The organism is Bacteroides sp. AM07-18 (assembly GCF_003602695.1).
Taxonomy (GTDB): domain Bacteria; phylum Bacteroidota; class Bacteroidia; order Bacteroidales; family Bacteroidaceae; genus Bacteroides; species Bacteroides uniformis.
Genome location: NZ_QTLM01000015.1, coordinates 1 through 57,671, shown reverse-complemented (window position 1 = coordinate 57,671; position 57,671 = coordinate 1). Strand labels below are relative to the sequence as shown.

Genomic DNA, 57,671 nt, shown 5'->3' with positions numbered 1-57,671 from the left:
CGGTTTGGAGATAGTGGCTGCTTTTGATGTGAAGCCTGAATTGGTGGGTACGACATTGAGCGGCATCCCCATCTATCATTCGGACGAGTTCAAGCAGAAGATGCAGGAGTACGATGTCAATATAGGCGTGCTGACGGTGCCTATCGAAATAGCCCAGCAGATAACGGATTCCATGGTAGAGGGCGGTATCAAGGCCGTATGGAATTTCACCCCGTTCCGTATCCGTGTTCCCGAAAACATTGTCGTGCAGAACACTTCCCTTTATGCCCATCTGGCCGTGATGTTTAACAGACTGAACTTTAATGAGATCAAGTAATGAAGATTATTGCTGTAGGAATGAACTATGCTCTGCACAACAAGGAGCTGGGACATACACATGAGAATAAGGAACCGGTTATTTTTTTGAAACCCGATTCGGCTATACTGAAAGATGGCAAACCTTTCTTTATCCCCGACTTTTCCAACGAAGTGCATTATGAGACGGAAGTGGTGGTGCGCATCTGCCGTTTGGGCAAGAATATTGCTCCCCGCTTTGCCCATCGCTATTACGATGCGGTGACGGTGGGCATCGACTTCACGGCACGCGACTTGCAACGTAAGTTCCGTGAGGCGGGTAATCCGTGGGAGCTTTGCAAAGGGTTCGACAATTCGGCAGCTATCGGCACCTTTGTCCCTTTGGAACAAGTGGGCGGCAATGTACAGAATTTGGACTTCCATTTGACGATTGATGATAAGGAGGTGCAACGCAGTCATACATCGGATATGCTTTTTCAGGTAGATGAAATCATTGCTTATGTCAGCCGCTTCATGACCTTGAAAATCGGTGACTTGCTGTTCACGGGTACCCCTGTGGGAGTAGGTCCCGTCAGCATCGGACAGCACTTGCAGGGCTATCTTGGGGAAGAGAAAGTACTTGACTTCAATATCCGCTGAGCAGCATTCGGGATTTTTGTCCGTAAACCTCTATGTTAGCTTACTAAACTTCTGCTTTATAAAGCTAAAGTATCCCTTTACTAATTTCGTCCAAACATCTTTTGTCCAAAGAACTTTGTAATCAACGGGTAAATGTTTACTTTTGTGATGTAATCTTGAACTATAGACAGAGAAACCGTACTGCATGAAACGTTTGTTTGCCATCCTTTTCGCTTTGTTTTGCACTATGCCTTTATTCTGCCAAGATAGAGAGGTGGATTCATTGCTTCGGGTGCTTGATGCATCTGTGCAGGGGCGTGAACGATATACACTGGAACGTCAGTCTCAAATCAATGCCTTGCAGTGCCAGCTGAAGGCTACCCGTTCCGATGCGGAATTACTGGAAATCTACCAGGAGTTGTTCGGCAAATACAGCGCCTACCGCATGGACTCTGCCTTGTGGGCAGCAAATCGTTGCGTGGAAGTAGCCCAGCGTATGCCCGTAGCATCGCATCTCTACTCTGCTCGTATGCGTGTGGCAGAGGTGATGATTGGTACAGGAATGTATAAGGAAGGACTGGAAATTTTGGAAGACATTCCCCAGGAGGAACTGGGTGCGATAGATATGTTCTACTACTATAATCTTTATCATAAAGTGTACACGCTGATGGCATCCTATGCTTTTTCAGAAGAATTGCAGGCGTCATACTCCCGGCTGGCATATCAGTACAAAGACTCCATTCTGCGTGTGAAGCGTCCCGATTCGCAAGGCTATCAACTGACTTTGGGCGACAAACTACTGTATGAGGGTAAGTATGACGAAGCCATAGGTGTTTTGGAGGGTTGCTATGATATCCATAGCCAGAAGGACTTCAGCCTTGCCATTCCTTCTGTTGCATTGGCAAGCGTTTATGGTGCCAAAGGAGACCACAAGCAGGAAAAGAAATATCTTACCATCTCGGCAATAGCCGACGTGCAAAGCGGAACAAAGGAATACATTTCGCTTTGGAAACTTGCCAACCTGCTCTATGGCGAGGGCGACATAGAACGTGCGTATACCTATATGGAATGCTCCATGCAAGATGCTACCTTCTGTAATGCTCGCTACCGTACGATGGAGATTTCGGGGATGTTGCCCGTCATCAACTCCACCTACGAGGCCAAGTTGCATGAGGAAAAAGAACAGCTGGTCACCTTATTTATATGGATATCCATCCTGGCGGCAGTATTGCTGGTGGCCTTGGTCTATATTTATCATCAGATGAAGCGCCTTTCCCTTGCCAGAAAGACCATGGATGACATGAACAAGGAATTGAAGCACATCAACGGTGACTTGCAGGAACTGAATGCTCGGTTGCAGGAGTCGAACCGTGTGAAGGAGGAGTACATCGGCTACGTCTTCAACATGTGTTCCGTCTATATAGACAAGCAGGAAGAATTCCGCAAGATGCTGGCAAGGAAAGTGAAGGCCGGGCAGCTGGACGACCTGGTGAAAACCATCCACTCCACCACCTTTGTCACCGGCGAGTTGAAAGAATTCTTCCATACGTTCGACAGCGTCTTCCTGAAACTCTATCCTAAGTTTGTGAACGACTTTAATAACCTTTTGCAGGAGAACGAGCGCATCTATCCTAAAGAGGGCGAACTGCTGACTCCGGAACTCCGTGTGTTTGCCTTGATTCGGTTGGGAATTTCAGATAGCGGAAAGATTGCCACCTTCCTGCATTACTCTTCGCAGACCGTATATAATTACCGCTTGAAAGTGCGGAGCAAATCCTTTCTTTCTAAAGAAGATTTCCTGAATATGGTGCAGAAAATAGGGTAAAACTCCTCCTATGCCCTTTATGTGAATCTACTTTCTTACTTTCTGCTGATTTTCACAATATGCTGTTTTTTAATGTTTTATAGATAAAGCTAATCTGCTTGCGTCTACTTTAAGCTTCTACTCGCCTTTTTCGCGGGACAGTTAATCATATACCTTTGCAACATCGACAAAAGATTAAAGTTAACTGTAGTTTTTTGATAAGTATTAGTTAAGAAGATTGGGTATAAGGATTACATGGAACCGGGCGTGCTTGGTTCCTTTTCTTGGCAAACATTATTTTTATTAACTATATATTGTATTATATGAAAAGCATGATTAAAATCGCAAAGAGTATTCTCCCGTTGCTGGGATTGCTCTTGTCTTTGTCACTTTCGGCACAAGATATTGCAGTGAAAGGACATGTGAAAGACCACACAGGTGAACCACTGATTGGGGCTAACATCTTGATAAAGGGTACCTCTGTGGGAACTATCTCTGATGTGGACGGTAACTTTACTTTGAAAGCTGCCGTCAATGATATTCTCTCCATTACATGTATCGGTTTTAAGGGCCAGGAACTGACGGTTACCGGCAGCAATACACCGCTCGTCATCACTTTGCAGGAAGACACGGAGATGCTGGACGAAGTCGTTGTAATCGGTTACGGTCAAGTGAAGAAAGGAGATGTCACTGGTTCTCTGCTAACTGTGAAGCCGGACGAGCTGAACAAAGGAAAGCAATTGACTGCCGAAGACGCTCTGGTGGGTAAGGTTGCCGGTGTGAACATTGTACCGGGCAGCGGTGCTCCGGGCAGCGGCGGTACCATCCGTATCCGTATGGGAGCTTCTTTGTCAGCAGACAACGACCCACTGATAGTTATCGACGGTGTGCCTGTCAGCAACGCCTCCATCAGCTCTATCAACCCGAATGACATTGCTTCGTTTACGGTATTGAAAGATGCTTCGGCAACAGCCATCTACGGTTCGCGTGCCTCCAACGGTGTCATCATTATCACTACGAAGAAAGGAAACACCGACGGTGTTTCACGTCCCTCTTTCAGCTACAGTGCCAACGTGACGGTGGGCAATGTGTATAAGAAACTGGATGTACTTTCCGCTTCCGAATATCGCGAAGCCTTTGCCAAGTATGCCAATGCTCCGGAGGCTTTCAAGCTGGGTGATGTCAATACCGACTGGCAGGATGAAATCTACCGCGTGGCAATGGGTACAGACCACAACCTCTCCATGACTGGTGCTTTGAAGAATATGCCTTACCGCGTGTCCGTGGGCTATACCAACCAGAACGGTACGTTGAAAAACAACAACTACCAGCGCCTCAATGCCAGTATCGGTTTGTCGCCCAAGTTCTTCGACAAGCATCTCTCTGTTGACATCAATATCAAGGGTAGCATCGAGGACGAAAAGCCGGTTTCCACCAGTGTCATCGGAAGTGCCGTAGGTTTCGACCCTACACGCCCTGTATATCAGAACTATGACGGTAATGTAGGTTTGGGGTACTATATGTGGATGGGTGTAAGTAATACCCCCATCACGCTAGCTGCCTCAAACCCCGTCTCCGACTTGGAACTTGCCGACAAGCAGAACAAGACCAAACGCTCCATCGGTAATATTGCCCTCGATTATAAAATACACGGTTTTGAAGACTTTCGACTGAACCTGAACATGGGGTATGATTTCCTGACGGAAGACAAACACGATAACATGCCTGACTTGGCCCCCGCCATGTACACCGGCAACGAACAGGATGGTACCGGAAAGCGTTATACATATCATAACGACAAACGCAATACACTACTCGACTTCTACGCCAACTATGCCAAAGACTTCAACGACCATAACCTCAATGCCATGGCTGGTTACGGCTGGCAACGTTTCTGGTACAAGAACCATGATACCACTACCGACACCAAGGGTGAGGATCTTACCTCTCCCAAGCACGAGGAAGCTGAACTCTACCTGCTCTCCTTCTACGGTCGATTGAACTACTCTTGGAAACAGCGTTATATGCTGACTGCTACGTTACGTGCCGATGCTTCTTCTCGCTTCTCGCCCGAGACCCGTTGGGGCTACTTCCCTTCCGTAGCCGCTGCATGGCGTGTGAACGATGAGGCTTTCTTGGCAGACAACAAAGTAGTGTCCGACCTAAAACTCCGTTTGAGCTACGGTCAGACCGGCCAGCAGTCCATCGGTTCCTACTACCAGCATTTGTCCACCTATACTGCATCTTACGATGAGTCCAGATACTTGTTCGGTAACAAGTGGTACACCACCTACCGCCCCAACGGCTACGATCCCAACATTAAATGGGAGACTACGGAAACTTACAACATCGGTATCGACTACGGTTTCTTGAACAACCGCATCTCGGGTACGATTGACTACTACTGGCGTAACACGAAAGACCTGCTGAACGACATTTTTGTACCTGCCGGCAGTAACTTCACCAACCGTATCGAAACCAACATCGGTGATATGGAAAGCAAAGGTCTTGAAATCGGTGTGAACTTGGTTCCCATCCAGACCAAAGATTGGGAATGGAACATCAGCGGTAACTTCACTTGGAATGCCTCAAAGATTACCAAGCTGAACACCATCGACAACGAGAGCAACTACGTAAAGACAGGTAACGCCGGAGGTACAGGCCGCTATCTGCAAGTACACATGGTAGGAGAGACTCCGAATACCTACTATCTACTGAAGCAAGCTTATGACGAAAACGGACAGCCGCTGGACGGTAAATACATTGCCAAAGACGGCTCCATCACTTCTAGCGAAGAAGACTCTAACAAGTACGTCACTGGTAAGAGTTCCAAGGCCCCTTACTATTGCGGTCTGTCCACCCGTCTGTCCTACAAGAATTGGGATTTGGGCATCAACGGACACGGTAGCTTCGGTTTCTATGTCTATAACTATGTGGCTGCTTCCAACTCCTTGGATGCACTCTATGGCAGCAACGGCGTTTCCAGCAACATCCTGCGTTCTACGCTCGAAAACAAGTTTACGCAAGACCGCCAGTTCACCGACCATTTCCTGGAGAGAGGCAACTTCTTCCGTATAGACAATATCACCATCGGTCATACGTTCAATAAACTGTGGAACGACGGGACATCGCTCCGTCTCTCCTTCGCCGTACAGAATGTATGCACTTTGAGCGGATACTCCGGTCTTGATCCGGAGCTTTATGACGGAATCGATAAAAACATCTATCAGCGTCCGCGTACGTTCATGCTGGGAGTTAACCTTAATTTTTAATGACTAAAAACAGATACATGATTATGAAAACTAGATATTTCAAATTAGTAACAGTATGTTTGCTGGCTGTGTCACTTTTTGCTTCTTGCCTGGGCGACCTGGATACATTGCCGCTGGATGATAACGAACTGACCGGTGAGATGGTGTACTCTACTCCCGAGGGCTATATCGGCATGATTGCCAAGTGTTATGCTGCCCTGATACAGACAGGGCAGAAGGGTGGTGACGGAGGAGACGGCGATGTGTCGGGCATCGATGAAGGATATTCTGGTTATACTCGTGCCTTGTTCTACTTGCAGGAAGCTTGTACGGATGAAATCGTATTCCAGTCCGGTGGCAGCAAGGGTGTACGTGCCATGCTTTACTTGAATTGGGATGCTTCTACTGAGATTGTGGGTTATCCTTATTACCGTCTTTTCATGACCATTAACTATTGCAACGAGTTCCTACGTGAATGTACAGAGAGCAAATTGCAGGAGAGAGGTGTGTATGAAGCCTTGAAAGACGAGTATCAATACTATTGTGCCGAAGCCCGCTTCATCCGTGCTTATAGTTACAGTATGCTCTGCGACCTTTACGGTTCTACACCCTTCGTGGACGAAACGATGGAAGTAGGTGACATGCCCGAGCAAGCCACTCGCGAGGAAATCTACAACTTTGTGGTGTCCGAACTGGAAGAATTGACCACCCTGCTGAAAGAACCCAAAAAGAACGAATATGCCCGTGTGGACCGTGTAGCAGCCTGGTTCTTGCTGTCACGTGTTTACTTGAATGCCGAAACTTGGGTAGGAAAGAATGAATACACAAACGCATACAAATATGCCAAAAAGGTAATTACGGAAGGTAATTATCCGCTGGCTTCCGATTATCGCCACATCTTCTTGGCAGACAATGAAACTTGTTCCGAAATCATCTGGCCGCTGGTGCAGGATGCAGACTATGCGCAAGGCAGCTCAGGTACTAACTTCCTGATTAAGGCGTTGATGAATGGAGATATGGGCAACTATATCCGGATAGGTGTGAACGGCACCTGGGGCAATGCCCGCGTAAAGACACAGCTGGTGGATATGTTCGAAGAAGAAGACCAGACTTTTGTGGCAGACGACATCTGGGGGAACGGCAAGAAAGACAAGCGTGCCCAATTCTTCTCTATTGGCCACACCAAAGAAACTTGGGTAGAAGGCAAGGAGTTCCAGAGCGATTTCAATAACGGCTACGCCTGCATCAAGTGGAGAAACGTGCGCAAAGACGGCAGTGAACTGGAACCAGGCGGCACGAAGTACTCCTCTGTCGATTATCCGATGTTCCGTACGGCAGATGCCTACTTGATGGCGGCTGAGGCTATTCTGCGTGGCGCCGAAGGTGGTTCGCGTACCGAAGCGTTGGAGTATGTGAATGAAATCAGAGACCGTGCTTACATGTCCGGCAAATATGGTAATGGCGTATCGGGACGCATCAGCGACAGTCGGTTGAATCTTGATTTCCTTTTGGATGAACGTGCCCGCGAGTTGCACATGGAGTTGGTTCGCCGTACAGACCTGATTCGTTTTGGTAAGTTCACCAAGGGATATAACTGGGACTGGAAAGGTAGTGACAATGGCGTGGCAGGTTCTTACATAGGTAAGGATGTGGACGACAAATACAACCTCTTCCCCATTCCGCAGGACGAGTTTACCACCAATCCTAATTTGACACAAAATCCTGATTTCTTGAACTGAAAAGCTTTATTATCCTATGAATTTTAGATTGAAACGAATCGTTTTTTCTACCATTCTTTTTGCCGCATCGGCTGTGCATACATCGTCGTATGCACAAGCCACGCGCGAAGAAATCTTCGATAACATTGCCGTTACCGGAGGAGTGTATTATGCCTATCCGGCACCGGGTGTACAGACCAAGGCACCGAAGGGTTACGAGCCTTTCTATATCAGTCACTTCGGACGTCATGGCTCGCGCTGGCTGATTTCTGACGAGGAGTATATCCGTGTGATGGAAGTGTTTGAAAAGGCACATCAGGCAGGTAAACTTACTCCGCTGGGCGAAGATGTGCGCAAGCGGTTGGCTATTGTCTGGGCAGATGCCGAAGGACGCGGTGGAGACTTGAGCCCAGTGGGCGTGGATCAGCAGCGCGGTATTGCCGAACGTATGTATCAGGCATTTCCCGAAGTCTTTAAAGGTGCGCCGGAGATGTCGGCATGTGCTACACTCGTAATACGTTGCGTACTCAGTATGGATGCCTTCTGCGAACGTCTGAAGGAATTCAATCCCCAACTGAAGATTGAGCGTGAATCCAGCAACAAATACATGCCTTACTTGAACTTTCATACGCAGGAAGCCATGAAGTTCACTTCGCACAAGGGCCCTTGGTACGAGGAGTTCCGCAAATTCGAGAAGAGCCATGTTCGTCCCGAACGTCTGATGAACTCACTTTTCTCCGATAAAGAGTTTGTCCATAAACGTGTGAATCCGGAGGAACTGATGCGCGGTCTTTATGCGATAGCCTCGGACATGCAGGACGTGGAGCAGGAAGTATCGTTCTATGATATTTTTGAGAAGCAAGAGTTATTCGACATTTGGCAGATACACAACTACAAGAACTACGTGTGCGACGGTCCCTCGCCCATGACCAACGGACTGATGGTGGCAAACGCCAAACCGACACTGGAGAACATCATTGCCGCTGCCGACGAGGCTATTGCTTCGGGTAGAAACTCGGCTACTTTCCACTTTGCACATGATGGAAACATTATCCCCCTGGCAGGATTGATGAAGTTGGAGAACTGCTATAACGAGGAGGCCGACCCCGATAAGTTCTATCAGGCGTGGTGCAACTACAAGGTTGCGCCGATGGCAGGAAATATACAGCTGGTGTTCTTCCGCAAGAAAGGCTCGCCGGAAGATGTGATTGTAAAACTGTTGCTGCACGAGCATGAAGTAAGTATCCCGGTGAAGACGGATATGGCTCCTTTCTATCACTGGCAAGATGTGAGAGCTTTTTATAAAGGAATTGTAGACAGTCTGCCCGACAGACCGTAACATATTCTTCATGCTCCATACCGATTGCACGGTTTACTTCCGATTTTCTTTCCACAAGGGGAGCAAAAAACGGCGTAATCCGTGCAATTTGTGTCTTGTTCCTTCTCTTGTTCCTATTTTTTCCGTACTTTCGTATCAACTTAAAGAAGTAACGATATGAAGATACGTGTAGGTTTCGGCTTTGATGTCCACCAACTGGTGGCAGGGCGCGAGCTTTGGCTGGGCGGTATCCGCCTGGAACATGAAAAGGGATTGTTGGGGCACTCGGATGCAGACGTGCTCATCCATACTATCTGTGACGCATTGCTGGGAGCGGCGAATATGCGCGACATCGGCTATCATTTTCCCGATACTGCCGGTGAGTTCAAGAATATAGACAGCAAGATTCTGTTAAAGAAAACAATAGAACTGATAGCTGCTAAAGGCTATTTGGTGGGTAATATTGATGCTACCATCTGCGCTGAGCGGCCTAAGTTGAAGTCCTATATTCCCGAAATGCAACGTACGCTTGCCGCGGTGATGGGAATAGACGAGGATGACATCTCCATCAAGGCCACCACCACGGAGAAACTCGGCTTTACGGGCAGGGAGGAAGGTATATCCGCCTATGCCACTGTATTGATAGTGAAGGAATGACATGAAATAATATCAACTCAATTTAATCATCCACTTATATGAAGAAAATCTCCTTGACCTTTTGTCTGGCACTTTTATCCTCCTTGTTCTGCCCGGCACAAGTATCGCCTTTACAGTTCAACAAGAATGGAGAGTTTAAAATCGTCCAGTTTACAGACATCCACTTTAAGTATGGTAATCCGGCTTCAGACATTGCTTTGAAGCGTATTGGCGAGGTGCTCGATGCTGAGCGCCCCGATTTAGTAGTCTTTACCGGCGATGTGGTCTATGCCGCACCTGCCGATACAGCCATGCGCAAGGTGCTTTCCTATGCTACGGACCGTAAGATTCCTTTTGTCGTAACCTTTGGTAACCACGACAACGAGCAGGGAAAAACACGTGCCGAACTTTATGATGTTATCCGTTCCATGCCTTTCAATATCCAACCCGACCGTGGCGGAGTTGAATCCCCCGACTATGTCCTCACACTGAAATCCTCGGACGGCAAGAAGGATGCAGCCCTGCTTTACTGCATGGATTCCCATTCCTACTCTAAACTGCCCGACGTAAAGGGGTACGACTGGCTCACTTTCGACCAGGTGAACTGGTACCGTCGGCAGAGTGCCGCTTATAAAGCAAAGAACGGTGGCCAACCTTTGCCTGCACTGGCATTCTTCCACATCCCTCTGCCGGAATATAACGAAGCCGCTTCCGATGAGAACGCCATACTGATAGGTACCCGCATGGAAAAGGCTTGCGCTCCGGAGCTGAATACGGGCATGTTCACTGCCATGAAAGAGGCCGGTGATGTGATGGGTATGTTTGTCGGACACGACCATGACAACGATTATGCCGTAATGTGGAAAGGCATTCTGCTGGCTTACGGCCGTTTCACCGGTGGCAATACCGAGTACAACCATTTGTCCAACGGTGCCCGTGTCATTGTGATGAAGGAAGGTGCCCGTACTTTCACCACCTGGATTCGTCTGAAAGGTGGTGAAATCATTGATAAAACAGTCTACCCGGATAGCTATGTGAAAGACGATTGGCGTAAGCGTCCGTTGGTGACGGAATAAGGGTGAACTTAAAAAAGAACGATATGGACAAGATAAGAACCGGATTAGCCGCTTACGGAATGTCGGGACGTGTTTTCCATGCTCCCTTCATCTCCACCAACCCTCATTTTGAATTGACTGCCGTTACGGAGCGCAGTAAGGAACTCTCCCGGGAGAAGTATCCCGACGCTTGTATTGTGCGGAGTTTTGAGGAACTTATCGGACTGGAAGGGTTGGATTTGGTTGTCATCAACACACCGGACAGCACTCATTATGAGTATGCTCGCCGCGCCCTCGAAGCAGGTAAGCATGTGGTTGTGGAGAAGCCTTTCACCACCACCGTAGCAGAAGCTGAGGAACTTGTGGCACTTGCCGCAAGCCGGGGGCTGACCTTGAGCGTTTACCAGAACCGCCGGTGGGACTGTGATTTCCTGACAGTCAAGCAAATACTGTCCAAGGGCTTGCTGGGACATCTGGTGGAGTTTGAGTCCACCTTTCCCCGTTATCGTAATTTCATCAAGCCGAATACTTGGAAGGAAACCGGACAAGATGGCGGCGGCTTGACCTATAACCTGGGCGCCCACGTCATAGACCAGGCTGTGCAACTGTTCGGGATGCCCGAAGCCCTTTTTGCAGATATTGCCACGCTGCGCAAGGACGGCAAGGTGGATGATTATTTCATTATCCATTTGTTGCGTCCCTCAAAAGCGCCTGAAGTGAAGATAACACTGAAATCCAGCTATCTGATGTGCGAGAACGAACCCCGTTTCGTTCTTCACGGCAGGGAAGGGTCTTACGTGAAATATGGCCTCGACCCGCAGGAAGCGGCCTTGACCGAGGGTGTATTACCCGGTACTCCGCACTGGGGCGAGGAGGATGAGTCCTCTTGGGGGCTGCTTCATACCGAAAGGGACGGCAAAGTCGTGCGTGAGTCCTATCCGAGCCTTCCCGGTAATTATGCTGCTTTTTACGAGAATATCTATCGGCATATCCGCCACGGCGAACCTTTGCAGAGCGATGCCCGCGAGGTGATCGGAGTCATCCGCTTGATAGAGGCAGCCTGGGAAAGCAGCCGTATGCAGCGTGTGGTTCGTATCTGATAGAAAATCCTTTACCCGGTAGGGACGTGTAACTTCACATGTGTCAGCCGGGTATATTTGCTGCTTCCTATCATATAGGTACGTGCTATGCGTGCCGATGCTATTTCCATGATTTCCCCTACTTGGTAGGCATGTTCCACGGCAGGCAGTTGGCATGATTTCCGGCTTGCCGTGCGTGCGTTCATCCGGATGCTGACGAAGTTGCCGACGGAGTCTTTCAGTTTCAACACTTGGCGTACGTAGAAATAAGGAGTGGTTCCTTTGAGCTGTGTCTTGTAGGGGTTGTCTTCCAGTCGTACGCTGAGTACGGTCAGTGTCAGGTTCTCCACTCTTTCCCCTTCCTTCCCCAGAAAACGTCCGCCGTTGGTTTGGTACGTTTTTCTTCGTTGTATGTCGAGGTAGACCGAATGGTAAATCTTGGCAATCTGTACGAAACGTTCCTGTTTGGGGATGCGAGGCTGGAATTTGAAGGCTATCCACGTGAGATAGGCAGGGTCTATACGGAGAATTTCGTGCAGGAAGTGGCCGTGGTATTTGCCTATGGAGATAATGTCGTCCCCTTTGCTCTGCATTCTTTTGGCATTATACTCCACAAGCAGCAGGCTGCGCGGCGAGTAGAAGCATAGCGTGCTTGCCATCCGTAGCGTTTCGTGAATGTCGGTGGAAAGGTCGCAAATGTAGAAGATGGACTGTCTTCCGGGCAGTGGAGAGTAAACCCACAAAGTATATTGGGGATGTTCCGGCCGGGGCAGTACGACAAGATAGGCGCCTACTTCCTTATAAGAGGCTCTCCCTTGATTGTATGCATTCAGTTTACTATACAATAAGTCTTGTTCAGTCTGCGGTATACCGGGTATGATTGGATTTGCCATAGCTCGGAATAATTTATTCCAAATATACATTTTTGGAATGAAAGAAACAAGGGGAAGCCAAGAAATATCAGAAACGTACCATCAATTCCAATACTACTTTGTCTTGTTCCGACTCCTTCGCTATGCTGTTTTTGGCATAGAAGTATTTCTCGTAATTCAACCGGAGGTCTGTGCGGAATGCTTTGCTGAGGCTGAAGGTGATGCCACTTGTCAGGCGTTGGCGTTTGTAGTCGGTCACCGTCAATCTGCCGGTTTCCTCATCGGCGGTTTTGGCGTCGCTCTGGTCGGTCATCATGTCATAGCGTAGCAGGAAAGACATTTTGTTGAATACTTTCCGTAACGGCAGATCGTAGTTGATGAAAGTGTTGACGGCATGTACATCTTTGAAGGCATTGTCGGAATATTGCTTGTACAAGTATTCGCCTTCGATGTGGAAACGGCCGGTTTCATAGTAGGCACCGATGTCGTAGGATTGCATACGTACTTCTTCCGGTTGGATGCTCTGCACGCTCAGTGTCAGGTTCAGTCCTTTGGTGAAGAGGAACTGGGCTTTGGCGGAGTAGTTCACTTCCTTGTGCCATTCTTTCTGGTTGGTCAGTCCGGAACCGTTGAAAAGTCCTCCTTCCACGGTGATAGGTACATCGGTGGGCAGGGTATATCCTACTGTGAATCCTACATCCCGTACATTGCCCACTTGCTTGGCGATGAACGACCGGTTGGGGAAGTATTGCTGGTGCGGTGAGCGGTGGGCATCGATGGTGAAGGGAACACGCATTTGTCCGGCGGTGACCGTCAGTCCTTTTGTCGGGAAAAGCCGGGCGTAGGCATCCAGCATCTTGATTTGGCCTTCGTCGGAGAGGTCTATCTCGGCTTTGTAGGCAACAATGGGCAGTACGTTGCCCGTTACGCTGATACGTGCATTGCGTACCTCGAAACGTCCTGCACCCATAGTGGTCTGATATTCGTATTTGGCGCGGATGGTTCCGTGGACTTCCGGCAGGTAGTCTTTCGTTTCCATCTTTTCCTTTTCCATCTTTTTCCCGTCCTCGTTGATGGAAGGGGGCTGGGCAATTGCGGCCAGTGGCAGCAGGGCAATCAGTACTGTCAATACGCTTTTCTTCATGATTTGTTGTTGTCGAATGATTTGTCGGCGGCAAAGTTCGGACATGCGTGTTGTGTTTTTGTGTCATATATGTTGCATTGTTGTTACAAAAGCTGTTGGAGAGGAGAGTTCTTATGGGTACTATTTTAATCTTTTTATGGCTTGATTTAGTTTCTTGTTTTTGTTAATATGTTGTTTATTAGTATTGTATATGCGAAGTGTCAAATGTTTCAGCCTGAAATATCAATGAAATATTCTTATCTTTGGAAGCAATATAAAGAATGTTTGTTTTAGGACCCTGATGCTTATGAAAAGACAGTTGTTTTTAGCAGGAATAAGTTTGATGTTGGGCGGCATGCCGATGCTTGCTCAAGATATATCTCCGGTGAATTCCGTTTCTTACGAATGGAAGAGCGTACCGATAGTGGGAGGAGGCTTTGTGGACGGTATCGTTTTTCACCCAGAAGCTCCTGGTGTCCGTTATTGCCGCACCGATATGGGAGGAGCCTATCGGTGGGACGCTGTTTCCAACCAATGGACGCCTTTGCTGGACTGGATAAGTCTGGATGAAAGTAATCTGCAGGGGGTGGAGAGCATTGCCATCGACCCGCAGAATCCGCAGAACGTGTATATTGCCTGCGGTACGTATACCAGTAGCTCCAATGGGGCCATACTTTGTTCTTATGATGGCGGCAGAACCTTTACTCGTGTCGATGTGCCCTTTACGATGGGCGGCAACGAGAATGGGCGTGGCAATGGGGAACGGATGATGGTGGACCCGCAGAATGGGAATATCATTTATATGGGGACCCGTTTGCATGGCTTGTGGCGCAGTACGGATAAAGGACAGAGCTGGGCACGGGTGGTGTCTTTCCCGGATGTCTCCGAGAAGTTCAATCCCGCCGACCGTGTCGCATGGGGGAATCGCGGCAGTGGCATTGTCTGTGTTGCCTATGATGCACAAGGCACTCGTGATGGGCGCGGCACCTGTGACATTTATGTGGCAGTTTCATTGATGGGCAGGGAAAATCTGTTCGTGAGCCACGACTATGGTGAAAGTTGGCAGCCGGTCGGGGGACAGCCGGTGCAGTATCGCCCCACGCATATGGTCTTGACCGGTGACGGGCAATTGGTTCTGACGTATGGAGATACTCCCGGTCCAAGCCAGATGGGGGATGGAGGCGTATGGAAATACGATACCCGTAAAGGCAAATGGACAGACATTTCTCCCGTCAGACTGCCAGGTGGCGAAAAGGCAGGATTTGGCTATGCAGCCGTATCTGTAGATTCTCGTAATCCGAAGCATCTGATTGCCAGTACACACAGTCTGGGGGGCAAGCACGGTTATAAAAGTGATGAGATGTTCCGTACGACTGACGGTGGCAAGAGCTGGAAACCGATTTTCAAGACGGGATATGAGTATGATTATTCTAAGGCTCCCTATACAAAAGTAGCCCCTCTGCACTGGATGTTCGATATTGAGATAGACCCTGCCGACGCCGAACATGCCATGTTTACCACCGGTTTCGGTGGTTGGGAAACTTTTAATCTCTCTGCCGTGGAATGTGGGGAACCGGTGAAATGGAGTATCATGTCTGCCGGTATCGAAGAGACCGTGCCCCTCGAACTCTATGCTCCCGAAAAAGGGGCGCGTCTGATTTCCGGTATCGGTGATTATGGTGGCTTTACGCATTTCGACCTCAATCGGCCCGACCCGTTGGGCAGCCATGCCAATCCTCATTTCGGAAATACGAATGGAGTGACGGGTGCCTGGCTGAAGCAGGATTTGATAGTCAGGGTTGGTACACTGTTCGGCCATCAGCCGGGTGCAAAGACTATTTCATATTCAGAAGATGGAGGCAGGCACTGGACTATGTGTGCCACTGTTCCGACTGAAAAATCTCGTAATGGGCATATCGCCGTGGCAGCAGACGGCTCTTCTTGGATTTGGACACCCGACCACTCGGAGGCTTATCTGACTCGTGATAAAGGGGCTTCTTGGCAATCTTGTCGTGGTTTGCCTAAGAATATCCGCGTCATTGCAGACAAGGTGAACCCCCAACGTTTTTATGCTGTAGATGCTGTGGCCGAAATATTGTATAGCAGCGAGGATGGTGGGGCGACTTTTCATGCCGACACATTGAATTTAACTGTTAAACGGTTCCAACGGGGTAATGCCGGTGCCGCCGTACGAAGAGGAGATCCGCGTGGAGGGCAAGACCGTATCTACGCTACTCCCGGTCATGAAAAAGATTTGTGGATTGCAGCTTATGATGGTTTGTACCGCTCTGCTGCTTCAGAAAAATTTGATTTCCGTGCTTTGGATAAGGTACGTACCATCTATGCTTTTGGTTTTGGCAAGGCAAAGCCAGGCAATGATTATCCTGCCATCTATCTGATAGGCGTAGTCAACGGGCAATATGGTTTCTTCCGTTCTGACGATGCGGCGAACTCTTGGGTACGTATCAACGATGATGCCCATCAATATGGCCTGGTATTGCATATCTGCGGTGATATGCAGGAATATGGGCGGGTTTATATAGGGACACATGGCCGGGGAATTGTGACGGGAGTACCTACGTCATAATTTTTCCATGCTGCCTTCCTAATCTCTCCGTATCTACTTCTCATCCAGTCCGTACATCTTCCGCTTCTATAGGAGCGAGGATGATACGGACTTTTAGTCTTTTATAATAGCTGTATAGGAACTTACTTTATTTTAGCAAAATATTATTCGTTCATTAATATTTTATATATTTGCATTTCAATCTTCCCATCATTTCTTAATAAATGTTGGCTAATGTTTTATGATGGCATTGCATAACCTTAAATGAAAACCTAATGGTACATTTATATAGATATATCATTTTAATAATCAGTCTTTGCACTACCCAAATGGTTTCCGCATACGGATTGAGATTTCGTGGCGCAGCCAGCCCTATCGACGAAAGGACATCCTATGATGTGTTTGCCCACAGTTGTCCCTCTTTCAAAGACTACTTTGACTTGGAGTTCAACATGGCTCTGTATTCTACCGAGAGTGTCGGCTATGTATTGCGGGTTAAGGGAGCTGACGAAGGACAGATTTTCAATCTTTTCTTTGATTTTCGTGGCGATGACATCTTGTTCCGTTTGAACCAGGAGGGGAAGTGTGTGTTGATAGCCTTGCCTGTCAGTAAGGCGGAGGCGATGAAATCCCATTGGTTCAAGGTGAAGATAGCTTTCAACCTGAAGCAGGATGAGATTACTCTCAAAATTCACGATCAAGAAAAGGTATGTAAGGGGGTGTTGCTCTCTGATGAGTTCAGTCCGAAAATCGTGTTCGGTAAGAGCGACCACATCATTGACGTTCCGGAGATAGCTGTTGACAAGCTGGTTGTGAATGCCGAGCATACTTACACATTTCCCTTGGATGAGGCGGACGGAGAATCTGTCTGTAACCAAGAGGGTACTCTTTATGGAAAAGTGGAGAACCCGATATGGTTGATTAACGAGGCCTATCACTGGAGGAAAGAGGGTGGCTTTGCGTCGGCTTCGGAAGCTGGTTCTTGCTACAATGCCGACAGAAACGAGATTTATTATTTCAACCGTGATTCGTTGTTCGTCTACAATATGGAGACGGGAAGCACTTCTGCCAAGGCTTTTGCCGAACGGTGTCCTGTGAAGCTGTTTCTTGCCGGCAGTTTCTTCGATAGTGGTAGTGAAAGGCTCTATGCCTACGAGGTGTATACCGAGAATGGAGATTCAGAGCCTATGATAGCGAGTTTGGACTTGCATACGTTGGGCTGGAGGGTGGAGAGTTACAGTCGGCTGAGTATGCAATTGCATCATCACTGTTCCTATTATGATGCAGTTCGCAAACGTTACACCATCTTCGGCGGTTTCGGCAATATGTACTACAGCAATAAATTCTATATGTTCAATGCAGAGGAGGGACGTTGGAATACGCTGGGTTCTCTGTCCGGCGATTTTCTTTGTCCGCGCTATTTCTCTTCGGCCGGTTATCTGGACAGTAATCATTCTGTCTACATTTTCGGGGGCATGGGCAATGAGTCGGGCGACCAGGTGATAGGTCGTTGTTATTTTCACGATTTTTATAAGGTGGATTTGCAAGAAATGCGTGTGCAGAAGCTTTGGGACATTTCAGAAGGACAGCCTAATATGGTTCCGGCGCAGGATATGGTTATACTGAATGACTCTTGTTTCTATGTCTTGCGTTATCCCGAGAGTGTCTCCAACTCGTTTTTGCATCTTTACCGTTTTTCTGTAGAAGATGGCAGTTGTCATATATTGGGTGATTCCATTCCCATTTACTCCGACAAAATCACGACGAACGCTCGTCTTTATTACAACGAGCGTCAAAGCAGGCTTTTTGTGACCGTGCAGGAAACAAGCGACGACGTGTCTTCCAAATTTTCTGTCTACTCACTGTTGTTTCCACCGGTTTCTCTTGAAAAATATACTGCAAATAACGGTGGAGGAAATGCTTTACATGTGTGGCTGGTACTGGTAGCCGCGGTTGTGGCTGTAGCTGGCGGAAGCGTGTGGATAGTGTACAAGCGGCATCGAAACTCCGGCAAGGGCGAGGATGGCAAAGCTGTGCGACAGGACAAGGAACAACTTCCTGAAGCCTCTGATGTAAAGGTGGAGAAGATGGCAGTGGATACGGGAACTGTCAATTCGATGTATTTATTCGGTGATTTCTCCGTTTTCGACCGGAACGGACGCAATATCTCCTATATGTTTTCCTTGCGTATCAAGCAGATATTCTGTCTCATTTTGCGTTATAGCGATGCCGACGGAATTTCTTCCAAGCAACTGAGCGATTTGATATGGCCCGACAAGCCAAAGGACAAAGTGAAAAACTCGCGTGGAGTAGCCATCAATCACCTGCGCAAAATTCTAAAAGAATTGGATGGCATAGAACTGGTTTACGAAAAAGGATGTTTCCGTTTCACGCTGTCCTCCGATTTTTATTGCGACTATTTGCGTTTTATGGCGATAGTTGCCGAAAACCGGATAGAGGAGTGCCGACAAGAGTTCTTGTATATCGTAGGGCGTGGCAAGTTTGTCGGCTTTATGGACGGTCCGTTGTTCGACGGTTTTAAGCAAGATGTGGAGTGCCGCTTGGAAGTGCTTGTCTTGCAGTTGATGAAGGAGGCTTTCGAGGCGCAGGATTATGCGGAAACTGTGAGTTTGGCCGAAGCGGAATTCAATATCGACCCGGTGAACGAGACAGCCTTGTCTTGTTGCCTCAAGTCGCTTTTCATACTCAAGCATGAGAATGCCGCTATTGGCACTTACCAGAAATTTGTGGCAGAATACAAAAAATATACGGGGGAAGATTATCCTCATCCTTTCAGTCTTTACTGGAGTTAGTTCCCCGGCACGTTGCATCCGGTGCTTTCAGTCTTCTCTCTTTTTATTCTTCGGTCTGCCTCTTTCAGCTTGTCCGATGGCTCTTGTTGTGTCTGATAAATGTTTACAAAGCGAAAAGCTTTTGACTTCAGTCGCATATTCAGGATACCTCAGTCTTATACTTAGGTACCCTCAGTCGTATACTTAGGGTATCTTAGTCGTATACTGAGATAACACTATTATAAAGCCTCTGATAATTAGCGTTTTAAGAATTAAGGTTCCGGCGTTGATAAAAGAGGACAAATGGACTGTTGGAAATGGGGGGTTAGTAGAACCGTGCGATAATTGTTTGATTCACGTTTCCCCTTTCGATACTTGAAGAGTCAAGTGCAGTCTGTCCTTTCTTTTATGGGTTAAAATAGTTCGGATTAATGTTTTTTTTGTCCCATTATACGCAAATTAACCCTAAAATTAACCCATGCAAAATCAAATTTGTGGTCGAGGGGGCGGTTTACAATGCCCTGAGGCTGATGTGGGCGATTGGCATCGGCTCCTTTGTTATATTAACTTCTAATAATAATTAAACTATGAAACAGGCAAAAAAGCTAAAAGTCTTCGGACTGATGACCATGCTTATAAGTATGGTGTTCATGGTAAGCTCCTGCTCGGATGATGACACGGGCGGAGGGGCTTTATCTTATGGAAAGGTGACGGGTGTCGTCACGGACGATTTATCTTCTCCCCTCGAAGGGGTAACGGTTCAAGTCGATGGTTCCGGTATAACGGCTACACCGGACGGCCCTCGGGCCACGACAAATTCACAGGGTGTATATACACTCGAAAACATTTCAATAGGTACACATATAATTACATTTACGAAAGCCGATTACCAGACGGTAAGCGTTACCGTTGTGGCAGGAAAATTCAACGAAGAACAAGTAGCCGAAGTCAGCCCTAAGATGGAGTATGCAGCTGCAAAAATCAAAGGAAAAGTGACCGATGCAGGAAAGGGAAGTGCTCCGTTGGAAGGGGTGACAGTCAGCATCAGCTCTACGCAGACTACCACCACCGGAAGCGACGGTACGTTTGAAATTGGCAATTTGCCGCTGGCGGACTATACCGTTACATTTACGAAAGATGGTTATGCTTCTATCGTGAAGAAAGTGGTTATGGCCGACTTTGTGGATGGCATTGCTACTACAGACGTGCGCATGGGGGGAACGGAAATCCTGCGCGGACTGACCATCGACGACTTGAAAGCTGCCGAAAAATGGTATTATAACGAATACCGCGGTGGACGAAACGCCGAAAGCTATCCCCACTGGGACTGGGCTTGCAACTACATGTGTACGATGGACTTCCGTGGCGACTGGGAAGAGCAGAACGAAGGTACCACTCTCCGCATTCGCAACAATGAAGACGACCGCAAGAATCCCGCCGACTTGGAGATGTTCGATTCCTTTGTATTCGGAAGCAAGCTGATTACAGAAGACAACTACATGATGACCCTCCAGATTCGTACGCACAGTGCCGACGAAGCTGCTCCGGCATACTATGGCGTGCAGGTGGTAGACCTGGCTGCTGCCGATCCGAAAGCTGAGATGGTGGGCGACGTCAGAACCTATGCCTCGGAAAATTACACTTCTGTTCCGGTAGACTTGAGCAAATACATCGGTAAGGAAGTAATCATTGCCATCGGTACATTCCGCGCCCAGACAGGCGACTACTGGAAGCAATTGGTATTGCGTCGCATCGCTTTTGCCAAGGAAGTTGTTGAAGGATGGGGATGGTTGCCGGGAACAGCAGTCGAAGAACTGGACGGCTGGAAGATGACTCAGGAAATGGTACGTTCTACCATGCCGCAAGTGAAGTCGCAGTTCACGGGTATGAGCCCCATCGGAGGAGGCCGCGATAACTATGTGGACGCTTATCGTGCATGGCGCGAGGTAGACCACGTTTGTGCCGAGTGGTCGTATATGCCGCTCAGCAAAGACCCTGAGGTATTCCCTTCCGAAGGTTATCTGATAAAGACACGTGGTGGGAACAATGTGAGCACAACCGTGCCCGAATCCTATTTCTATGCCAAGTTCTCCATTGCATCCGGACGTAACAAGATGACATTGAAGACCCGCAATTTCAGCGGAACGAATGCCACCTTCTTCAAGGTGACAGCCATCCGCATGGATGGAACTCTTATGCACTTGGCACCTGCCTCCAATACGGCTCAGTTTGCCGAGGCTGCCGCCGACGGTTGCTGGAAGTTTATCCATGAGGCAGGAGGAAAGGGCGATCCGGAAGGATATGCCGATTTTGTTTACGATTTGTCTCAGTTCAACGGAGAAGACGTGATGTTGACTATCGGTATCTTCAAAGGAGAAGAGAACGGCGACGAGAACAAGCTGGTGCTGCGTAGCATAACAATGGAATGACAAACTACTGATTTTAATTATTCTTGAAGCTTTCCCCTTACTTCTTTCTGCATCTTATGGAAGAAGGAGGAGGGGGAAGGCTGAAGAAACTAATAGTATGATATGAACAGAATGAAAAATTTATTTACTTTACTGACTTTGCTTTTATGGACGTTAGTGGCTTGCAGCAACGACTCTGCTGCTGATGAAAAGCCGGGCAGCGGGGGGACGGATATTCCTGCGGGTAATCTGCCGATGCAGAACGTGGCGCGTGCCATAGAGCTGATTGACAATGCCGTGGAGTGCTATTTCACGGGTACGGGCATGGCTATGTCACGTTATTACAATCCTTATACAGGCAATCGTTCCAGCGAGTTGGGCAGTGTGTGGATGTACACCAGTTCCATTGAGGCTGTAAACGCTGCGATGAAAGCCATGAAGACCGGGCAGGCAAAGGGTGAAACGGCTCTTTATGATTCTCACTTTAACCGTTACAAGGAACTCTTGACCCAACTTTATGATAATTTGGAGTATTATGCAGGTACTTTTACGCTGACCTCTTATACGCAGACCAAGCAGTGGACGGTATACGGCGTAAACCGTGGAAACGACAAAGGAGCTGCCCAGGTAGAAGGCATCCTCAATGTTTACGATGACCAGATGTGGCTGGTACGTGAATTATTGGAATCCTATCATATCACTGGTGAGCAACGTTATCTGGAAAAGGCGGAATACCTGATGGAATACGTGCTCGACGGTTGGGATTGCACTCTTGATGAACAAGGCAATCCGTTGGGAGGCATCACATGGGGCCCCGGGTATCTCACCAAGCACTCTTGTAGCAACGGTCCCATTGTCAGCCCGTTGGTGTGGCTTCATGAAATTTACAAAGGCAAGTCAGACGAAGTGACCTACGGTTATGTGGCTGCCGATAACAGCCGCAAGCTGCGCACGGAGAAAAAGTCCGACTATTATCTGGGTTTTGCCAAAGCCGTTTATGATTGGCAAAAGAAGTATTTGCTGAGACCCGACGGAGTGTACGACGACATGATGGGCGGTTATGATTCGCCGGACATAAAATATGTCACCATTGATGGCGAACGCTATCGGACGGGTTCCAAATTGCGCGATCGCGTAGGTCCGGCCATCACTTACAACAGCGGTACGATGCTTTCCGGTGCTGCCGACCTTCTCAGAGCTACGGGCGATGCTGTCTATCGGACGGACTTGGCTGAATTGACTGATAATAGCTTTGCTTACTTTGCCAAACCTGATGCCACAAAACCAGGTTGCTATACATTTGACATCAGTGGATTTTGCAATTGGTTCAACGGTGTGCTGATGCGCGGATATGTGGATGCTTATTCAGCCCACACTGTTGCTGCAAGCTGTATCGAGGCTTTCCAGAACAATCTGGATTATGCCTACGAAAATTATCAATACAAGCATATGCTTCCCACTAACCTGCTGGTGGGCTGGAATAAAGCCGAAAGGACCAAGAACAATGTGGAAGGCATGTTCACTTTTGCTTTTGCAGCCGAGTATGCAGTGTTGGCGAATTATGAATGGAGCAAAAATTAATTTAAAAAATAATGGACTATGAAGAATTTTAGCAAGATGCGACAAGGATTATCCTGCATGGTTATGGCACTACTTCTGATGCTGGTTCCGGCAGATATATTCGCACAAAACTCTATTTCCGTTTCGGGAATAGTCATGGACGATACCAACGAGCCTGTCATTGGTGCTGCCGTCATGGTGAAAGGTACTACCACCGGTGTCATTACCGACATTGACGGACACTACACCATCAGTGTCCCCGCAAACGGTATCCTCAGCTTCTCTTATGTGGGATTGAAAGACAAGGAAGAGAAAGTGAACGGACGTACCACTATCAACATCATCATGGAAACCGATTCCAAGATGATAGACGAAGTGGTGGTGATAGGTTACGGAACACAGCGTCGCGGTTCGGTGACGGGTGCCGTTTCTGCCGTAAAAGGTCAGGATATGATAAAGACCAAGAACGAAAACCCACAGAACATGCTGACGGGACGTATTCCCGGCTTGCGTGTATGGCAGAAGAGCTCTGAACCCGGAACTTTCAACAACAGCTTCGATGTTCGCGGTATGGGGGCTCCATTGATTATCATTGATGGAATTCCCCGGAGTACGGAAGAGTTCCAGCGTTTGAATGCAATGGATATTGATGACATTTCCGTACTGAAAGACGCTTCAGCCGCTATTTATGGTGTACGTGCCGCCAATGGTGTAGTGTTGGTGACTACTAAAAAAGGAGGAGCAGGAAAAACGGAATTCTCTTACAACGGTTCCTACACTTTCCAGCAACCTTCACGTATGCCTGAACTGTGTGACCCCTATGAATCAATGACACTGTTCAACGAAATGTCGATGAACAACATCAACGGCGGTTCATGGATTTTCAGCGAAGAGAGTTTCGAAGCATTCCGCAACGGCACGCGCCGTACAACGGACTGGAACGACCTGATTATCTCTAACGTGGCTCCGCAAACGCAACATGACATCAGTATTTCCGGTGGAACTGAGAAGACGAAGTTTTACATCAGCATGGGTTACTTCTATCAGGAAGGTATATTCCGTTCAGGAGATTTGAACTACAACAAGTTCAACCTGCGCTCTAACATTTCGACTGAAATTGCTAAAGGTATAAAATTCGAACTCGGTGTGAGCGGTATCTCTGACGAACGCAACACGCCTTACACCAGCTCACAAGACATCATCCGTAACTATTGGCGTCAAGGTGTTCTCTATCCTGCATACGCCGATCCCGAGGGGACGATGTTGAACTACAACGGTTTGGATATGGAACAGAACACTGTGGCTATGATGACGGCTGACGTTTCCGGTTACAAGAAGTACAAACAGAAATATTTCCAGTCCTCGGCTACTCTGACGGCAGACTTCGGCGAATACACTCCGGTGTTGAAGGGGTTGACTGCCAAAGCTATGTTCAGTTACGACTACCGTGCCGACAACAACGAAGCTTTCCGTAAAGAGTACTACCAATATGCTTATGACGAGCAGACCGGCACCTACAATCAAAAGGTCTATAATGAAAGTTCACCCAGCAACATGCGCCGCGAATTCTATGACAAGTCGCAGATGCTGGGACAATTCACGGTAAACTACGACCGAACCTTTAACGATGTTCACCACGTGGGCGGTGTTATCGGTTGGGAAGTGCAGAAGCGCAACGGTGACAACTTCTACGCTGTCCGCGACCTGGCATTCTCCATGCCTTACCTGCTGGCAGGTGTGACCGAAGGCCAGATTGGTGCCATGCAGACAGGTAATAACGACCTCTATGAGCAGGCCAACGAAGCCTTGATAGGTCGTATCAACTACTCGTTTGCCGACCGCTACCTGCTGGAAGCACAGTTCCGTTACGACGGTTCCAGCAAGTTTGCCAAGGGACACCAGTGGGGCTTCTTCCCCTCCGTATCGGCTGGATGGAGAATTTCCGAAGAGCCTTTCTTCAAGAGTATCGATGCTCTGAAGTTCGTCAATCAGTTGAAGCTGCGTGCCAGCTATGGTATACTAGGTGACGATGGCGACCTGAATTATGACTGGGCTATGGGGTACACCTACCCTTCGACCAGCGGCAACATGGCCAACGGCGACTACAACGGTTATTCGCCGGGCTACATTTTCGGCGGCAAGTTTATCAGTGCAGCCAGTCCTATGGCATTGCCTAACGAGAACATCACTTGGTTCAAATCGAAGACATTCGACATCGGTTTCGACTTTGAAGGATGGGACGGCCTGCTGGGTGTTTCGTTCGACTACTTCAACCGTTTGCGTACCGGCCGTTTCGCTCGCCGTACCGGTGCCCTGCCTACCGTGGTAGGTGCCACTGCTCCGCGTGAAAACCTGGACAGCGACCGCCAATTCGGTATGGAATTGGAGCTGACCCACCGTAATAAGATTGGTGAAGTAGGCTATAACCTGAAGGGTATTGCTACCGTTACCCGTCAGAAATACCTGACTGCTTCGGAAAAAGGACCTTGGGCCAACTCGTATGATCGCTGGCGCAACGACAACCTGACGAACCGTTATCAAGGGGTACAGTTTGGTTATACTTCCGCCGGTCGTTACACCAGTTGGAACGATATTTGGAATTACTACGGCTTCAAGGAACGCGACGTCCTGCCGGGTGATTATAAGTATGAAGACTGGAATGGTGACGGCGAGATTAACGGTCAGGACGAACATCCGTTTGCCTTTGACCAGACTCCGTGGTTGCAATTCAGCTTGAATGCCGGCCTGCAATGGAAGAACTTCGACTTCAATATGCTGTTGCAAGGTTCTGCACTGGGTTCTATGGAATACAAAGAGCCTCTGCACGAAATTTGGGGTAAGAATGGTGGTGGTGCATTGACACAGTTCCTCGACCGCTGGCATCCTGTAGACCCGAAAGCCGATCCCTATGATCCTTCTACAGTCTGGACTTCCGGTCACTATGCTTACACAGGCCGTTGGGCAAAAAATAATTCTGCTTTCAACCGCGTAAGCACTGCTTACCTCCGTCTGAAGAGCATCGAGTTGGGCTATACCTTCCCAAAACTGAAGCAGATTCCCAATGCCAGCCTGCGTGTTTATGCCAATGCTTACAACCTGTTGACTTTCACTGGCGTGAAGTTCGTTGACCCTGAGCATCCCGATGACGATCTGGGCCGTATGTATCCGTTGAACAAGACCTATACACTGGGAGTTTCCCTCTCTTTCTAAGTAATCAATGATATAAACCTAAAAAATAGTAAATATGAAACATAAACTGATATCCGCGATGTTGTGCATGACTCTCGCCACTTCATGTGTCGATATGGATATTGCTCCCAAAAATATCGTGACTTCCGAGTCGTTGCTTTCCAACGAATCGGGTATGGACATCTACATGGCGCGTCTATATAGCAATATGCCGTGGGAAGATTTCAAATATCTGTCTCAATGGGGTTTGAATTTTAACGGATGGTTGAATTCCATCGGTATCGACGGTACCGGCGAAGCAATGAACCGCGATGGTATTTGCCGTGCGTTTACCGGTGAAGACAATGCTTACTGGGGTAAAGCTTTTGAATTGGTGCGCGATGCCAACTATCTGATTGAGAACCTGCCGAAATACCAAGGCTCTTACGCCGAGATTACCTACAATCACTATTTGGGCGAAGCTTATTACGTGCGTGCCACGGTCTTCTACGCCATGGCCCGTCGTTTCGGTGGTATCCCTTTGGTAACAAAGGTCATCCAGTATCCCGGAGACGGCAACTTGGAAGTGCCCCGTGCCAGTGAGGAAGAAACTTGGAATCAGGTTGTGGCTGACTATGACAAGGCCATCGAACTGATGATGCCCGGCAGTCCCAAGAGCGGCTATAGCAACAAGTACGTGGCTCTGGCTTTCAAGTCGGAAGCGATGCTCTATGCAGGTAGTGTAGCTAAATACAATGAAACGGTAACCGGCCGTCTGACCGGCTTGGGTGCCAAAACGGGTGTACGTGTGATTGGATTCGATGAAAACCGCTGGCAAGAGGCTTCCAAGAAGTATTTCACCGAAGCCTACAAAGCTGCTTCAGAGGTGATTAAAAGCGGTGTGTATTCACTTTACAAGAAGAAATGGGCTGCTAACGATCCGGAAGCGCAATATCAGAATATGGTAGATATGTTCTCCGATCTCAGTAATAATCCTGAGAACATCTATGTGAAGGAGTACGCTTATCCCACGAGCACTCACGCTTACGATTCTTACAACCTGCCGCTTACCTTCAAGGCTCCGTTGAATTGTGGCGTTTGCCCGACAGCCGACTTTGTAGAGCTGTTCGACGGTTTCGACCGTTATCCCGATGGTACCCTGAAGGTGACGACGGGCAATTCTTCTACCGAAGGTAACTACGTTATGTATGATAGTCCGATGGATTACTACAAAAATGCTGAGCCTCGTCTGCGTGCTTATGTCATCTTCCCCGGTGATATGTTCAAAGGCAAGGAGATTGAGATTTATGCCGGTGTTTATACGGGTTCCACGCCTATCAAGCCACTTTTTAGCGACTATTCATATGGTTCGGCCACTACTAAGTATAATCATCTGAATGCTTATAAAGAGAAGCCCAAAACGCTTTATCTCAGTCCGAAATCGGAAGACCAGCAGGAAATTGTGACCTTGCCTGATGGTTCTACGATGACGGCTGCCGGCGAGAACGGCCCTTTCTATGAAGATGGTGGAAGCGCCATGACCGGTCTGTTGGCACGCAAATGGTTGAATCCTGACCCTGCATTTGTTCCCCGAGAAGGAAACAGTGCGCAACCCTTTATCCTGATGCGTTATGCCGAGGTGCTGCTGAATGCAGCCGAGGCCGCTGTGGAACTTTCGTTGGCTGGTGCCTCTTCACCGGATGGTACGGATATGTTGAGCGTAGCCACGAAAGCTATCAATGACATTCGTGAACGTGCCGGTGCCCGGTTACTGACTTCCTCACTGGCTGGCACAATCGACAGCCGCGACATCGTCCGCAAGGAGCGCCGCAAAGAGTTGGCCTTCGAGCATAAGACCAAGTGGGATTTGCGTCGCTGGCGTGTGAACCACTATGAAGGTCGCGACGGATTCTGGGGTGAGCAACGTGACAAGGACCGTTTCAGCAACACGACTCGTTATCGTTTCCGTGGTATCTATCCGTTCTATTCGACGGAGACAGGCAAGTGGTTCTTCGACGTTTGTTTCAACTATACGACTGCCGGTGACAAGGACTTTGGCTACACTCCTTTGGACTATTACTTCTCGATTCCGGGTGGTGAGGTTTCTAAGAGTCCTGTGATTGACCAGCAGCCTAATCGATAAAACTCAATAATTTAAAAACTTAAAACGTATGAAAAAGACAATATTCTATAGCTTATTCAGCGCCCTGTTCATGTTAACCTCGTGTAGTATGTTCGAAATAGACAACTATGAGGAACCTGCCGAGACTATCTGGGGCGAGGTGGTAGATGAAGCAACCGGTAAGCGTGTATTGACCGACCAGGGCAGTGAGGGCATCCGTGTCCGCCTGACCGAATTGAGTTGGGGTGACAATGTGCAACACAACCCGGATTTTTACTGCATGATGGACGGTACATTCCAGAACACGAAAATCTTCAAGGGTGAGTATAATGTCCGCATCGACGGTCCGTTCATTCCGTTAGTACGTGAGAATACAGACGGTACCTTGCTTCACGACGGCTCTGTCAATACTGAAATCAGTGGCACGACGAAAGTGAAGTTTGAGGTGCAGCCCTTCCTGAACGTCGAGTTTGTGGGCAATCCGCAGGTGAGCAACGGTGTCATCAAGGCGCAAGTACGCGTAACACGCGGCGTATCGGATGAAGTCTTCCGTGAGAAAATCCAGCCGATGGGCAATTGGAAGGACGAATACTTGAACGTAACCGACATCCAATTCTTCGTCAGCTACTCAAACACAGTAGGCTACCGGGCACGCGACGAGCGTTGGTCGAGCAGCATCAACTATGAGGGCAAGAGTTTCGAGGGCTTACTGGGGAAGGAAGTTACCATTCAGTCGAATGGCAACGTACCTTCGGGCCGCAAAGTGTTTGTACGCGCTGCCGCACGTATTAACTACGACACACCCGTAGGTAGCGGTACACGCCGTTGGAACTACAGCGAGCCGATGGAAGTGCTTATTCCGTAGCCTGATGGTATACAGCCGGGGCTTTGCCACTATAGTGGCAAAGCCTTGCTTGTATGTGGGCAATCTTTTGTCACTATAATGGCAAGAGTAACGATTAATACCATAAAAACAAGAAACCAATATGAAGCAAAAACATTTTTTGATAAGTTTGGCTGTCCTGGCAACAGGCATCTCCGTAGGTGCCCAAACCAAAGACAATGTCAAGACCACTTTTCAAACCTCACGCGAGTGGAAGCCTTCCATTGACAATAGGGCTGATGCGGTGATGGTGTATGGAGTAGGAGGAAATCCCTCGGACAAGTCACGCAAACTATCTTTCGAAGAACGGGTAAAGTCTTGGAAGGAGCGCGGATATATCATACACTTTATGACCGGTATTGCTTGGGGTGAATATCAGGACTATTTCACCGGACAATGGGACGGGAAATGGCATTTGGACGAGGGGCAGGTCACGCAGGCCGGAGACACGATATGGCACGGTCACATGGTGCCCTATATCGTACCGTCGGAGAATTTTTTAAGTTATCTGAAAGAGAGACATGTGAAGAGAGTAATCGACGCCGGTGTGGATGCCATCTTCATGGAGGAACCGGAATTCTGGGCAAGAGCCGGTTACAGTGAGTCCTTTAAGAAAGAATGGAAAAAATACTATGGCTTCGACTGGAGACCGCAACATGAGTCACCGGAAAATACTTATTTGTCGAGCAAACTCAAGTATTACTTGTACTATCGTGCACTGAATGAAGTCTTCACCTTTGCCAAGGAATATGGTAAAAGCAAAGGGATGGACGTGAAGTGCTACGTTCCCACCCACTCGTTGGTGAACTATTCGCAATGGCAGATTGTCAGTCCGGAAGCAAGTCTTGCTTCACTTCCTTGTGTAGACGGTTACATCGCTCAGGTATGGACCGGAACTTCGCGCGAGCCGAATTTCTTTGACGGTCGCAAACGTGAGCGTGTGTTCGAGACTGCCTATCTGGAGTATGGTTCCATGGAGTCGATGACTGCTCCCACCGGTCGTAAGATGTTCTTCCTGACCGACCCTATTGAAGACTGGCCGCGTGACTGGGCGGATTATAAGAAAAACTATCAGGCCACTTTCACTGCACAGCTACTCTATCCGAATATAGCCGATTACGAAGTGATGCCTTGGCCGGAACGTATCTACGAAGGACTATACCGTACAAGTGCGAATAGCGACAAGAAGGAACGTATTCCCCGTTTCTATTCCACACAGATGCAAGTGATGATTAACGCCCTGAACCGTATGCCTCTGACTGATAATAAACTGACCGGAAGCGAAGGATTCAGCGTACTGATGGCAAATTCCTTGATGTTCCAGCGTTTTCCTACGCATAATGGATATGAAGACCCGCAACTGGCTAACTTTTACGGTCAGGCATTGCCTCTGCTCAAACGAGGCGTACCCGTCAAGACCGTCCACATTGAGAACCTCGGCTATAAAGAAGCGCTGGCTGACACAAAAGTGTTGCTGATGACTTATGCAAACATGAAACCGCTTGAATCCGAAGCGCACAGCCACATAGCCGATTGGGTGAAGAAGGGCGGAGTGCTGATTTACAGTGGGACGGACAACGACCCTTTTCAGAATGTAAGAGAATGGTGGAATACCAACGGGCATAACTATGCTACTCCTTCCGCACATCTTTTTGAGCAGATGGGACTTCCTGCCAGACCGGAACAGGGAGAATACAGTTACGGTAAGGGAACCGTATGTATTGTCCGTACCGCCCCTAAAGATTATGTCCTGCATGAAGGCGGTGACAAAGATTTTTTGTATCTTGCAGCCCGAATGTACGAGCAGAATGCGAAAGCGGGGAAGCTGGAGTTCAAAAATAACTTCTATCTGCAAAGGGGAGATTACGACTTGGCTGCTGTGCTTGAAGAAAGCGTGAGCGACGAGCCGTTTACTGTGGAAGGATGTTTGATTGACCTTTTCGACCCCAAGTTACCGATATACACTTCCAAGCGGATAAATCCGGGTGAGCAAGCCTTGTTGCTGAATGTAGAACGTGTAGCCGGTAAGAAGAAGCCGCAGGTTCTGGCTTCGGCAAGTCGCGAAGAACAGGAAGAACGCGGAAAAGGCCGGTACTCCTATGTGGCGAAAAGTCCTGCCGAGACTTCAAACGTATCGCGTGTGCTGCTGCCCCGTTGTCCTAAGAGTGTGACAGTCGACGGCAGAGAGGTATTCGATGCCAAGCGTTGGCATGTAGCAAGCCATACATATTTGATAGAGTTTGAGAATAATCCTGACGGAGTGTCGGTGAAGTTTTGCTGGTAATCTCAGGCCTTTTATTTTTTAAAGTGTAACAACATAAACAATTATTTTATATAAACAATATGAGAAAAAAGCTTTTATACACCTTGTTGGCTTCATGCCTTTTTGCATGCAGTGACAAGGATACGTCTTACGAAGTCATAAAGAACGACTTGAGAGCACCTGCCTATCCGCTTGTAACCATCGACCCTTATGCCAGTGCATGGTCCATGAGTGATAACCTTTACGACAGCCCCGTGCGCCATTGGACGGGTAAGGATTTCCCGCTGATTGGCGTGGTGAAGGTGGACGGTGTTTCCTACCGTTTTATGGGAACCGAGGAATTGGAGATGAATGCCATCGTGCCCACCTCGCAGCAAGGCGATTGGACGGGGCAGTATACCACAGAGAAGCCTGCGGGCGATTGGACCTCTGCCGGTTACGACGATTCCAAATGGAAGTCAGACCGTGGTGCCTTTGGTACTAAAGAAAATGAGCCTACGGCAAAAACCCAGTGGGGAACCCGCAATATCTGGGTGCGCCGTACGGTAAATATTGACCGTGATTTGACCGGTATACCTGTCTATCTGGAATTCTCCAACGATGACGATGCCGTATTCTACATCAACGGAGTGAAAATACACGGCACAGGAACCACGTGCAACAAGAACAAAGTCGTGAAACTTCCCGATGAGGCTTTGGCGGTTTTGAAGCAGGGCGACAACATCATTGCCGCCGAATGTATCAATCCGGTTGGTAACGGCTTGCTCGACTTCGGCCTGCAGATTCCGAAACATCTGGAAACCGTGTTTGGCAATACAGCTGTGCAGACCTCTGCCGACGTGCAGCCCATGCAGACACACTACGCTTTTACCTGTGGTGATGTCGACCTGAAAGTCACCTTCACGGCACCTCTCTTTATGGAAGACCTGAAGCTGCTGAGCCGTCCCGTGAATTACCTTACTTATAGTGTTGCTGCCCGTGACGGCAAGGAACACGAAGTGGAGGTGTATTTTGAGGCTTCTCCGCGCTGGGCGCTCGACCAGCCTTACCAGCAATCTGCAAGCAAGGGATATGAAGCTGACGGACTGCTCTACCTGAAGAGTGGAAGCAAGGAACAGAACATCCTGGCAAAGCAGGGCGATGACCTCCGCATTGACTGGGGATATTTCTACATGGTTGCTGGCAAGGAAAACACTGCATACAGTGTTGGCAACAGTACCGAACTGCGCAAGAACTTCGTGAACGGAACTTTGAACTCTGCTTCGCTCGAGAGAGAGGACAGCAATGGAAACATGGCTTTGGTGCGTAGCTATGGTAAAGTGAAGAATGTTACCGACAAGATTATACTGGGATATGACGACATCTATTCCATCCAGTACTTCGGTACAAACTTGCGTCCTTACTGGAACTCAAAAGGCGACCGCACCATCGAGGCTGAAATGCTGGCTGCCTACAATGAGTATGACAAATTGCTGGTACGTTGCTATGCTTTCGATAAAAAGTTGATGGAAGACGCTTCAGCAGCAGGCGGCAAGGAATATGCCGAACTCTGCGCGTTGGCCTACCGTCAGTCCATTGCCGCCCACAAACTGGTGGAAGCCCCCAACGGTGACTTGTTGTGGCTGTCGAAGGAAAACAACAGTAACGGCTGTATCAACACCGTAGACCTGACTTATCCCTCAGCTCCCCTCTATCTGATTTATAATCCGGAACTGGAGAAGGGCATGATGAACGGTATCTTCCATTATAGTGAAAGCGGTAAATGGACCAAGCCCTTCGCCGCCCATGATTTGGGTACTTATCCTCTTGCCAACGGCCAGGTATACGGAGGCGATATGCCGGTGGAAGAGAGTGGAAACATGCTGATTCTTACAGCTGCCATTGCTGCAGTAGAAGGCAATGCCGACTATGCTGCCAAACATTGGGAAGTGCTCACCACCTGGACCGACTATCTGGTGGAAAAGGGACTTGACCCTGAAAACCAACTCTGTACCGATGACTTCGCCGGACACTTTGCCCATAACACCAATCTTTCCATCAAGGCAATTTTAGGAGTGGCCTCTTATGGCCGATTGGCTGAAATGCTCGGCAAGAAGGATGTGGCCGAAGCCTATACAACGAAGGCACGCCAGATGGCTACCGAATGGGAGCGCATGGCCAACGACGGCGACCATTATCGCCTGACATTCGACAAGCCGGGTACATGGAGCCAGAAGTACAACCTGGTTTGGGACAAACTGCTCGGACTGAACATCTTCGACAGCAAAATTGCAGAAATGGAGATACCTTATTACCTGACCAAACAGAATATCTATGGTTTGCCCCTCGACAATCGTGAGACTTACACCAAGACCGACTGGATTATGTGGACTGCCACAATGGCTTCCGACCGGGCTACTTTCCGTGAATTCATCGTCCCGGTGCATAAGTTCATGAACGAAACGATAGACCGCGTGCCGATGTCCGACTGGGTATTTACCGACAAGCCCAACTGGCGTGGCTTTAAGGCCCGCTCGGTAGTAGGCGGATATTACATGAAGATGCTTGAAGGCAAGTTGATACAGAATAAACAATGACAAAATTTACCAAACGAATGAAAAGACTCTTTGCATGGGGAACCGCCCTCCTTCTTGTAGGCGGTATGCAGGCGGCCTCGTTGCCGGTTGATGAGCCGATTACACCTGTGGATTACGTCAGCACCTTGGTTGGCACGCAGTCCAAGCATTCCCTTTCTACGGGTAATACTTATCCTGCCGTGGCTATGCCTTGGGGCATGAATTTCTGGACTCCACAGACCGGAACCATGGGTAACGGATGGGCATACACCTATGATGCCGACAAGATTCGCGGCTTCAAGCAGACACACCAGCCCAGCCCGTGGATTAACGACTACGGACAGTTTGCCATTATGCCCGTTACCGGAAAGGTGGCTTTCGACCAGGACGGGCGTGCCAGTTGGTTTTCTCACAAAGCCGAGACTGCCACTCCTTATTATTATAAGGTCTATCTTGCCGACCATGATGTGACGGCGGAGTTTGCTCCTACCGAGCGTGCCGCTGCTTTCCGTTTCACTTTCCCTGAAACGGAGGAAGCCTATGTGGTGGTAGATGCCATGGACAACGGCTCTTTTGTGAAAATCATTCCGGCTGAAAAGAAAATCATAGGCTACACCACCAAGAACAGTGGTGGTGTGTCAAGCAATTTCAAGAACTACTTTGTATTGCAGTTCGATAAGCCTTTTACTTATACTGCTGCCGTGAAGGACGGAAAGATTGACCCCCGTACCACCGAGGCAGGTGCCAATCATGCCGGTGGCATCATCGGTTTTCATACCCTCCGTGGCGAGCAGGTGAATGTACGTGTGGCTTCCTCATTCATCAGTCACGAGCAGGCCGAGTTGAACTTGAAGGAACTGGGTGGCCGGACGCTTGAAGAGGTGGCGAAAGCCGGGCGTGACGAATGGAACCGGGTGCTGGGCCGCATTGAAGTGCAGGATACCGACCTCGACCGTCTGCGTACTTTCTACTCTTGTTTCTACCGTTCGGTGCTTTTCCCGCGCAGTTTCTACGAGATAGATGCGCAAGGTCAGGTAATGCACTACAGCCCCTATAATGGTGAGGTGCTGCCCGGCTATATGTTTACCGACACCGGTTTCTGGGACACTTTCCGTTGTCTCTTCCCCTTCCTCAACCTGATGTATCCGTCCATGAATGCCAAGATGCAGGAAGGATTGGCCAACACTTACAAGGAGAGCGGTTTCCTGCCCGAATGGGCCAGTCCGGGACACCGTGGTTGCATGGTGGGGAACAATTCCGCTTCTGTGGTGGCGGATGCCTGGCTGAAGGGGCTGCGTGGCTACGACATCGAGACATTGTGGGAAGCCGTGAAGAGCGGTACGGAGAATGTGCATCCCAATGTTCCCTCTACCGGACGCTTGGGGCATGAGTATTACAACAAGCTGGGTTATGTGCCCTATAATGTGGGTATCAACGAGAATGCAGCCCGTACGCTGGAGTATGCCTATGACGATTGGTGCATCTACCAGCTGGGACTTTCGCTGGGCAAGTCGAAGAAAGAACTGGCTCCTTTTGCCAAACGTGCGCTGAACTACCGGAATCTTTTCGATTCTGACTACAAGCTGATGCGCGGCAAGAATGAGGACGGCACATTCCAATCGCCGTTCAATCCCTTGAAGTGGGGTGATGCCTTTACGGAAGGAAACAGCTGGCACTATTCGTGGTCGGTTTTCCATGATCCGCAAGGACTCATTGACCTGATGGGAGGCAAGGATTCCTTCAACCAAATGATGGATTCCGTGTTTGTGTTGCCGCCTGTGTTCGACGAAAGCTATTATGGCAGTGTCATCCACGAAATCCGGGAGATGCAAATCATGAATATGGGCAACTACGCTCACGGTAACCAGCCCATACAGCACATGATTTACCTCTATAACTATTCCTCTCAGCCGTGGAAGGCGCAGTACTGGCTGCGTGAGGTTATGGAGCGCATGTACAATGCCAATCCCGACGGCTATTGCGGTGATGAGGACAACGGCCAGACATCTGCTTGGTACGTGTTTTCTGCTTTGGGATTCTATCCTGTCTGTCCGGGTACAGACCAGTATGTGCTGGGTGCTCCTCTCTTCCGTTCTGTGCGTCTGCACTTGGAAAATGGTAAGACTGTGGCGATTGAAGCTCCTGAGAATAGCCGTGCCAACCGCTACGTGCAGAAACTCACAGTGGATGGCGTTGACTATACACGCAACTATCTGACACACGAGCAACTGATGAACGGCTCCTCACTGCGCTTCACTATGGACAATGTGCCCAACAAACAGCGTGGGGCAGGAGAGGAGGATGCTCCTTACTCCTTCTCGAAAACGCTTAAAAAGAAGAAGTGACCTCAAAGCCAAAACCATAGCAATCAATGATGAGGGTGTGCCGGATGTCTGACGGAGTAATCGCTGAAAAACGTTTTGACACACCCTCTCTCTTTTACGATGAATCACTGTTTGAAAACCCTATTTACCATGAAACTTAAGAAACTTACTGTTTACTGCTTGGCATTGTTTTGTGCCTCTTCATCTCTTTATGCGCAATCTGGTGAAGAAGTTCAAAAGAAACGTAGCGGCAATCCGATTTTTCCCGGTTGGTATGCCGACCCTGAGGGAGTAGTGCTGGACGGGAAGTTCTGGATTTATCCTACATATTCCGCTCCTTATGGTGAACAGACTTTTATGGATGCCTATTCTTCGCCCGACTTGGTGCATTGGACCAAACATCCACGCGTGCTTTCAAAGGAAAATATCCCATGGTTGCGCCGTGCTTTGTGGGCGCCGGCTGTTATCGAGGCCAATGACCGCTATTATCTTTTCTTCGGAGGGAACGATATACAGAACAACTCTGAGATTGGCGGTATCGGTGTGGCTGTGGCAGACAATCCGGCAGGTCCTTTCAAAGATGTGCTGGGCAAGCCCCTGATTGATAAAATTGTGAATGGTGCACAGCCCATTGACCAGTTTGTGTTCCGTGATGACGATGGCACTTACTATATGTACTATGGCGGATGGGGGCATTGCAACATCGTGAAACTGTCTCCCGATTTACTTGGTGTCGTTCCTTTTGATGATGGCACAGTCTATAAAGAAGTGACCCCTCAGGACTATGTAGAAGGCCCTTTCATGTTGAAACGTAACGGAAAGTATTACTTCATGTGGTCGGAAGGCGGTTGGGGAAGCCCCGACTACCGTGTGGCCTATGCCATTGCCGACTCTCCCTTCGGACCGTTCCGTCGCGAGGGAATCATTCTTCAGCAGGATGCCGATGTAGCTACCGGTGCCGGACATCATTCGGTGGTGCGTGGGAAAGGTAAGGACGAATGGTACATCATTTACCACCGTCGTCCGTTGGGAGAAACGGCTGCAAACAGTCGTGCCACCTGCATTGACCGGATGTACTTTGACAAAAAAGGAAAGATAAAGCCGGTGCGCATGACTTTCGAGGGAGTGAAAGCTACCCAAACCCCACTTGACTAATAGCAATTTTCAATTCAAATTTATATAGAAGAAATATGAGTCTTAATACCAAAAAGATTTGTTTCAGTCTTGTTCTGGCTGCGGCTGCCGGGATGGTTCAGGCTGCCAATGGTAGCTGCCTTCTTGCCGATGCGGGTTTTGTGGCCGTGCAGGATAATACGGCATCTGCCGGAAACTATTCCTCTAATCGTCCTAAAGAGAAACAACGACTTTTCCGTTCCACTGCCGTGGAGAAAGAGATTGCCCGTGTACAGAAACTTTTGAAGAACCGCAAGCTTTCCTGGATGTTTGCCAACTGTTTTCCCAATACGCTGGATACTACTGTGCACTTCCGCAAAGGTAGCGATGGAAAGCCTGATACTTTTGTATATACGGGTGACATCCATGCTATGTGGTTGCGTGACTCAGGGGCGCAAGTATGGCCATATGTGCAGCTTGCCAACAACGACCCGAAACTGAAAGAGATGCTGGCCGGTGTTATTCTACGCCAGTTCAAGTGTATCAATATCGACCCATATGCGAATGCTTACAACGATGGTGCACTGCCCGATGGACATTGGATGAGTGACCTTACTGACATGAAGCCCGAACTGCATGAACGCAAATGGGAAATCGACTCGCTTTGTTATCCCTTGCGGTTGGCTTATCACTATTGGCAGGTGACGGGTGACACTTCGGTTTTCGGTGCTGAATGGCTGGAAGCTATCCGCAATATTTATACTACTTTTTGTCAACAGCAGCGCAAAGAGGGTGTCGGTCCCTACAAATTTCAACGCAAGACGGAGCGTGCGCTCGATACGCTGAACAATGACGGTCTGGGTGCTCCTGTCCGTCCGGTGGGACTCATCGTGTCCTGCTTCCGCCCGTCGGACGATGCCACAACGCTTCAGTTCCTTGTGCCTTCCAACTTCTTTGCCGTCACTTCCTTGCGCAAGGCTGCCGAGATTCTGGAAACAGTGAACAAGGAGACTGCCCTGGCTGCCGACTGCCGTGCCTTGGCCGATGAGGTGGAGATGGCTTTGAAACGCTATGCAACCTACAACCATCCTGAATTCGGTACCATTTATGCTTTCGAGGTTGATGGTTTCGGCAATCATCTGCTGATGGACGATGCCAATGTGCCCAGCTTGCTTGCCATGCCCTATTTGGGAGATGTAGATGTCAATGACCCCATTTATCAGAATACCCGCCGTTTTGTGTGGAGCGACAGCAATCCCTATTTCTTCAGCGGCAAAGCCGGCGAGGGTATCGGCGGACCGCATATCGGCTATGACATGGTGTGGCCCATGAGCATTATGATGAAAGCCTTCACAAGCCGGGATGATGCCGAAATCAAAACTTGCATCAAGATGCTGATGGATACGGATGCCGGTACTGGCTTTATGCACGAATCGTTCCATAAGGATGATGCAGCCAACTTCACCCGCCCTTGGTTTGCCTGGCAGAACACCCTTTTCGGTGAGTTGATATTGAAGTTGGTTAATGAGGGGAAGGTGGATTTATTGAATAACATTGATTAAGATATAATATGAAGAACTTATATACATGGGTGGCTGCCCTCCTTTTCGTGGCATTGACAGTTTCGGTTACGGCTTGTACTTCTGCCTCTTCTGCCGGTACGGTGACGGTGGTGGACCGGCCGGATACACATGCTGTCAATGTCAATTATATGGGTTACCGTGCCCCGCTTCGTCCGTTGAACTTTATAAAATTGCCGGTAGGCAGCATCCGCCCCGAGGGTTGGGTAAGGAAATTTTTGGAGTTGCAGCGCGATGGCCTAACCGGACATTTAGGGGAAATCAGCGCTTGGTTGGAAAAGGATAACAATGCCTGGCTTACGACCGGTGGGGATCATGGTTGGGAGGAAGTTCCCTATTGGCTCAAAGGGTATAGCAGTTTGGCATATATTCTGAATGATCCGAAGATGATAGAAGAAACCAAATACTGGATTGAAGGCGTATTTGCCAGTCGCCAGCCGGACGGTTATTTCGGCCCGGTCAACGAACGCAATGGGAAACGCGAACTTTGGGCACAGATGATTATGCTTTGGTGCCTGCAATCTTATTACGAGTATTCTCAAGACCAGCGTGTCATAGACCTGATGACAAACTACTTTAAATGGCAGATGACGGTTCCCGACGACCGACTTCTGGAAGACTATTGGGAGAACAGTCGTGGAGGTGATAACATCATCAGCATCTACTGGCTTTACAGTCATACGGGAGATGCTTTTTTGCTCGAATTGGCCGAAAAGATTCATCGCAACACTGCCGACTGGACTCAGTCGACCTCTTTGCCCAACTGGCACAACGTAAACATTGCCCAATGTTTCCGTGAGCCTGCCACTTATTATATGCAGACCGGTGATTCTGCTATGCTGAACGCCTCTTATAATGTCCATAGGCTGATTCGTCGTACTTTCGGGCAGGTGCCCGGCGGCATGTTCGGGGCAGATGAGAATGCCCGTTTGGGATATATCGACCCCCGCCAGGGGGTGGAAACTTGTGGGCTGGTTGAACAGATGGCTTCCGATGAAATTATGCTTCGCATGACGGGCGACCCCTTGTGGGCTGAGCATTGCGAAGAAGTGGCATTTAACTCTTATCCGGTTGCCGTGATGCCGGACTTTAAAGCGCTGCGTTATATCACTTGCCCGAACCATGTCGTCAGTGATTCCAAGAATCATCATCCGGGTATCGACAACCGCGGACCGTTTCTTTCGATGAATCCTTTCAGCAGTCGTTGCTGCCAGCACAATCATGCACAAGGCTGGCCCTACTTTGCCGAACATCTGGTTTTGGCAACTCCCGACAATGGAGTGGCAACGGCTCTTTATGCAGCTTGCAAGGCTGTGGTGAAAGTAGCTGATGGAAAGGAAATCACTTTGTACGAAGAGACGAATTATCCTTTTGAGGAAGACATCCGTTTTTCTGTCTCTACCGAGGGAAAAGTCACCTTCCCGTTCTATTTCCGGATTCCTTCGTGGACTCAAAAGGCGAAAGTGCGCGTGAATGGTGAGGAAGTGGATGTGGTTCCCGTGGCAGGAAAGTATCTCTGCATCCATCGCGAGTGGTCGGATGGGGACTGTGTGGAATTGACGTTTCCGATGTCTTTGTCCATGCGCACCTGGCAGGTCAATAAGAATAGCGTAAGTGTGGATTACGGCCCTCTCACCCTATCTCTTAAGATTGCAGAGAAATATGTAGAGAAAGACAGCCGCGAAACGGCTATCGGTGATTCTAAATGGCAGAAAGATGCTGACCCTCAAAAATGGCCCACTACTGAGATATATCCCGGCAGCCCGTGGAATTATTCGCTGGTGTTGGACAAGACAGAACCTTTGAAGCACTTCGAGGTAATCCGTAAATCATGGCCAGCCGACGACTACCCTTTTACAGTGGCCAATGTACCTTTGGAGGTGAAGGCTGTCGGCCGGTTGGTTCCCGAATGGAAAATAGATGAAACCGGGTTGTGTGGCGTGTTGCCCGAAGAGGATGCAGCGAGAGGCGATAAAGAAGAAATCACACTCATCCCTATGGGAGCTGCGCGGTTAAGGATATCTGCGTTCCCGAATACAAGAGAATAAATTGATGAATGATGCGAATAGGAGTGAAGCACTGACACTTTTAACTCTTGATTTGCATAAATAGAAAACTTAAAATAAAATGAAACGTATTGCTTTTTTGGATTATGTGCGCGTGTTTGCGTGCTTCTTGGTCATGTTGGTCCATGCCAGCGAGAATTTTTATGGAGCCGCCGGCTCTACGGACATGGCAGGACCGCAGTCTTTCCTTCAGAATGAGGCCGATAGGTTGTGGGTATCAGTTTACGATGGCTTCTCCCGTATGTCTGTGCCTCTGTTCATGATTGTTTCGGCTTACCTGCTTGCACCGATGAAGAAAGGGCAGAGCTGTTGGCAGTTTTATCGCAAACGTTTCCTGCGCATCATGCCGCCGTTCGTCTTTTTCATGGTGTTGTATAGCACGTTGCCCATGTTGTGGGGACAGATGGACGGCGAACAATCTCTGAACGACCTTTCACGTATCTGGCTGAACTTTCCTGCGCTTGCCGGGCACTTCTGGTTCATGTATCCGTTGATAGGTCTTTATCTGTTCATCCCGGTCATCTCACCGTGGCTGGAGAAGGTTTCGGCCAAAGAAGAACGTTTCTTCATCGGACTGTTTCTGATTTCTACTTGTATACCTTTCCTCAACCGTTGGTTTGGTGAGGTATGGGGACAGTGTTTCTGGAACGAATATCACATGTTATGGTATTTTTCGGGTTATTTGGGCTACCTTGTGCTGGCACATTATATCCGCGTGCATCTTACTTGGGGGCGCTCCTTGCGTCTGCGGGTCGGTTTCCTGCTTATGCTGGTCGGCGCGGCGGCTACCATGTGGTCGTTCTATGTCCAGGCTGTTCCGGGAGTGGTTCATTCTACGCCGGTCATTGAGGTGGGATGGGCTTTCTGCACCCTTAATAGCGTGGCGTTGACGGCAGGCACATTTTTGTTGTTCGGCTGTATCAGCATTCCGCAGCCTCCGCGCATCATTGCCGAAATGTCTAAACTCAGCTACGGCATGTTCCTTATGCACATTTTCTGGCTTGGCTTGTGGGTATCGGTGTTTAAGTCTACATTGGGATTACCCACTGTGGCTGCCATTCCGGTAATAGCGGTATGTACATTTATCAGTTGTTTCGTGGTAACCAAACTCATCTCGTTGATACCGGGCAGTAAGTGGATTATCGGGTAAGCTCCTTGCGTTCGCTTTCCCGTTGAAGGCTCGGGAGCTGTCAATTGCCTGCTACTAACCTCACTGTAGTAGGGGTGTAACATCAGTGCAAAATGGCTACATTTTTTTGCACTGATTATCTGTTGATTCATAAATGGTTATGCTAAGAGGAAAGGAGGTATAATCAAAGACAGATGCGTAATTGATAAGAAAATACCGGAACACCTATGAGGTGCGGTAGTGCGAAGGAAAGAGGTCTTACCGGAAAAGCCGATGAATAGAAAGATTGAGGAAGAAGGTGAAGGCGGTGGAGGATGAAAATACTCTCTCTTTAGCTGAAAAGCTGTGTATTCTGCTTGAAAACGTGTACTTTTGCAGATTATATGAATGAATGGCAGAATATGAACAAATCCGAAAAGCGAGTATTAGTGGGAATGAGCGGAGGTATAGACAGTACCGCCACTTGCCTGATGTTGAGGGAACAGGGCTATGAGATAGTCGGCCTCACCATGTGGGTGTGGGGAGACGAACCGGTGGAAGCCCGCAACCTTGCCGACAGTATGGGAATCGAGCACCATGTGGCAGATGAGCGTGAGGCTTTCCGGCAGATTATCGTTCAAAACTTTATCGATGAATATCGTCGGGGGCGTACTCCCAATCCTTGTGTGATGTGCAACCCGTTATTCAAGTTCCGTATCCTGACGGAGTGGGCCGACAGGCTGGGATGTGCATTCATTGCTACCGGACACTACACCCGTCTGGAGGAACGGAACGGGAAGGTTTACATTGTTGCCGGGGATGATGATAAGAAAGACCAGTCCTATTTCCTTTGGCGACTGGGGCAGGAGGTGTTGAAGCGATGTATCTTCCCGTTGGGAGCCTTCACCAAGATGCAGGTTCGCGAGTATCTTCGTGATAAAGGATATACGCTTAAGGCGGAAGAAGGGGAAAGCATGGAAGTCTGCTTCATCAAGGGCGACTACCGCGACTTCTTGCGCGAGCACTCCCCGGAGATAGACAGCGAGGTGGGGCCGGGATGGTTTGTCAATTCGGAAGGCGTCAAGCTGGGCGGGCACAAAGGATTCCCTTACTACACCATCGGGCAGAGGAAGGGGCTGGAGATTGCTTTGGGCAAACCCGCCTACGTGCTGAAAATCAATCCGCAGAAGAACACCGTGATGCTGGGCGATGCGGAGCAGTTGAAAGCCGGATACATGCTTGCCGAAGAGGAAAAACTGATTGATGAGGCGGAATTCTTTGGCAGTGAAGAGCTTACCGTGCGCATCCGCTACCGCAGCAAACCCATCCCTTGCACCGTGAAGCGCCTGGAGGACGGGCGTCTGCTGGTGCGCTTCTTGTCGGAGGCTTCTGCCATTGCTCCGGGACAGTCTGCCGTGTTCTACGTTGGCCGGCGTGTGGTTGGCGGCTCATTCATCGCTTCCCAACGGGGCATCGGGATGTATATTGCAGAAAATAATAAAAACACAGATATATGAGAAAACTCTTTTTCCTTCTACTTTTCATCTTGGCTGCTGTAGGCGCATCGGCCCGGCAAGACACTTTGAAGTATCGCATCAGCCTGAAGGACAAGGCTGCCACCACGTATTCGCTGGAACATCCGGAAGCGTTTCTTTCTGAAAAGGCGATTGAGCGTCGCCTGAAGCAGAACCTTCCGATAGACTCGACAGACCTTCCGGTATGCCGTAAGTATGTGGATGAGATTCGCAGGCAAGGCGTGAAGATTGTCGTTACCGGCAAGTGGGAGAATTTTGTTACGGTGTCCTGCAACGACTCTGCATTGGTGGAGCGCATTGCCGCCCTGCCTTTTGTCCGGGAGACGGAAAAGGTATGGATAGCTCCCGGAGGTGACGGGCCGTTCATGGCGACAGGACGCGACTCTCTGATAAACCGCCCGAGCGTGCATCCCGACAGCATTTATGGACTGGCTGTCGACCAGATACGGCTGAGCAATGGCGATAAGCTGCACGAAGAAGGCTTCAAGGGACAAGGAATGACGATTGCCGTTATCGACGCGGGTTTCCACAATGCCGACAAGATAACCGCCATGCAGAATATCCGCATCCTGGGTACGAAGGATTTTGTGAACCCCCAATCGGATATATTTGCCGAAAGCAGCCACGGCATGGCGGTGCTCTCGTGCATCGCCATGAACCGTCCCGGTGTCATGACCGGTACGGCTCCCGAAGCTTCTTTCTGGTTGCTGCGCAGCGAAGACGAATACTCCGAGCATCTGGTAGAGCAGGACTACTGGGCTGCGGCTGTGGAATATGCCGATAGCGTGGGAGTGGATGTACTCAATACTTCATTGGGATATTACGCTTTCGATGATAAATCCAAGAATTATAAGCTCCGCAATCTGGATGGGCACCATGCGCTGATGTCACGTCAGGCATCGCGCATAGCCGATAAGGGCATGGTATTGGTATGCAGTGCCGGAAATTCGGGCGCCGGTTCTTGGAAGAAGATTACGCCTCCGGGCGATGCCGAGAATGTGTTGACGGTGGGCGCTGTCGACAAGGAGGCTGTTCTGGCTCCTTTCTCGTCTGTAGGGAATACGGCAGACCATCGGATAAAGCCGGATATTGTAGCTGTCGGGCTGGGTGCCGACGTGATACGCACGGACGGCAACCAGGGAAGGGCGAACGGTACCTCTTTTGCCTCACCCATTATGTGCGGCATGGTGGCCTGCTTGTGGCAGGCTTGCCCCGAACTTACGGCAAAAGAAGTGATAGAATTGGTGCGCCGTTCCGGTGACCGTGCCGATTTTCCCGATAACATCTACGGTTATGGCGTGCCCGATATGTGGAAGGCGTATCAGGATTATCAGCCCGAAAGAAACAAATAACGGAAACTTCTGTTGGTTTGCCAATAGTGTATTGTCACTTTATCACGGATAAAGTGTTACTTTACTGCGGATAAAGTACTGCTTTATCGCGGATAAAGTGCCACTTTATTACGGATAAAATCTTATAAAGTTGTAACTGGTTGAATGATAGCAATATGGAAGCCTTGTCTTTACATGAGTTGAATGCCCTTGTGCGTCGCAGTCTGGAGCAGTGTCTCCCCGATGAGTTTTGGGTGCAGGCGGAGTTGAGCGATGTGCGTACCAACAGTACGGGGCATTGCTATCTGGAATTTGTGCAGAAAGACCCTCGCAGCAACAGCTTGATAGCTAAGGCGAGAGGAACAATCTGGGCAAATGTGTTCCGCCTGCTGAAGCCCTATTTTGAGGAAGCCACGGGGCAGGCGTTTGTTTCGGGCATCAAAGTGCTGGTGCAGGTCACTGTCAACTTCCATGAGCTTTATGGCTACAGCCTTACAGTGCAGGACATAGACCCTACCTATACCTTAGGCGATATGGCACGCCGCCGCAGGGAGATACTGAAACAGCTCGAGGAAGAGGGGGTGCTCACCCTCAATAAGGAACTCGAGATGCCTCGCCTGCCGCAACGTATTGCCGTCATATCCTCACCGACGGCGGCGGGCTATGGTGACTTCTGTCATCAGCTGGGAAACAATTCCCGGGGGTTCTACTTTTATACGGAGCTGTTTCCTGCCTTGATGCAGGGTGACCGTGTGGAGGAGTCTGTCCTTTCTGCTCTCGACCGGGTGAATGCACGCTTGTCCGAGTTTGATGTGGTTGTCATTATTCGCGGTGGAGGCGCCACGTCCGACTTGTCCGGTTTCGATACCTATCTGCTTGCTGCTGCTTGTGCACAGTTTCCGTTACCTATCATAACGGGTATCGGTCACGAGCGGGACGACACGGTGCTGGATTCTGTGGTACATACCCGTGTAAAGACCCCTACGGCCGCCGCCGAGTTCTTGATAGACCTCATGAACAATGCCGCCGATGAACTGGAAATGCTTGTTTCCCGCTTGCATGAGGGGGTCAAGAATCTGTTGCAGCAGGAACAGCGCAAGTTGTCTGTCTGCAAGAACTGGATTCCTTCTGCTTCATACCGTTGCATATCCGATGCAAAAATAGCTTTACTGACTGCGCGGAAAGATGTAGTGCAAGCTGTCACTTCCTATTTGTCCCGCTATCGCCACCGTCTGGAATTGTTGCAGCAGCGCTTGGCAGATGCTTCACCAGAAAAGCTGCTTGCCCGTGGTTACAGCATTACGTTGAAAGATGGGAAAGTTGTGAAAAATGCAGATGAGCTGCAAGCGAATGACGAGATAATGACTTGCCTGCAAAATGGTAAGGTGATCTCAACTGTACATATTTAAGTCGCATTCATGCAGTGTTTTGCTGTATTTTGCATTTTATCAATATTACTTAAATCATTTAAAATGAATTAATATGAAAGCACAAAATTTGTTTCGTATGCTGATGCTGATGGTCATGGCATTTAGTTTTATTTCATGTACGGATGAGGATGATAAGGTCGAAGTTTCTCAACTGGTAGGTAAGTGGATTGTGAAAGAACCAGTCCTGCCGGACGATTTTGTGACCAGCTACACGTTTAATGCAGACAAGACCTATGAAGTTTATACCGGAAGCCCGTCATCTAACGGAGTTCCTCTTCGTGGTACTTATATCATAAGTCTTGATAAAAAATTGATTATGTTGTATGATAAAGAGGAACATTATACCGAACAATATCATATTCTGAAACTGACGTCCAAGGAAATGAAGTGGGAGAATGCATCGCCCAAAGACGGGAATTCTGACAAACGGCTTGAGAAGTACAAAGATTAATTAAATTTCAATTATGCCAGCAACAAAGAAAAAAGAAACCTACTCCGAAGCCATGGCGCGTTTGGAGAAAATTGTCAGCCAGATAGACAACAACGAACTGGAGATAGATGTACTTGCCGAAAAGATAAAGGAGGCAAACGGAATTATAGCATTTTGCAGCGATAAATTGACCAAAGCCGACAAGGAAATTGAAAAATTACTGTCGGAGAAGCGAGAATCTGAAGAATAAAAGCTATTTTTGTTGCAAATTGTACGTAATGCAGTAACTAATACTTTGAGATATGAAAGAACTTGATTGGGCTAATCTGCCGTTCGGATATATGAAGACAGATTACAATGTGAGAATTTATTATCGTAACGAACAATGGGGTGAACTGGAAGTTTGCAGTGAGGAAACCATTCCTATGCACATGGCTGCCACTTGTTTGCACTACGGTCAGGAAGCATTTGAAGGTTTGAAAGCTTTTCGTGGTAAAGACGGTAAGGTGCGCATCTTCCGTTTGGAAGAGAATGCGGCGCGTCTGCAGTCCACCTGCCGGGGTATCTTGATGCCGGAGCTTTCTACGGAGCGTTTCAAGGAAGCCATTTTGAAGGTGGTGAAGCTGAACGAGCGTTTCATTCCGCCTTATGAATCGGGTGCTTCTCTGTATATTCGTCCGTTGCTGGTGGGTACCGGTGCACAAGTAGGTGTACATCCTGCCAGCGAATATCTGTTTGTGGTGTTCGTGACCCCGGTAGGTCCTTACTTTAAGGGTGGATTCTCAACCAATCCGTATGTCATTATCCGCGAATTCGACCGTGCTGCACCGTTGGGTACCGGTACTTATAAGGTAGGTGGTAACTATGCAGCCAGCTTGCGTGCCAATAAGAAAGCGCACGATTTGGGTTATGCCTGCGAGTTCTATCTGGATGCCAAAGAAAAGAAATACATGGACGAGTGTGGTGCTGCCAACTTCTTCGGTATCAAGGACAATACGTATATCACTCCGAAATCCACTTCCATCCTGCCCTCCATCACCAACAAGAGCCTGATGCAGTTGGCAGAGGACATGGGTATGAAGGTAGAGCGTCGTCCGGTTCCTGAAGAAGAGTTGCTGACTTTCGAGGAAGCGGGTGCCTGCGGTACGGCTGCCGTTATCAGCCCCATCGAACGTATTGACGACGTAGAGAACGGTAAGTCATACGTTATTTCCAAAGATGGAAAACCAGGACCGGTATGTACGAAGCTCTACAACAAGCTGCGTGCTATCCAGTATGGCGATGAGCCGGATACTCATGGCTGGGTGACTATCGTTGAATAATTAGAGATTCTCTTGTGTCGTGAAAGTTTCCCGAAACCAAGATGGCACACAGATGACACAGATTAAACGGATGACCACAGATAAAGAGAAAAAAAATAATCTGTGAAAATCTGTCTAATCTGTGTCATCTGTGTGCACTTCTGTTTTCGGGGCATAGCATATATATATATAGGACCAAGTAATTATGGGAAAAAACAAGTTAGAGAAGTTTGCTGATATGGCGAGTTATCCGCATGTTTTCGAATATCCGTATTCTGCGGTAGATGATGTACCGTTTGACATGAAAGGGAACTGGCACGGGCAATTTTTCAAGAACGACCATCCTATTGTCCTGGAACTGGGCTGTGGTAGGGGAGAATATACTGTCGGATTGGGACGCATGTTTCCCGACAAGAACTTCATCGGAGTGGATATAAAGGGAGCCCGTATGTGGACGGGAGCTACCGAGTCGCTGCAATCGGAAATGAAGAATGTGGCCTTTCTGCGTACGAATATCGAAATCATCGACCGTTTTTTTGCTTCGGATGAAGTGAGTGAAATCTGGCTTACTTTCTCGGATCCGCAGATGAAGAAGGCTACCAAAAGGCTTACTTCCACTTATTTCATGGAGCGCTACCGCAAGTTTCTGAAGAATGACGGCATAGTCCATCTGAAGACGGACAGCAACTTCATGTTTACCTATACCCGGTACATGATTGAAAGAAACCGGTTGCCGGTGGATGTGATGACGGAAGACTTATACCATTCCGGCATGGCTGATGAAATACTCAGCATCAAGACCTATTATGAACAACAATGGCTGGATCGTGGTTTGAATATCAAGTACATCAAGTTCCATCTTCCGCAAGCAGGCGAGTTGCAGGAGCCGGATGTGGAGATAGAACTGGATGAGTACCGCAGTTATAACCGTAGCAAGCGTAGCGGACTGCAAACCAGCAAGTGATGCGAATCAGTAGTAGTTTAAGCCACTGATTCGCATAAAAATAGTAAATAGTAAATTGTCAAATAGTAAATGCAATGGCATTATATCCAAAATTAATCCTTGATGCATTGGCAACAGTGCGTTATCCCGGCACCGGAAAGAACCTTGTCGAGGCAGAGATGGTAGCCGATAATATGCGAATTGACGGGATGAAGGTCAGCTTCTCGCTGACGTTTGAGAAACCGACCGATCCTTTCATGAAGTCGATGGTGAAAGCTGCCGAGACAGCTATACACACATATGTCTCTCCCGAAGTGGAGGTTGTGATTACCACAGAGAGCCGCCAGGCGGCGCGACCGGAAGTAGGCAAACTTTTGCCTCAAGTGAAGAATGTTATCGGAGTGTCTTCCGGAAAAGGTGGTGTGGGCAAGTCTACGGTTGCTGCCAACCTTGCTGTATCTTTGGCAAAGTTGGGTTACAAGGTAGGGTTGCTGGATGCAGATATTTTCGGGCCTTCTGTTCCTAAGATGTTCCAAGTGGAAGATGCCCGTCCTGTGGCGGAGAACATTGGTGGACGTGATTTAATTGTTCCGATAGAGAAGTATGGCATCAAGCTGCTTTCCATCGGTTTCTTTGTCGACCCCGATCAGGCCACCTTGTGGCGCGGAGGCATGGCAAGCAATGCTTTAAAGCAACTGATTGGTGATGCCGACTGGGGAGAACTGGATTATTTCCTTATTGACCTTCCTCCCGGAACGAGTGACATTCACTTGACCGTGGTGCAGACCTTGGCGCTGACGGGGGCTATCGTTGTCAGCACACCGCAGGCTGTGGCACTGGCAGATGCACGCAAAGGCATCAATATGTTCACCAATGACAAAGTGAATGTGCCTATCCTCGGTTTGGTAGAGAATATGGCTTGGTTTACACCTGCCGAACTGCCGGAGAATAAATACTATATTTTCGGTAAAGAAGGAGCCAAGAGGTTGGCGGAAGAGATGAATGTACCGTTGCTGGGGCAGATACCTATTGTACAGAGCATCTGTGAGAGTGGTGATAAGGGCACTCCGGTTGCTTTGGATGAGAATACAGTGACCGGGCGTGCGTTCCTGCAACTGGCTGCTGCCGTAGTCCGTCAGGTAGACCGCAGAAATATGGAAATGGCGCCGACACGGATTGTGGAAGTGCATAAATAAACATGGATATTTTCCTTATGAAAAAGGAGCAATTGCCCGTCGCCGGGTAACTGCTCCTTTTTCATTTAAACTTGTTTAGAGAGAAAATTAGTTTATTTAGTTGGAGTAACAGTGGCATTCTGGACAGCAGGGTTTTTCTCCGGTTCTTGCAGACGGAACATGATGGGGACTGTATATTTTACGTTTACAGCTTGTCCTCTTTGCATGCCGGGCTTCCACTTGGGCATGATGGTAGTCAGACGGATTGCTTCAGCGTCCAGCAGTGGGTCGGCACCACGGATTACTCTGGGGCATATGATGTTCCCTTCTTTATCCACTATAAACTGTATGACCACTCTTCCCTGAATCTTAGCTTTTTGTGCAGCTACCGGATATTTGATGTTTTTACTGATGAATGCCATCATTGCAGACATACCGCCGGGATATTCCGGCATTTTTTCTACGACTTCGAAAACGGTTACTTCCTCCGGGTAGGTTGTCTCTTCGGGAGCGTAACCCACTACTACCATTTCATCTATCTTGTTTTCAATGGGAGCATACTTAACTTGTGTATTGTCTTCTGTCAGACGGAACATCACGGGAACTGTATATTTTACTCGTACGGCTTCTCCTTTTTGTGTACCGGGTTTCCATTTGGGCATGACACTGACTACGCGCACGGCTTCTTTGTCCAACTCAGGGTCAACACCACGAAGCACTTTCGCATTGGCGATGCTACCGTCTTTTTCCACCACGAATTGTACGGTTACCCGCCCTTGTGTACCTTTCTTCATGGCTGCTTCCGGATACTTGATGTTCTTTTTCAAATATTCCATCAGTGCTGACATTCCTCCGTCGGGGAATTCGGGCATGTGTTCTACTACCTCGAAAATACCATTCGCATCGGGGGCGAGTGTAGGTGGGGTGTACTGATGCTCATCCATGTTGATGGTGCGTGTGGTTTCTCCTTGAGAGAGAACAAAAATGAAGTTGTTCCCGGTTTGGGAGGTGGCATACATCGTGGCATGTTTCAGTCCGTTCATGTCTAAGGTGATGTCGGTCTTTCCATCTCCTCCGGTCTTGAAGTTCAGTTGTTTTCCCGCCAGCGTGGTTTGGATTTTTACGTTCGGCACAACTTTCCCTTGCTTGTCTACTATAGTGACGTGGAAGGTCGTTTCGCCTTTCTGTTCAGGATTTATAATACTGAGGGGCAGCTCTTCTATTGCCGTTAGGGTGGGCATCCATATCTCGGAAGTCCGTGCCACGGTTTCGATATTGCTGACAATCATAAGTAAGGCCGCTAAAGGAAGGAACATCAAATATTTGGTTCTTCCTATTTCTTTTGTTCTCTTTTTGTTCATCATCTTGATGCGTTTTTTTAGAGGTAAAACATTGAAACTGTTATAGATAGTTGCTGCAGCCTTTTGATGTGACAATCCTAACAAATGGTACTGGTAGGTTTTGGAGTCATAGCCGTTTTCCAATACGCGGGCGTCGGCCATATATTCCAGATTGGTACGGATTTCCCGTTTCATGAGCCAGGCAAAGGGATTGCACCAGCAGAAAATGCACACCAGTTCACTGATGATGACATCAATGGAGTGCCATTGCCGGGCGTGTGTCTGCTCATGGGTCAATATTTCGTTGAACTCCTCTTCCGTATGCGAGGACGGATGGATAAAAATCCAGTGGAAAAAAGAGAAAGGCCCGTCTGCCTTGGGAAGCAGATGTATACTTGTGTTGCCTATTTGTATCTTGCGGCATCGGCATGCCAGGCGGATGATGCCTGCCAGTTGCACGACGAGGCGTATCATCAGCAATGCCGCTATTCCCCAATAGGCGATATTGGCATATTCTGAAAGGATGCTTTTCCAGTCGGTCGGAGCCACTTCGGTGCCTACTGTGAGTTCCGGCAGTACAACGCTGGCATAGAGGTCTGCCATGGCTACCATCGGCTCCTGCTCCGTAATCCACGTTTGTATGTTCAGCAAAGGTACGGCGGCGGAAACGGCAAAGAAACAGAGCAGTGCGGTTCTGCGCCAGCCGAAAAACGTGTCTTTGTAGAAGAACAGCCGATAGAATGCATAAAACAGTACTATCGCTACATTCACTTTCAGAAAATAGGCTAACATGTTTACTCCTTTCCTTTCTCTATCATATCTATAATGTCTTTCAGGTCATTGGCCGAAATCTTTTGGTCTTTGGCGAAGAACGAAACCATTTCCTTATAAGAATTTTCAAAGTAGTTGCGCACAAAACCGCTCATAAAGGTACGTTTGTATTCGCTTTCGCGTATAAGCGGAGTATACTGGTAGGTGTTGCCTACACGTGCGGCACGGATATACTGCTTGCGCTCCAGGTTTTTCACAATAGATGCTACTGTTGTGTAGGGAGGCGCCGGTTTGGGGTATTTGGCAACAATGTCTTTTACGAAGCAACTGCCCAGTTCCCAAATGTACAACATTGCTTCTTCTTCTTGTATCGTTAACTTTTCCATGGATAAAGTATTTAAATGAATTCAATGCAAATCTACGAATATTTCGTAAAGTAGCATCAAACAGTGAGTTAATTAATCTAAATGCGTTTACTGTATGTATATTCTTTTGTCTGATTGAAAAGAACATGGCTGTTGATAATCTTCTTTTGGCTAAGATTGTCTATCTTTGCAGAAGAAGCGAAGACTGGCGGCACCTCAGCATAAAAAATGAACGGGTTCATTTTATTCTGCATTCGGTTTGCGCTGTCTTTGTTGCAATGAATTCTTTTACCTTAAATAAAGCAGAAATATGGGAACAGTTAAATCGTTGTTGCTGGGAATGTGCTTCGTATTGGGTGCATGCACAAGCCAGACTTCTACTGTGCAAACCACAGAGAAGGGAACTCAATGGGAATGGCAGAATGGTACCATTGTTGTCAAAACTCCCGAGCGTCCGGCAGGACAGAAGAGTGTATTGGGACTGACTACTCCGAAGTTGGAGGCAGTCCGTGTGGGTTTTGTTGGTTTGGGGATGCGTGGCCCCGGAGCAGTGGAGCGTTTCACTTATATTCCGGGTACGCAGGTAGTGGCTCTTTGTGATTATGAAGAGGCCCGTGCAGATAAATGTCAGGAGCTCTTGAAGAAGGCATCCATGCCCAAAGCCGCCGTCTATTCCGGTGACAAAGGATACGAGGAACTCTGCAAACGTGATGATATAGATTTGGTTTATATTGCTGCAGACTGGCTGCATCACTTCCCCGTTGCCAAGTGTGCGTTGGAGAATGGAAAGAATGTAGCGATAGAAGTGCCTTCGGCTATGAATCTGCAGGAATGCTGGGATTTGATTAACTTGAGTGAATCTACCCGTAAGCATTGCTTCATTCTGGAGAACTGCTGCTATGACTGGTTCGAGATGAATACGCTGAACATGGCGCAGCATGGCGTGTTCGGTGAAGTTATCCGTGCGCAGGGTGCTTATATACATAATTTGAGCCCGTTTTGGGACCATTATTGGAAGAATGGAGAAAATGACAAGCTGGGCTGGCGTTTGGACTACAACATGAAGCATCGTGGTGACGTGTATGCCACCCATGGCCTTGGCCCGGTGGCGCAAGCACTGGATATTCACCGTGGTGACCGTATGGAAACGTTGGTAGCCATGGATACCAAGTCTGTAGTGGGCAAGGAGCTGGTAGAAAAAAGAACCGGCGAGGAGTGCAAGGAATTCCGTAACGGTGACCATACCACGACCATGATTCGTACAGCCAATGGAAAGGTGATTGAGATTCAGCACAATGTAATGACACCACAGCCTTATAACCGTTTGTATCAGCTTACGGGTACCAAGGGATTCGCCAACAAATATCCGGTAGAAGGGTATGCGCTTGACGCTGACCAGCTGAGTGCATCGGGCGTTCAGCCCAAAGTGGATGATTTGAATTCACACGGTTTCCTGCCGGAGACGGAGATGGAGGCACTCGTGGAGAAATACCAGCATCCCATTTTAAAGAAGTACGGTGAGATGGCGAAGGAAGTAGGAGGTCATGGTGGCATGGACTTCGTGATGGACAGCCGTCTGGTATATTGCCTGCAAAACGGTCTTCCTTTGGATATGGATGTATACGACCTTGCTGAGTGGTGCTGCCTTGCAGAATTGGGAGAACTTTCTATGGACAACGGTTGTGCGGCTGTGGCATTCCCCGATTTCACCCGTGGTGAATGGAATGTGGTGAAGGGCTACAAGCATGCATATGCAACTCCGGAAGAGGAAGCGGCTGCTATGGAGAAGGCAAAGGCATTTACTGCTAAACTGAAAGAGCAGGGAGCCAAGGAATGGGCTGAAAAGTAATAGCGGTATACTGATAAAACAAAAAAACAGCAGGTGATAAGCCTGCTGTTTTTTTGTTTTATCAGTTTGTCATTTAGTCACTTTCAGCAACTCTTCCTTCATCTTCTCTACTCCCGGAAAGCCGGTTTGTCTGAACGTGGTGTTTCCTTCGCGGTCTACAATCAGATAAGTCGGTACCCCTTCTATCTTGAATGCGTCCGATAGGTATTTCCATTGGGCATCCGTCAGGCGGAAGTGTTCGCCGTGGATGTCGGGAATCATATTCTCCCAGGTCTTCAAGGGGGAGGTTTCACCGGTGATGTACAGATATACGATATCCTTGTCTTTCAGTTCCTCCTTCATGGGGGCCATCATCTTGTTTGCCATACGGCATGGACCGCACCAGGTGGCCCAGAAATCTACTAACAATACTTTTCCTTTGAATTTGCTGATGATAGAAGTGAACAAATCTTCGTTGCTGACGTTGGCGTCCACTTGGTTGATGGTGTAACCCGTCTTTTTCTTGTTGGCTTCGAGCTGTGCAAGCAACTCGTCATTGGCGGCAGTCAGCATCTCGCGGTATGCGGCGGGCATGGCGGCAACGGTGGCCTTTTGCTCGTCGGTGAGCGGGGTGAAGTTCTTGATACCCCGGTAGAGGGTGACATTGCGGGCTATGTCGAAGAAGATACCTTTGTCGGTTCCCCAGGCTTTGGCCAATTCTCCACTCCGTTCTACATTCCTTGAAGCCATTTGTACATACTGGTTGGACAAGACTGCCTGCGGCACATTCAATATGCTCATATCTTCGTCGGACACGTAGTTGGCGGGTACTTTCCGGGAAAGTTCCTGATAGTAGTTGTTTGCTTCCTCCCGTTTGATGAGATTGGCGTGTAGGGCAGCCGATGTCAAGATGCTGGCAACGGAAGACAGCATGGCATTTGTAATCAGTTTGTTATTGATAGTCAAAAGTTGTCGGGTAGAAGCACTATAAGGCAACTTGTCTATTGCTTCTTGTGTTTCGTCGGATATTTGAAGTACGTATGCTTTGGCTGCATCAATATCCTTGCCAGCCAGTGCAGCTATGTTTTGATAGAGCTTGTCTTGCATGTCGATGCTGAGGTGGTTTCCGTTCAACTCTTGTGCCACGGTTTCCAGCGGTCCGTTGATATATACCATTTCTCCATAGGGTTTCCCTTCGCTGTGGAATTTAGACTTGCGCCGGGAAGCTTCGCGTAGATTGACGTATATTTCTGTTGTCTTGCCGGGTTCCATGAAGAACTGGAGCATATGCTCTCTACCCAAATATATGGTACATGGGGTAGTGCCGGGCAATGTTACTTCTTTGGTGAAACTGCCGTCAGGCTGGATGTCGAGTGGTATGTCCGTGATGTCTCCTTTGATATTCTCCCACACGGCAATACTGATTGGCATTCCCATATTGGGGCGTGAATCCAGGAGTTTTCCTTTCAGCATGGCTTTTCCGTATTGGATGACCGGTTCGGGAAGTTCGGCATTAGGGTCGGCTTTGTGTACTACGGCGTTCTGGGGAAGTGCCAGTTCCGGCAGTTTCTTGCTTTTCAGTTGTATTCCCCAGATGCTGAATCCGTTTTCCACCTTTTCGCCTTCGGTGAAGTCGAAGGAGGTAGCATTGTCGGATAGGGGAGGAAAGACCAACTGGAATTCCGCTTCGCCCGATTCGGGCATCCAAAATTCTTTACCTGGTATGATGCCTATACCGGAACGCAGTTGGTAGGTTTCTCCGTTATTGTCTGTCAGGTAGCTGTCGGGTGCAATCTGTATCCAGTACTTGGGACGATACTTGGCATAGATATGGAGCACGGTTGCCGTGTCACTGATGACTACTTTACTCACTTCGATGGAAGTCGTGTTTCTTACGATAAACGGTGGTTGGTCAATCACACGGTTTTTGGCTTGCAGGGTACAGCAGATGCACAGTAGGAAGCCTGCTAAGAGGAAATGGATGTGTCTCATATGAATTGTTTTCTGCGAAAATACGAATGTTTCGTAAAGAAACAAGCATGTGGGAGTTAATTGATGTAAAATACTTCCATTTCTTCGTTTTTCAAAGAAACCTTGTATCTTTGCCGGTAATACTTAACACTTAATATCTTGTCATATGAGAACCAGAATTCTTTTGATGGGCTTGTTGTTGGCCGCTGTTGCCAATGCCCAGACTATCTATCATGATGCTTCCGCCTTCCCCCTTCTGGGCAAAGCAACAGAATCTACCCTTACCCGCTATGAGCGTCTGCCGGACTCTCTGCAGAACATCTCCCGCAAGCCGTTGTGGGACTTAGGCCGCAACAGTGCCGGACTCGCCGTGCGCTTCCGTTCCAACTCTACAAGCATTTCTGCCAAATGGGAAGTAAGGAACAATATGAGTATGAACCACATGACACCGACCGGCATTAAAGGCCTCGACCTCTACTGCTTGCAAGACGGCAAGTGGATATTTGCCGGTAGCGGGCGTCCGCAGGGCAAAGTCAACAAGGCAACTATTGTAAGCAATATGTTGCCTGAGGAGCGTGAATATCTCTTGTACCTTTCTTTATATGACGGGGTTACTTCACTTTCTATCGGAGTGGATTCTCTTGCCGAGATTACTCAACCGGCAGTGGACTTGCCGCAACGTGAGAAGCCGGTGGTATTCTATGGTACCAGCATCTTGCAGGGAGGCTGCGCTTCCCGTCCCGGCATGGTGCATACCAATATTCTGGAACGTTGGCTCAATCGTGAGTGCATCAATCTGGGATTTAGCGGCAATGCCTTGCTCGACCTGGAGATTGCCGATGTCATAGCCGGTGTGGACGCTTCTATGTTTGTCCTCGACTTTGTGCCCAATGCTACCGTGGAGCAAATGAGAGAGCGTGCCGATAAATTCTATACCCTTAATTCCGCAACACTATTATAAAATATTTTTTTTAA

At 48.6% G+C, this 57,671-nt stretch carries 37 protein-coding genes and 1 pseudogene (1 of these 38 running past the window's edge); 33 read left to right on the top strand and 5 right to left on the bottom strand.

Features of this window, described 5'->3' with window-relative positions; genetic code table 11:
* The 9 genes from DW096_RS15580 to DW096_RS15540 all read left to right on the top strand — a co-directional run.
* Positions 1-316, top strand: partial view of a redox-sensing transcriptional repressor Rex gene (locus DW096_RS15580; protein ID WP_057281547.1) — the 3' end only. The gene continues 341 nt to the left of window position 1, outside the view; 316 of the gene's 657 nt are visible here — the last part of the coding sequence; its start codon lies off the left edge, out of view; it ends in the stop codon at positions 314-316.
* Complete coding sequence (locus DW096_RS15575; protein ID WP_057281548.1) at positions 316-933, top strand: fumarylacetoacetate hydrolase family protein; 618 nt, start codon at positions 316-318, stop codon at positions 931-933. Before DW096_RS15580 ends, DW096_RS15575 begins: the two co-directional genes overlap by 1 nt.
* Positions 934-1,117: 184 nt before the next feature.
* The gene (locus DW096_RS15570) at positions 1,118-2,737 is read left to right on the top strand and encodes a DUF6377 domain-containing protein (protein ID WP_022401794.1); all 1,620 of its coding nucleotides are present in this window, start codon (positions 1,118-1,120) and stop codon (positions 2,735-2,737) included.
* A gap of 302 nt (positions 2,738-3,039) precedes the next feature.
* Positions 3,040-5,988 carry a TonB-dependent receptor gene (locus tag DW096_RS15565; RefSeq protein WP_016274427.1) on the top strand — a complete coding sequence of 983 codons (2,949 nt, stop codon included), beginning with the start codon at positions 3,040-3,042 and terminating at the stop codon, positions 5,986-5,988.
* Positions 5,989-6,011: 23 nt separating this feature from the next.
* Positions 6,012-7,706, top strand: coding sequence for a RagB/SusD family nutrient uptake outer membrane protein (locus DW096_RS15560; RefSeq protein ID WP_057281716.1), 1,695 nt, complete (start codon positions 6,012-6,014; stop codon positions 7,704-7,706).
* 16 nt (positions 7,707-7,722) lie between these two features.
* Entirely contained in the window at positions 7,723-9,024 is a 1,302-nt protein-coding gene (locus tag DW096_RS15555) for a histidine-type phosphatase (RefSeq protein WP_117963348.1), read from the top strand.
* A 156-nt stretch (positions 9,025-9,180) separates the two neighbouring features.
* Complete coding sequence (gene ispF, locus DW096_RS15550; RefSeq protein ID WP_005833434.1) at positions 9,181-9,660, top strand: 2-C-methyl-D-erythritol 2,4-cyclodiphosphate synthase; 480 nt, start codon at positions 9,181-9,183, stop codon at positions 9,658-9,660.
* 38 nt (positions 9,661-9,698) lie between these two features.
* Positions 9,699-10,715, top strand: coding sequence for a metallophosphoesterase family protein (locus DW096_RS15545; RefSeq protein ID WP_057281549.1), 1,017 nt, complete (start codon positions 9,699-9,701; stop codon positions 10,713-10,715).
* 23 nt (positions 10,716-10,738) lie between these two features.
* Entirely contained in the window at positions 10,739-11,794 is a 1,056-nt protein-coding gene (locus DW096_RS15540; protein ID WP_057281550.1) for a Gfo/Idh/MocA family oxidoreductase, read from the top strand.
* An 11-nt stretch (positions 11,795-11,805) separates the two neighbouring features.
* Here DW096_RS15540 and DW096_RS15535 read toward each other — a convergent pair whose 3' ends face one another.
* Entirely contained in the window at positions 11,806-12,666 is an 861-nt protein-coding gene (locus DW096_RS15535) for a hypothetical protein (protein WP_057281551.1), read from the bottom strand.
* A 67-nt stretch (positions 12,667-12,733) separates the two neighbouring features.
* A complete protein-coding gene (locus DW096_RS15530) occupies positions 12,734-13,789 on the bottom strand; it encodes a porin (protein ID WP_057281552.1) in 1,056 nt (351 codons plus the stop codon).
* Positions 13,790-14,075: 286 nt separating this feature from the next.
* Between DW096_RS15530 and DW096_RS15525 the strand changes: the two genes are divergently transcribed.
* The 22 genes from DW096_RS15525 to DW096_RS15420 all read left to right on the top strand — a co-directional run bounded on the left by DW096_RS15525 (position 14,076) and on the right by DW096_RS15420 (position 50,442).
* Complete coding sequence (locus DW096_RS15525; protein ID WP_227212805.1) at positions 14,076-16,355, top strand: sialidase family protein; 2,280 nt, start codon at positions 14,076-14,078, stop codon at positions 16,353-16,355.
* Between the two features lie 254 nt (positions 16,356-16,609).
* Entirely contained in the window at positions 16,610-19,147 is a 2,538-nt protein-coding gene (locus DW096_RS15520; protein WP_057281554.1) for a hypothetical protein, read from the top strand.
* A gap of 566 nt (positions 19,148-19,713) precedes the next feature.
* Positions 19,714-21,555 carry a collagen binding domain-containing protein gene (locus tag DW096_RS15515; protein ID WP_117963350.1) on the top strand — a complete coding sequence of 614 codons (1,842 nt, stop codon included), beginning with the start codon at positions 19,714-19,716 and terminating at the stop codon, positions 21,553-21,555.
* A gap of 102 nt (positions 21,556-21,657) precedes the next feature.
* Positions 21,658-23,115 carry a glycoside hydrolase family 76 protein gene (locus DW096_RS15510; protein ID WP_118931032.1) on the top strand — a complete coding sequence of 486 codons (1,458 nt, stop codon included), beginning with the start codon at positions 21,658-21,660 and terminating at the stop codon, positions 23,113-23,115.
* Positions 23,116-23,133: 18 nt separating this feature from the next.
* Positions 23,134-26,304: a TonB-dependent receptor gene (locus tag DW096_RS15505; protein WP_057281556.1), complete on the top strand. Its 3,171-nt coding sequence runs from the start codon at positions 23,134-23,136 to the stop codon at positions 26,302-26,304.
* Positions 26,305-26,338: 34 nt separating this feature from the next.
* Entirely contained in the window at positions 26,339-28,405 is a 2,067-nt protein-coding gene (locus DW096_RS15500) for a RagB/SusD family nutrient uptake outer membrane protein (RefSeq protein ID WP_117963352.1), read from the top strand.
* A 28-nt stretch (positions 28,406-28,433) separates the two neighbouring features.
* Positions 28,434-29,249: a DUF3823 domain-containing protein gene (locus DW096_RS15495; protein ID WP_057281558.1), complete on the top strand. Its 816-nt coding sequence runs from the start codon at positions 28,434-28,436 to the stop codon at positions 29,247-29,249.
* A 121-nt stretch (positions 29,250-29,370) separates the two neighbouring features.
* A complete protein-coding gene (locus DW096_RS15490) occupies positions 29,371-31,551 on the top strand; it encodes a hypothetical protein (protein ID WP_057281559.1) in 2,181 nt (726 codons plus the stop codon).
* Between the two features lie 59 nt (positions 31,552-31,610).
* Positions 31,611-34,106 carry a glutaminase domain-containing protein gene (locus DW096_RS15485; RefSeq protein ID WP_057281560.1) on the top strand — a complete coding sequence of 832 codons (2,496 nt, stop codon included), beginning with the start codon at positions 31,611-31,613 and terminating at the stop codon, positions 34,104-34,106.
* 17 nt (positions 34,107-34,123) lie between these two features.
* Positions 34,124-36,430, top strand: coding sequence for a GH92 family glycosyl hydrolase (locus DW096_RS15480; RefSeq protein ID WP_057281717.1), 2,307 nt, complete (start codon positions 34,124-34,126; stop codon positions 36,428-36,430).
* Between the two features lie 129 nt (positions 36,431-36,559).
* Positions 36,560-37,564 (top strand): glycoside hydrolase family 43 protein, encoded by a 1,005-nt coding sequence (locus DW096_RS15475; RefSeq protein WP_057281718.1) that lies wholly within the window; start codon positions 36,560-36,562, stop codon positions 37,562-37,564.
* Positions 37,565-37,599: 35 nt separating this feature from the next.
* Positions 37,600-39,084: a glycoside hydrolase family 125 protein gene (locus DW096_RS15470; protein ID WP_057281561.1), complete on the top strand. Its 1,485-nt coding sequence runs from the start codon at positions 37,600-37,602 to the stop codon at positions 39,082-39,084.
* 8 nt (positions 39,085-39,092) lie between these two features.
* Complete coding sequence (locus tag DW096_RS15465; RefSeq protein WP_057281562.1) at positions 39,093-41,150, top strand: beta-L-arabinofuranosidase domain-containing protein; 2,058 nt, start codon at positions 39,093-39,095, stop codon at positions 41,148-41,150.
* A 79-nt stretch (positions 41,151-41,229) separates the two neighbouring features.
* The gene (locus DW096_RS15460) at positions 41,230-42,318 is read left to right on the top strand and encodes an acyltransferase (protein ID WP_057281563.1); all 1,089 of its coding nucleotides are present in this window, start codon (positions 41,230-41,232) and stop codon (positions 42,316-42,318) included.
* Between the two features lie 380 nt (positions 42,319-42,698).
* The gene (gene mnmA / locus DW096_RS15455; protein WP_044468269.1) at positions 42,699-43,793 is read left to right on the top strand and encodes a tRNA 2-thiouridine(34) synthase MnmA; all 1,095 of its coding nucleotides are present in this window, start codon (positions 42,699-42,701) and stop codon (positions 43,791-43,793) included.
* Positions 43,790-45,163, top strand: a complete 1,374-nt coding sequence (locus DW096_RS15450) for a S8 family serine peptidase (protein ID WP_057281564.1) — start codon at positions 43,790-43,792, stop codon at positions 45,161-45,163. Before mnmA ends, DW096_RS15450 begins: the two co-directional genes overlap by 4 nt.
* A 155-nt stretch (positions 45,164-45,318) precedes the next feature.
* The gene (xseA, locus tag DW096_RS15445; protein WP_057281565.1) at positions 45,319-46,551 is read left to right on the top strand and encodes an exodeoxyribonuclease VII large subunit; all 1,233 of its coding nucleotides are present in this window, start codon (positions 45,319-45,321) and stop codon (positions 46,549-46,551) included.
* Positions 46,552-46,624: 73 nt separating this feature from the next.
* Positions 46,625-47,023, top strand: a complete 399-nt coding sequence (locus DW096_RS15440; protein WP_044468265.1) for a lipocalin family protein — start codon at positions 46,625-46,627, stop codon at positions 47,021-47,023.
* A 13-nt stretch (positions 47,024-47,036) separates the two neighbouring features.
* The gene (gene xseB / locus DW096_RS15435) at positions 47,037-47,252 is read left to right on the top strand and encodes an exodeoxyribonuclease VII small subunit (protein WP_044468264.1); all 216 of its coding nucleotides are present in this window, start codon (positions 47,037-47,039) and stop codon (positions 47,250-47,252) included.
* A gap of 52 nt (positions 47,253-47,304) precedes the next feature.
* Complete coding sequence (locus tag DW096_RS15430; RefSeq protein ID WP_016273137.1) at positions 47,305-48,324, top strand: branched-chain amino acid aminotransferase; 1,020 nt, start codon at positions 47,305-47,307, stop codon at positions 48,322-48,324.
* Between the two features lie 184 nt (positions 48,325-48,508).
* Positions 48,509-49,267, top strand: a complete 759-nt coding sequence (trmB, locus tag DW096_RS15425) for a tRNA (guanosine(46)-N7)-methyltransferase TrmB (protein WP_016273136.1) — start codon at positions 48,509-48,511, stop codon at positions 49,265-49,267.
* Positions 49,268-49,341: 74 nt separating this feature from the next.
* The gene (locus DW096_RS15420; protein WP_016273135.1) at positions 49,342-50,442 is read left to right on the top strand and encodes an Mrp/NBP35 family ATP-binding protein; all 1,101 of its coding nucleotides are present in this window, start codon (positions 49,342-49,344) and stop codon (positions 50,440-50,442) included.
* 92 nt (positions 50,443-50,534) lie between these two features.
* Here the strand turns inward: DW096_RS15420 and DW096_RS15415 are convergent, their stop codons facing one another.
* Both DW096_RS15415 and DW096_RS15410 read right to left on the bottom strand, forming a co-directional pair.
* Positions 50,535-52,553 carry a M56 family metallopeptidase gene (locus DW096_RS15415; RefSeq protein ID WP_117963355.1) on the bottom strand — a complete coding sequence of 673 codons (2,019 nt, stop codon included), beginning with the start codon at positions 52,551-52,553 and terminating at the stop codon, positions 50,535-50,537.
* Between the two features lie 2 nt (positions 52,554-52,555).
* Positions 52,556-52,918 carry a BlaI/MecI/CopY family transcriptional regulator gene (locus DW096_RS15410; protein ID WP_005829755.1) on the bottom strand — a complete coding sequence of 121 codons (363 nt, stop codon included), beginning with the start codon at positions 52,916-52,918 and terminating at the stop codon, positions 52,556-52,558.
* A 289-nt stretch (positions 52,919-53,207) separates the two neighbouring features.
* On the opposite strand from DW096_RS15410, the gene DW096_RS15405 reads away from it, so the two are divergent.
* Positions 53,208-54,746, top strand: a complete 1,539-nt coding sequence (locus DW096_RS15405; RefSeq protein WP_005829763.1) for a Gfo/Idh/MocA family protein — start codon at positions 53,208-53,210, stop codon at positions 54,744-54,746.
* A 69-nt stretch (positions 54,747-54,815) separates the two neighbouring features.
* On the opposite strand, the gene DW096_RS15400 is transcribed toward DW096_RS15405, so the two are convergent.
* A complete protein-coding gene (locus DW096_RS15400) occupies positions 54,816-56,717 on the bottom strand; it encodes a TlpA disulfide reductase family protein (RefSeq protein ID WP_118931030.1) in 1,902 nt (633 codons plus the stop codon).
* Positions 56,718-56,862: 145 nt separating this feature from the next.
* On the opposite strand from DW096_RS15400, the pseudogene DW096_RS15395 reads away from it, so the two are divergent.
* Positions 56,863-57,636, top strand: a pseudogene (locus tag DW096_RS15395) (SGNH/GDSL hydrolase N-terminal domain-containing protein); the annotation flags it as partial.
* Positions 57,637-57,671: the final 35 nt, after the last annotated feature.

Excerpts from the sequence above, each read along its gene's own strand:
- DW096_RS15575 (WP_057281548.1), top strand. The coding sequence starts at position 316 with ATGAAGATTATTGCTGTAGGAATGAACTATGCTCTGCACAACAAGGAG.
- DW096_RS15570 (WP_022401794.1), top strand. The coding sequence starts at position 1,118 with ATGAAACGTTTGTTTGCCATCCTTTTCGCTTTGTTTTGCACTATGCCT.
- DW096_RS15565 (WP_016274427.1), top strand. The coding sequence starts at position 3,040 with ATGAAAAGCATGATTAAAATCGCAAAGAGTATTCTCCCGTTGCTGGGA.
- DW096_RS15560 (WP_057281716.1), top strand. The coding sequence starts at position 6,012 with ATGAAAACTAGATATTTCAAATTAGTAACAGTATGTTTGCTGGCTGTG.
- DW096_RS15555 (WP_117963348.1), top strand. The coding sequence starts at position 7,723 with ATGAATTTTAGATTGAAACGAATCGTTTTTTCTACCATTCTTTTTGCC.
- ispF (WP_005833434.1), top strand. The coding sequence starts at position 9,181 with ATGAAGATACGTGTAGGTTTCGGCTTTGATGTCCACCAACTGGTGGCA.
- DW096_RS15545 (WP_057281549.1), top strand. The coding sequence starts at position 9,699 with ATGAAGAAAATCTCCTTGACCTTTTGTCTGGCACTTTTATCCTCCTTG.
- DW096_RS15540 (WP_057281550.1), top strand. The coding sequence starts at position 10,739 with ATGGACAAGATAAGAACCGGATTAGCCGCTTACGGAATGTCGGGACGT.
- DW096_RS15535 (WP_057281551.1), bottom strand. The coding sequence starts at position 12,666 with ATGGCAAATCCAATCATACCCGGTATACCGCAGACTGAACAAGACTTA.
- DW096_RS15530 (WP_057281552.1), bottom strand. The coding sequence starts at position 13,789 with ATGAAGAAAAGCGTATTGACAGTACTGATTGCCCTGCTGCCACTGGCC.
- DW096_RS15525 (WP_227212805.1), top strand. The coding sequence starts at position 14,076 with ATGAAAAGACAGTTGTTTTTAGCAGGAATAAGTTTGATGTTGGGCGGC.
- DW096_RS15520 (WP_057281554.1), top strand. The coding sequence starts at position 16,610 with ATGGTACATTTATATAGATATATCATTTTAATAATCAGTCTTTGCACT.
- DW096_RS15515 (WP_117963350.1), top strand. The coding sequence starts at position 19,714 with ATGAAACAGGCAAAAAAGCTAAAAGTCTTCGGACTGATGACCATGCTT.
- DW096_RS15510 (WP_118931032.1), top strand. The coding sequence starts at position 21,658 with ATGAACAGAATGAAAAATTTATTTACTTTACTGACTTTGCTTTTATGG.
- DW096_RS15505 (WP_057281556.1), top strand. The coding sequence starts at position 23,134 with ATGAAGAATTTTAGCAAGATGCGACAAGGATTATCCTGCATGGTTATG.
- DW096_RS15500 (WP_117963352.1), top strand. The coding sequence starts at position 26,339 with ATGAAACATAAACTGATATCCGCGATGTTGTGCATGACTCTCGCCACT.
- DW096_RS15495 (WP_057281558.1), top strand. The coding sequence starts at position 28,434 with ATGAAAAAGACAATATTCTATAGCTTATTCAGCGCCCTGTTCATGTTA.
- DW096_RS15490 (WP_057281559.1), top strand. The coding sequence starts at position 29,371 with ATGAAGCAAAAACATTTTTTGATAAGTTTGGCTGTCCTGGCAACAGGC.
- DW096_RS15485 (WP_057281560.1), top strand. The coding sequence starts at position 31,611 with ATGAGAAAAAAGCTTTTATACACCTTGTTGGCTTCATGCCTTTTTGCA.
- DW096_RS15480 (WP_057281717.1), top strand. The coding sequence starts at position 34,124 with ATGAAAAGACTCTTTGCATGGGGAACCGCCCTCCTTCTTGTAGGCGGT.
- DW096_RS15475 (WP_057281718.1), top strand. The coding sequence starts at position 36,560 with ATGAAACTTAAGAAACTTACTGTTTACTGCTTGGCATTGTTTTGTGCC.
- DW096_RS15470 (WP_057281561.1), top strand. The coding sequence starts at position 37,600 with ATGAGTCTTAATACCAAAAAGATTTGTTTCAGTCTTGTTCTGGCTGCG.
- DW096_RS15465 (WP_057281562.1), top strand. The coding sequence starts at position 39,093 with ATGAAGAACTTATATACATGGGTGGCTGCCCTCCTTTTCGTGGCATTG.
- DW096_RS15460 (WP_057281563.1), top strand. The coding sequence starts at position 41,230 with ATGAAACGTATTGCTTTTTTGGATTATGTGCGCGTGTTTGCGTGCTTC.
- mnmA (WP_044468269.1), top strand. The coding sequence starts at position 42,699 with ATGAACAAATCCGAAAAGCGAGTATTAGTGGGAATGAGCGGAGGTATA.
- DW096_RS15450 (WP_057281564.1), top strand. The coding sequence starts at position 43,790 with ATGAGAAAACTCTTTTTCCTTCTACTTTTCATCTTGGCTGCTGTAGGC.
- xseA (WP_057281565.1), top strand. The coding sequence starts at position 45,319 with ATGGAAGCCTTGTCTTTACATGAGTTGAATGCCCTTGTGCGTCGCAGT.
- DW096_RS15440 (WP_044468265.1), top strand. The coding sequence starts at position 46,625 with ATGAAAGCACAAAATTTGTTTCGTATGCTGATGCTGATGGTCATGGCA.
- xseB (WP_044468264.1), top strand. The coding sequence starts at position 47,037 with ATGCCAGCAACAAAGAAAAAAGAAACCTACTCCGAAGCCATGGCGCGT.
- DW096_RS15430 (WP_016273137.1), top strand. The coding sequence starts at position 47,305 with ATGAAAGAACTTGATTGGGCTAATCTGCCGTTCGGATATATGAAGACA.
- trmB (WP_016273136.1), top strand. The coding sequence starts at position 48,509 with ATGGGAAAAAACAAGTTAGAGAAGTTTGCTGATATGGCGAGTTATCCG.
- DW096_RS15420 (WP_016273135.1), top strand. The coding sequence starts at position 49,342 with ATGGCATTATATCCAAAATTAATCCTTGATGCATTGGCAACAGTGCGT.
- DW096_RS15415 (WP_117963355.1), bottom strand. The coding sequence starts at position 52,553 with ATGTTAGCCTATTTTCTGAAAGTGAATGTAGCGATAGTACTGTTTTAT.
- DW096_RS15410 (WP_005829755.1), bottom strand. The coding sequence starts at position 52,918 with ATGGAAAAGTTAACGATACAAGAAGAAGAAGCAATGTTGTACATTTGG.
- DW096_RS15405 (WP_005829763.1), top strand. The coding sequence starts at position 53,208 with ATGGGAACAGTTAAATCGTTGTTGCTGGGAATGTGCTTCGTATTGGGT.
- DW096_RS15400 (WP_118931030.1), bottom strand. The coding sequence starts at position 56,717 with ATGAGACACATCCATTTCCTCTTAGCAGGCTTCCTACTGTGCATCTGC.